This is a genomic window from Longibaculum muris (assembly GCF_004343035.1).
Classification (GTDB): Bacteria; Bacillota_I; Bacilli_A; order Erysipelotrichales; family Coprobacillaceae; genus Longibaculum; species Longibaculum muris.
This window is the reverse complement of sequence record NZ_SMCQ01000023.1, coordinates 1-47,425: the sequence shown is the minus strand read 5'-3', so window position 1 is coordinate 47,425 and position 47,425 is coordinate 1. Positions and strand designations below refer to the sequence as shown.

At 30.2% G+C, this 47,425-nt stretch carries 52 protein-coding genes; 43 read left to right on the top strand and 9 right to left on the bottom strand.

What is annotated here, in order from left to right; translation table 11 throughout:
* Nucleotides 1-176: 176 nt before the first annotated feature.
* Complete coding sequence (gene nagB / locus EDD60_RS12910; protein ID WP_066448752.1) at nucleotides 177-911, bottom strand: glucosamine-6-phosphate deaminase; 735 nt, start codon at nucleotides 909-911, stop codon at nucleotides 177-179.
* A 180-nt stretch (nucleotides 912-1,091) separates the two neighbouring features.
* Between nagB and ptsP the strand changes: the two genes are divergently transcribed.
* Nucleotides 1,092-2,798 carry a phosphoenolpyruvate--protein phosphotransferase gene (gene ptsP, locus EDD60_RS12905; RefSeq protein WP_396627792.1) on the top strand — a complete coding sequence of 569 codons (1,707 nt, stop codon included), beginning with the start codon at nucleotides 1,092-1,094 and terminating at the stop codon, nucleotides 2,796-2,798.
* A 56-nt stretch (nucleotides 2,799-2,854) separates the two neighbouring features.
* Here ptsP and EDD60_RS12900 read toward each other — a convergent pair whose 3' ends face one another.
* Entirely contained in the window at nucleotides 2,855-3,562 is a 708-nt protein-coding gene (locus EDD60_RS12900) for a helix-turn-helix domain-containing protein (protein ID WP_066448747.1), read from the bottom strand.
* A gap of 227 nt (nucleotides 3,563-3,789) precedes the next feature.
* Here EDD60_RS12900 and EDD60_RS12895 point away from each other — a divergent pair, with 227 nt between their 5' ends.
* From EDD60_RS12895 to EDD60_RS12845, 11 genes are all read left to right on the top strand, one after another.
* Nucleotides 3,790-5,013, top strand: coding sequence for a MalY/PatB family protein (locus tag EDD60_RS12895; protein WP_066448745.1), 1,224 nt, complete (start codon nucleotides 3,790-3,792; stop codon nucleotides 5,011-5,013).
* A 63-nt stretch (nucleotides 5,014-5,076) separates the two neighbouring features.
* Nucleotides 5,077-5,979: a MurR/RpiR family transcriptional regulator gene (locus EDD60_RS12890; protein WP_066448744.1), complete on the top strand. Its 903-nt coding sequence runs from the start codon at nucleotides 5,077-5,079 to the stop codon at nucleotides 5,977-5,979.
* A gap of 34 nt (nucleotides 5,980-6,013) precedes the next feature.
* Nucleotides 6,014-6,892 (top strand): ROK family protein, encoded by an 879-nt coding sequence (locus EDD60_RS12885; RefSeq protein ID WP_066448742.1) that lies wholly within the window; start codon nucleotides 6,014-6,016, stop codon nucleotides 6,890-6,892.
* 149 nt (nucleotides 6,893-7,041) lie between these two features.
* A complete protein-coding gene (locus EDD60_RS12880; protein WP_132226487.1) occupies nucleotides 7,042-8,442 on the top strand; it encodes a 6-phospho-beta-glucosidase in 1,401 nt (466 codons plus the stop codon).
* Nucleotides 8,443-8,619: 177 nt separating this feature from the next.
* Nucleotides 8,620-8,853: a DUF4177 domain-containing protein gene (locus tag EDD60_RS12875; protein WP_066445696.1), complete on the top strand. Its 234-nt coding sequence runs from the start codon at nucleotides 8,620-8,622 to the stop codon at nucleotides 8,851-8,853.
* A 61-nt stretch (nucleotides 8,854-8,914) separates the two neighbouring features.
* Nucleotides 8,915-9,256: a transporter gene (locus EDD60_RS12870; RefSeq protein ID WP_066445699.1), complete on the top strand. Its 342-nt coding sequence runs from the start codon at nucleotides 8,915-8,917 to the stop codon at nucleotides 9,254-9,256.
* Nucleotides 9,256-9,915, top strand: coding sequence for an HAD family hydrolase (locus EDD60_RS12865; RefSeq protein WP_066445704.1), 660 nt, complete (start codon nucleotides 9,256-9,258; stop codon nucleotides 9,913-9,915). Before EDD60_RS12870 ends, EDD60_RS12865 begins: the two co-directional genes overlap by 1 nt.
* Before the next feature lie 52 nt (nucleotides 9,916-9,967).
* Complete coding sequence (locus tag EDD60_RS12860; protein ID WP_066445707.1) at nucleotides 9,968-10,786, top strand: Cof-type HAD-IIB family hydrolase; 819 nt, start codon at nucleotides 9,968-9,970, stop codon at nucleotides 10,784-10,786.
* A gap of 14 nt (nucleotides 10,787-10,800) precedes the next feature.
* Complete coding sequence (locus tag EDD60_RS12855; RefSeq protein WP_066445710.1) at nucleotides 10,801-11,622, top strand: histidinol-phosphatase HisJ family protein; 822 nt, start codon at nucleotides 10,801-10,803, stop codon at nucleotides 11,620-11,622.
* A gap of 414 nt (nucleotides 11,623-12,036) precedes the next feature.
* On the top strand, nucleotides 12,037-12,882 hold the full coding sequence (locus EDD60_RS12850) for a GGDEF domain-containing protein (protein WP_132226486.1): 846 nt from the start codon (nucleotides 12,037-12,039) through the stop codon (nucleotides 12,880-12,882).
* Nucleotides 12,883-13,003: 121 nt separating this feature from the next.
* Nucleotides 13,004-13,879, top strand: a complete 876-nt coding sequence (locus EDD60_RS12845) for a GGDEF domain-containing protein (protein ID WP_066445715.1) — start codon at nucleotides 13,004-13,006, stop codon at nucleotides 13,877-13,879.
* An 18-nt stretch (nucleotides 13,880-13,897) separates the two neighbouring features.
* Here EDD60_RS12845 and EDD60_RS12840 read toward each other — a convergent pair whose 3' ends face one another.
* Nucleotides 13,898-14,233: a CGGC domain-containing protein gene (locus tag EDD60_RS12840; RefSeq protein WP_066445716.1), complete on the bottom strand. Its 336-nt coding sequence runs from the start codon at nucleotides 14,231-14,233 to the stop codon at nucleotides 13,898-13,900.
* An 87-nt stretch (nucleotides 14,234-14,320) separates the two neighbouring features.
* Here EDD60_RS12840 and EDD60_RS12835 point away from each other — a divergent pair, with 87 nt between their 5' ends.
* Nucleotides 14,321-14,893 (top strand): GNAT family N-acetyltransferase, encoded by a 573-nt coding sequence (locus EDD60_RS12835; RefSeq protein WP_066445718.1) that lies wholly within the window; start codon nucleotides 14,321-14,323, stop codon nucleotides 14,891-14,893.
* Here EDD60_RS12835 and EDD60_RS12830 read toward each other — a convergent pair.
* A complete protein-coding gene (locus tag EDD60_RS12830) occupies nucleotides 14,888-15,265 on the bottom strand; it encodes a MerR family transcriptional regulator (RefSeq protein WP_066445720.1) in 378 nt (125 codons plus the stop codon). The two genes, EDD60_RS12835 and EDD60_RS12830, sit on opposite strands and share 6 nt — an antisense overlap.
* 114 nt (nucleotides 15,266-15,379) lie before the next feature.
* The gene (locus EDD60_RS12825; RefSeq protein ID WP_066445722.1) at nucleotides 15,380-16,255 is read right to left on the bottom strand and encodes a LysR family transcriptional regulator; all 876 of its coding nucleotides are present in this window, start codon (nucleotides 16,253-16,255) and stop codon (nucleotides 15,380-15,382) included.
* 130 nt (nucleotides 16,256-16,385) lie between these two features.
* On the opposite strand from EDD60_RS12825, the gene EDD60_RS12820 reads away from it, so the two are divergent.
* The 6 genes from EDD60_RS12820 to EDD60_RS12795 all read left to right on the top strand — a co-directional run bounded on the left by EDD60_RS12820 (nucleotide 16,386) and on the right by EDD60_RS12795 (nucleotide 20,863).
* On the top strand, nucleotides 16,386-16,598 hold the full coding sequence (locus tag EDD60_RS12820) for a hypothetical protein (RefSeq protein WP_243646684.1): 213 nt from the start codon (nucleotides 16,386-16,388) through the stop codon (nucleotides 16,596-16,598).
* Nucleotides 16,595-17,140, top strand: a complete 546-nt coding sequence (locus tag EDD60_RS12815) for a flavodoxin family protein (RefSeq protein ID WP_066445727.1) — start codon at nucleotides 16,595-16,597, stop codon at nucleotides 17,138-17,140. The genes EDD60_RS12820 and EDD60_RS12815 overlap by 4 nt, the downstream gene beginning before the upstream one ends.
* The gene (locus tag EDD60_RS12810; protein WP_243646683.1) at nucleotides 17,137-17,589 is read left to right on the top strand and encodes a cyclophilin-like fold protein; all 453 of its coding nucleotides are present in this window, start codon (nucleotides 17,137-17,139) and stop codon (nucleotides 17,587-17,589) included. The genes EDD60_RS12815 and EDD60_RS12810 overlap by 4 nt, the downstream gene beginning before the upstream one ends.
* 12 nt (nucleotides 17,590-17,601) lie before the next feature.
* Entirely contained in the window at nucleotides 17,602-18,486 is an 885-nt protein-coding gene (locus EDD60_RS12805) for a DUF3737 family protein (RefSeq protein WP_066445729.1), read from the top strand.
* 12 nt (nucleotides 18,487-18,498) lie between these two features.
* Nucleotides 18,499-19,671 carry a MalY/PatB family protein gene (locus EDD60_RS12800; protein ID WP_132226485.1) on the top strand — a complete coding sequence of 391 codons (1,173 nt, stop codon included), beginning with the start codon at nucleotides 18,499-18,501 and terminating at the stop codon, nucleotides 19,669-19,671.
* A 67-nt stretch (nucleotides 19,672-19,738) separates the two neighbouring features.
* Complete coding sequence (locus EDD60_RS12795; RefSeq protein ID WP_132226484.1) at nucleotides 19,739-20,863, top strand: aldo/keto reductase; 1,125 nt, start codon at nucleotides 19,739-19,741, stop codon at nucleotides 20,861-20,863.
* 43 nt (nucleotides 20,864-20,906) lie between these two features.
* Here the strand turns inward: EDD60_RS12795 and EDD60_RS12790 are convergent, their stop codons facing one another.
* A complete protein-coding gene (locus EDD60_RS12790; RefSeq protein ID WP_066443930.1) occupies nucleotides 20,907-21,224 on the bottom strand; it encodes a winged helix-turn-helix transcriptional regulator in 318 nt (105 codons plus the stop codon).
* 120 nt (nucleotides 21,225-21,344) lie between these two features.
* Between EDD60_RS12790 and EDD60_RS12785 the strand changes: the two genes are divergently transcribed.
* The 11 genes from EDD60_RS12785 (at nucleotide 21,345) to EDD60_RS12735 (ending at nucleotide 29,742) form a co-directional block, all read left to right on the top strand.
* A complete protein-coding gene (locus EDD60_RS12785; RefSeq protein WP_066443932.1) occupies nucleotides 21,345-22,106 on the top strand; it encodes a protein-ADP-ribose hydrolase in 762 nt (253 codons plus the stop codon).
* A gap of 2 nt (nucleotides 22,107-22,108) precedes the next feature.
* Nucleotides 22,109-22,942 (top strand): SIR2 family NAD-dependent protein deacylase, encoded by an 834-nt coding sequence (locus EDD60_RS12780; RefSeq protein WP_243646682.1) that lies wholly within the window; start codon nucleotides 22,109-22,111, stop codon nucleotides 22,940-22,942.
* A gap of 131 nt (nucleotides 22,943-23,073) precedes the next feature.
* On the top strand, nucleotides 23,074-23,820 hold the full coding sequence (locus EDD60_RS12775) for an HAD-IIB family hydrolase (RefSeq protein WP_066443936.1): 747 nt from the start codon (nucleotides 23,074-23,076) through the stop codon (nucleotides 23,818-23,820).
* A gap of 95 nt (nucleotides 23,821-23,915) precedes the next feature.
* Nucleotides 23,916-24,815, top strand: a complete 900-nt coding sequence (locus tag EDD60_RS12770) for a transglutaminase-like domain-containing protein (protein WP_066443938.1) — start codon at nucleotides 23,916-23,918, stop codon at nucleotides 24,813-24,815.
* A gap of 12 nt (nucleotides 24,816-24,827) precedes the next feature.
* A complete protein-coding gene (locus EDD60_RS12765; protein ID WP_066443940.1) occupies nucleotides 24,828-25,856 on the top strand; it encodes a type II secretion system F family protein in 1,029 nt (342 codons plus the stop codon).
* 9 nt (nucleotides 25,857-25,865) lie between these two features.
* Complete coding sequence (locus EDD60_RS12760) at nucleotides 25,866-26,165, top strand: hypothetical protein (protein WP_066443941.1); 300 nt, start codon at nucleotides 25,866-25,868, stop codon at nucleotides 26,163-26,165.
* Entirely contained in the window at nucleotides 26,158-26,607 is a 450-nt protein-coding gene (locus EDD60_RS12755) for a DUF4860 domain-containing protein (RefSeq protein WP_066443943.1), read from the top strand. Before EDD60_RS12760 ends, EDD60_RS12755 begins: the two co-directional genes overlap by 8 nt.
* Before the next feature lie 11 nt (nucleotides 26,608-26,618).
* Nucleotides 26,619-26,987 carry a type IV pilus modification PilV family protein gene (locus EDD60_RS12750; protein ID WP_066443945.1) on the top strand — a complete coding sequence of 123 codons (369 nt, stop codon included), beginning with the start codon at nucleotides 26,619-26,621 and terminating at the stop codon, nucleotides 26,985-26,987.
* Nucleotides 26,980-27,372: a hypothetical protein gene (locus tag EDD60_RS12745; protein ID WP_066443948.1), complete on the top strand. Its 393-nt coding sequence runs from the start codon at nucleotides 26,980-26,982 to the stop codon at nucleotides 27,370-27,372. Before EDD60_RS12750 ends, EDD60_RS12745 begins: the two co-directional genes overlap by 8 nt.
* On the top strand, nucleotides 27,362-28,417 hold the full coding sequence (locus tag EDD60_RS12740) for a type IV pilus twitching motility protein PilT (RefSeq protein WP_132226482.1): 1,056 nt from the start codon (nucleotides 27,362-27,364) through the stop codon (nucleotides 28,415-28,417). Before EDD60_RS12745 ends, EDD60_RS12740 begins: the two co-directional genes overlap by 11 nt.
* A gap of 143 nt (nucleotides 28,418-28,560) precedes the next feature.
* A complete protein-coding gene (locus tag EDD60_RS12735; protein WP_066443953.1) occupies nucleotides 28,561-29,742 on the top strand; it encodes an AfsR/SARP family transcriptional regulator in 1,182 nt (393 codons plus the stop codon).
* A gap of 22 nt (nucleotides 29,743-29,764) precedes the next feature.
* Here EDD60_RS12735 and EDD60_RS12730 read toward each other — a convergent pair whose 3' ends face one another.
* Nucleotides 29,765-31,078, bottom strand: coding sequence for a replication-associated recombination protein A (locus EDD60_RS12730; RefSeq protein ID WP_066443955.1), 1,314 nt, complete (start codon nucleotides 31,076-31,078; stop codon nucleotides 29,765-29,767).
* A gap of 167 nt (nucleotides 31,079-31,245) precedes the next feature.
* Here EDD60_RS12730 and EDD60_RS12725 point away from each other — a divergent pair, with 167 nt between their 5' ends.
* From EDD60_RS12725 to EDD60_RS12675, 11 genes are read left to right on the top strand one after another with little or no spacing between them, the layout of a single operon-like run.
* A complete protein-coding gene (locus EDD60_RS12725) occupies nucleotides 31,246-32,523 on the top strand; it encodes an ABC transporter substrate-binding protein (RefSeq protein ID WP_066443957.1) in 1,278 nt (425 codons plus the stop codon).
* Nucleotides 32,524-32,532: 9 nt separating this feature from the next.
* Nucleotides 32,533-33,894 (top strand): cache domain-containing protein, encoded by a 1,362-nt coding sequence (locus EDD60_RS12720; RefSeq protein ID WP_066443960.1) that lies wholly within the window; start codon nucleotides 32,533-32,535, stop codon nucleotides 33,892-33,894.
* 19 nt (nucleotides 33,895-33,913) lie between these two features.
* Nucleotides 33,914-36,187, top strand: a complete 2,274-nt coding sequence (locus EDD60_RS12715) for a bifunctional diguanylate cyclase/phosphodiesterase (protein ID WP_066443962.1) — start codon at nucleotides 33,914-33,916, stop codon at nucleotides 36,185-36,187.
* A gap of 2 nt (nucleotides 36,188-36,189) precedes the next feature.
* Entirely contained in the window at nucleotides 36,190-36,555 is a 366-nt protein-coding gene (locus EDD60_RS12710) for a chemotaxis protein CheW (protein ID WP_066443966.1), read from the top strand.
* An 11-nt stretch (nucleotides 36,556-36,566) separates the two neighbouring features.
* Nucleotides 36,567-37,382, top strand: coding sequence for a CheR family methyltransferase (locus EDD60_RS12705; RefSeq protein WP_066443969.1), 816 nt, complete (start codon nucleotides 36,567-36,569; stop codon nucleotides 37,380-37,382).
* A gap of 2 nt (nucleotides 37,383-37,384) precedes the next feature.
* Nucleotides 37,385-39,436, top strand: coding sequence for a methyl-accepting chemotaxis protein (locus EDD60_RS12700; RefSeq protein WP_132226481.1), 2,052 nt, complete (start codon nucleotides 37,385-37,387; stop codon nucleotides 39,434-39,436).
* A gap of 11 nt (nucleotides 39,437-39,447) precedes the next feature.
* On the top strand, nucleotides 39,448-40,053 hold the full coding sequence (locus EDD60_RS12695; RefSeq protein WP_165973151.1) for a chemotaxis protein CheC: 606 nt from the start codon (nucleotides 39,448-39,450) through the stop codon (nucleotides 40,051-40,053).
* Between the two features lie 9 nt (nucleotides 40,054-40,062).
* Nucleotides 40,063-40,533 carry a chemotaxis protein CheD gene (locus tag EDD60_RS12690; RefSeq protein ID WP_066443980.1) on the top strand — a complete coding sequence of 157 codons (471 nt, stop codon included), beginning with the start codon at nucleotides 40,063-40,065 and terminating at the stop codon, nucleotides 40,531-40,533.
* A gap of 13 nt (nucleotides 40,534-40,546) precedes the next feature.
* Complete coding sequence (locus EDD60_RS12685; protein WP_207905359.1) at nucleotides 40,547-41,482, top strand: GGDEF domain-containing response regulator; 936 nt, start codon at nucleotides 40,547-40,549, stop codon at nucleotides 41,480-41,482.
* An 11-nt stretch (nucleotides 41,483-41,493) separates the two neighbouring features.
* Nucleotides 41,494-43,422: a chemotaxis protein CheA gene (locus EDD60_RS12680; protein ID WP_132226480.1), complete on the top strand. Its 1,929-nt coding sequence runs from the start codon at nucleotides 41,494-41,496 to the stop codon at nucleotides 43,420-43,422.
* The gene (locus EDD60_RS12675; RefSeq protein WP_066443986.1) at nucleotides 43,422-43,850 is read left to right on the top strand and encodes a chemotaxis protein CheW; all 429 of its coding nucleotides are present in this window, start codon (nucleotides 43,422-43,424) and stop codon (nucleotides 43,848-43,850) included. The genes EDD60_RS12680 and EDD60_RS12675 overlap by 1 nt, the downstream gene beginning before the upstream one ends.
* Before the next feature lie 22 nt (nucleotides 43,851-43,872).
* On the opposite strand, the gene EDD60_RS12670 is transcribed toward EDD60_RS12675, so the two are convergent.
* Entirely contained in the window at nucleotides 43,873-44,340 is a 468-nt protein-coding gene (locus EDD60_RS12670) for a GAF domain-containing protein (RefSeq protein WP_066443992.1), read from the bottom strand.
* A gap of 48 nt (nucleotides 44,341-44,388) precedes the next feature.
* Here EDD60_RS12670 and EDD60_RS12665 point away from each other — a divergent pair, with 48 nt between their 5' ends.
* Nucleotides 44,389-45,612, top strand: coding sequence for a deoxyguanosinetriphosphate triphosphohydrolase family protein (locus EDD60_RS12665; protein ID WP_066443994.1), 1,224 nt, complete (start codon nucleotides 44,389-44,391; stop codon nucleotides 45,610-45,612).
* Here EDD60_RS12665 and EDD60_RS12660 read toward each other — a convergent pair.
* Nucleotides 45,609-46,235: a pyridoxamine 5'-phosphate oxidase family protein gene (locus EDD60_RS12660; protein WP_066443997.1), complete on the bottom strand. Its 627-nt coding sequence runs from the start codon at nucleotides 46,233-46,235 to the stop codon at nucleotides 45,609-45,611. The two genes, EDD60_RS12665 and EDD60_RS12660, sit on opposite strands and share 4 nt — an antisense overlap.
* Nucleotides 46,236-46,333: 98 nt before the next feature.
* Between EDD60_RS12660 and metA the strand changes: the two genes are divergently transcribed.
* Nucleotides 46,334-47,266: a homoserine O-acetyltransferase MetA gene (gene metA, locus EDD60_RS12655; protein ID WP_066444000.1), complete on the top strand. Its 933-nt coding sequence runs from the start codon at nucleotides 46,334-46,336 to the stop codon at nucleotides 47,264-47,266.
* The last annotated feature ends 159 nt before the right edge of the window (nucleotides 47,267-47,425 follow it).

Genomic DNA, 47,425 nt, shown 5'->3' with positions numbered 1-47,425 from the left:
TTAAGCATCATAACGGCGAAGATAGTGAGCGATTGCGACAATAGCAAGCTGCCAGTTCTCCTGAGGGATATCATCCGATATCTCTCTTTTTTTGTTTATATTTATATTTGAAGTTTATTTTCTGAATTTAGGTACAAAAAAACACAATGCTCTTATAAACACTGTGTTTTGTTATCTTATTTTTTAGTTAATAGTTTAGCTGCTGCTTCATCAGCAATGATTGTACAATCAGGATGATCTTGTAAAGCACTAGCTGGGATATCTACAGTCTTAGGACCTTCAACAGTACCATAAATAGCTTTAGCTTTACCTTCACCACAAGCAATTAGTAAAACTTTTTTAGCTTTCATAATATTAGCAATTCCCATACTTACTGCTTGAGTAGGTACATCTTCGATTTTTCCATTGAAGAATAAACGAGCATTGTCTTCAATAGTTGATTGTTTTAATTCAACTTTATGAGTTACTGAATCAAATGGTGTTCCTGGTTCATTAAAACCAATATGTCCATTAGAACCAATTCCTAATAATTGAATATCAATAGGATTTTCTTCCAATAATTTGTTATAAGCATCACATTCTTCATCAATGTTACCTTTTCCTTTTGGAACATGAACATTATTCATATCAATATCAAGTTCATCAAATAAGTTATGGCACATAAAATAGTGATAACTTTGAGGATGAGATTGATCAAGACCAAAATATTCATCTAAGTTGAATGATTTAATGTCTTTATAAGAAGTCCCGTTTTTCTTATGATCTTCTCTCATTAATTCATACATTCTAATAGGTGTAGATCCTGTTGCTAAACCTAAATTTGCTTTTGGATTGTTTTTTACAACGTCCAACATAATTTCACAAGCTTTTTGACTTGCTTCTTCATAATCTTTGACAATAATGACTTTCATTTGTGTCCCTCCTATATCTATATAATCATTATATACCAAGGGGGTCGAAATGAAAAGGTTATTTTTTCATATTTTGAAAATTTTAAATTAATGAAATTTTACTAAATAACAACAATTATTCTTTATTTTATGCTCAAAATAAGGTAAAATAGGACTATATGGAGGTAGGTCAAAATGACAATGATAAAAGGTATTGCGGCATCTAATGGTATCGCTATTGCAAAAGCATACAAATTAGTTATGCCAGATTTAACAGTTGAAAAGGTAACTGTTGAGGACGTAGAAAAAGAAATTAAAGCATATGAAGATGCAATGGATCACACTGCAAAGGAATTAGAAGTTATTAAAGAAGCAGCTTCTAAGAACTTATCTGCAGAAGAAGCAGCAGTTTTTGATGCACATGCATTAGTATTATCTGACCCTGAATTAAAAACTCAAGTAGAAGATAAAATTAGAAATGAAAAATGTAACGCTGCAGCTGCATTAGATGAAGTTGCTGCTATGTTTATTTCTATGTTCGAATCTATGGGTGATGAATATTTTAGAGAAAGAGCAGCTGATATTAAAGACGTTTCTCGTCGTTTATTAGCTAACTTATTAGGAAAACCATTACCTAATCCTGCTTTAATTGATGAAGAAGTTGTTATTATTGCTGATGATTTAACACCATCTGATACAGCTCAATTAAATAAAAATTTAGTAAGAGGTTTTGCAACTAACATTGGTGGTAGAACATCTCACTCAGCAATTATGGCAAGAAGTTTAGAAATCCCTGCTGTTGTTGCTTGTAAAACAATTACAGAAGAAGTGAAAGATGGAGATATGATTGCTCTTGATGGTATTGAAGGAGTTGTCATGATTAATCCTGATGAAGAAACTATTAAAGAATATGCAACAAAACGTGATGAATATAAAGCATATCGTGAAGAATTAAAGAAATTAGTTAATGAAAAAACTGTATCTACTGATGGACATCATGTAGAATTAGTTGCTAACATTGGTTCACCAAAAGACCTTGAAGGAGTTAAGGAAAATGGTGGAGAAGGTGTTGGATTATTCAGAACTGAATTCTTATATATGGAATCTGCTGAATTACCAAGTGAAGATAAACAATACGAAGTTTATAAAGAAATCTTAGAAGGTATGGCTGGTAAACCAGTTGTTGTAAGAACTTTAGATATCGGTGGAGATAAAGAAATCGAAGCTATTGATTTACCAAAAGAAATGAATCCATTCTTAGGTGTTCGTGCAATTCGTTTATGCTTCCAAAGAGAAGATATCTTTAGAACTCAATTAAGAGCGTTACTTAGAGCTTCAGTGCATGGTGATTTAAGAATTATGTTCCCTATGATTGCTGCTTTAGGTGAATTTAGAAAAGCTAAAGGAATCTTAATGGAAGAAAAAGAAAAATTGATTGCTGAAGGTGTAGAAGTTTCAGATACTATTCAAGTTGGTATCATGATTGAAATTCCTGCAGCTGCTGTATTAGCTGATCAATTTGCTAAGGAAGTTGATTTCTTCTCAATTGGAACAAATGACTTAATTCAATATACATTTGCTGCTGACAGAATGTCATCAGGTGTATCTTACTTATATCAACCATTTAATCCATCAATTTTACGTTTAGTTAAACATGTTATTGATTCTGCTCATAAAGAAGGTAAATGGGCTGGTATGTGTGGAGAAATGGCTGGTGAACCATTAGCTGCTCCATTATTATTAGGATTAGGACTTGATGAATTCTCAATGTCTGCTACATCAATTTTAGCTCAAAGAAAATTAATTAGAGGATTATCTCAAGCTGAAATGGCTGAATTAGCTAACAAAGCTATTAACTGTGGAACAATGGAAGAAGTTGTTGCATTAGTTGAAGAAGCAACAAAATAACATATAATTAAAAAAATCAACTATCTTTTAGGGTAGTTGATTTTTTATATCATTAATTATATAACAGACATCATATTATATAATTTTAAAAGACGTATATCTTCTTTAGAAATCTTGAGTAATTGAATAAGATTTTGATCTTCTTTTAATTTCTTTTTTGAAAATAACATTTTGGCAGCAACCGGCATCATTGGTCGTGATGAGAAACCATTAAATAAACCATATTTTGTATCATTATCTAAATAAGAAGCTAAGATTTGAACACTTGCTTTCTCCATTGGAGAATCTTGATTGGTTAAAATAATATTTGTTAAAGCATCAAAGTGTTCCATATATCCCCAATAAGTATTTTCACAATTTTGATAACTGTTAAAATCTTTAAAATTCATATACATCATTACTTTAAATTGATTTGTCTTTGCTTCAAATAGAACATCAAATACACATCTTATTAATTGCTGACTTCTTCCATCATAAAGATAAGAATAGAACTGAGATATACCATCAAAAAAAGATGGAATTTGAAACGATTGAGAAGATAAAGGTATATTATTTTCAACATAGAGTAATTGTTCAACATTAACCATCAAAGCATCTGCAATATCATATAGGGTTTCAATATCTATTGCAATTTCACCTTTTTCATATTTAGAAATTGTCGATTTACTTTTATAAATTTTTAAAGCAAGTTCATCCAACGTTAAATTTCTCATTTTTCTAAAGATACGAATTTTTTTACCAATCTCTTGATTTATTTGACTCATTAATATTCACCTCAAGTTTCTTAAAAATAGACAAATAAATGAAAAAAATAAATATTTTTTTCTTTATCAGAATTTTACCATAGATAACTTAAAATATCTATCCTCAATCAACTTATTTCAAAAAAATCTATTCATATGAAACATATAGCTTTTTGACGAGATAAATATGTCTTGATAAAATAGACTTGTATACAAAAGCAGCTGCATGAAATAAGGAGGAAATAAAAATGTACAACTTTGATGAAATTATTGATAGAAAGCATACCAATGCAATGAATACTGATGGTTTTCGTGATTATATATTCCATGCTGATGAAAGTATGAAATTTCCCTATAAAGATGAAGAATTCATTAGAATGTGGGTCGCAGATATGGAATTTGCAACACCAGATGTGGTTATAGAAGGAATCGAAGAACGTTTAAAAAACCGTATCTTTGGATATACTAGAGTCTTTTCAAATGATTATTATGATGCCTTTGTATCATGGTGTCAAAAACGCTATGATTGGAGTTTTGAAAAAAAGGAACTCGTTATGTCAAACGGAATTATTCCCGCACTTTATGAACTTGTCAATTATATATGCAAAAAGGATGAGAAAGTTTTGTTTTTAACACCTTCCTATGCATATTTCAAATATGCTGCAGATTTCAATGAACGTGAAAGTGTGTGCAGTGATTTAATCAATCAAGATGGTTATTATACAATTGATTATGAAGATTTTGCTAAAAAGGCAAGTGATCCTCAAACAAAATTATTTATTTTATGTAATCCACATAATCCAACTGGAAGGGTATGGAGAGAAGAAGAATTAATGAAAATAGCCAAGATTATTGAAGAAAATGAATTGTGGGTTATTTCTGATGAAATCCATTGTGATTTAATCCGTACTTGTCAAAAACATATTCCATTAGGGAAAGTGATGCCTACATATCAAAAGCTAATCACATGTATGGCACCTACAAAAACATTTAATTTAGCTGGACTTATGATTTCAAATGTTATCATTAGAGATGAAAAATTAAGAAATATTTGGTTAAGTCGTCATTATAACTTTGATAATCCTTTAAGTATTGCAGCTGCACAAAGTGCTTATGCGAAGGGAGAAGAATGGTTAAAGGAATTACAGGTTTATTTAGATAATAACTTTAAGCTCACTCAAGATTATCTTAAAGAGAATCTTCCTCAAGCTAAATTCCGTATTTCTGAGGCAACATATTTGGCATGGGTTGATTTGAGTAACTATTTTGAACCAGACGAAAATTTACCTTTATTTTTTGCTTATCGTGCCGGAGTATTATTAGAAGGTGGAAATATGTTTGTTCAAAATTCAGATTGTTTTATTCGCTTAAATTTAGCTTGTCCTAAATCTATATTATTAGAAGGACTAAAAAGAATTTGTGAGGCTGTTTTGACAAAACATAACGAAAAATATTTAGGGGAAACAAAATAATATACAATCATCATTTTAAATACGTTATAATAAATAATAAGTATAATGTAAAGGGATGATAATATGTTTTTGAAAGACATACTTCAAGACAAAGCACAATTTTCACAAACGGAATGTTTAATCGCAAACTATATTTTACAAAGACAAGAAAACATTGTAAAAGATAGTGTTCGTTTCATTGCAAAAGAAATCTATGTTGCTCCATCAACAATTGTTCATTTTTGTCAACAGCTTGGATTTAGTGGATTTAATGACTTTAAAAAACAATACCTAGAAGAATTAAACTATCTTTCTTCGCATTTTCAGCATATTGATCCAAATTATCCATTTGAACGTAACGATAAAAATACAGTGATAGCTCAAAAAATAGAAGTCTTATATGAAGAAACACTTAAAGATTGTATGTCTCTTATTGAACATGATTCTTTACAAAAATGTGTCAATATATTATTACAAGCTCAATATATTTATATATGTTCATCAGGAGCCCAAAGATCATTAAGTGATACTTTTAAAGATAAGATGTTAAAGATTGGCAAACATGTCTTTATTTTTACGAGTGAAGATGACCTTTATTATACAAGCTGCTATTGTGATATAAAAAATTCTTGTTTTTTATTTGTATCATATTCAGGAGAAACAAGTCGCTGTATAAGAATTGCGCAAAATGTTAAAGCTAGACATATTCCATGTTTTTGTATAACTTCCTATGGTAATAATACATTATCTCATATGGTCCAAGATTGTCTCTATGTTTCAACAAGAGAAAAGATGACAAAAAATCTAGGTTCATTTAGCTTTAATCTATGTGTTATGTATTTGTTTGATGTTTTATATGCAAATGTTTTTAATATGCATTATGAAAAGAATCTTGAAAATAAGATTAAATATTCTCGAATATATGAAAAAAGAGAACAACTATCAGGGAGAATATCTCATAATCCTATTTTAAAAGACGATGAATGAATCATACTGGATGCAATGATATAAGGAGGTATTTATGAATTATTTAGGAATAGATATTGGTGGAACATTTATCAAATATGCATTGGTTAATCAACAATTTGAAATTATAAAAAAATGGAAAAAAGAAACAAAATATTTTCTAACAAGTGATGAATTTTATGACTATGTATGTCAAGATATTGATTGTTATGAATTATCTCTGATTGGTGTAAGTGCACCAGGGGTTATTAGCCACTTGTCACAAGTACTAACAGAAACTTCACCACGAACAAAGATTATGTATCAAACATATATTAATCAAGAAATAATGAAAAGATTAAAAATAACAACCTATGCGATAAATGATGCAAAAGCGGCTGGTCTTTGCGAATTGAAATTAGGCAGTGCTCAGGGAACAAAATCATCAGCATTTATGATTATTGGAACTGGGATTGGGGGTTGCTTATGTGATGAATTTGGAGTTATTGATGGTCATGATTCAATAGCAGGAGAATTATCTTGTTTACCATTTGATGTTGTCGATGGAAAGATCATAAGTGCATCACACTTTGCATCAATGAGTGCACTTATCGATATTTATAATCAGCTTTCATTATACCCAGAAAAATATGGAAAGACTATTTGTGAAAAGTATCTTAACCATGATGCCATCGCAATCAAAGCTATGGATAAATGGGTAACACATATTTGTTTTGTTTTAAATGTTTTGACTCTTTGTTATAATCCAGAAGTCATTTGTATTGGTGGTGGAATTTCTGAAGAAGAATGGTTTATTCAAGTAGTTCAAGATAAATATAATGAACTCTTGCCAAAACGTTTTCAACATGTTTTAACGACTGAAATTAAACAATGTCAATATCATAATGAAGCAAATCTTTTAGGCGCCATTTTGTTTGCTTTATCACAAAAGTAAAGGTTTTTTTAAGATAAAAAGAACATTGTTTTTAAAATCCATTTCGTATTTTTTAAAATTAAGAAACAGTGTTCAAAAACATTTATATTCACTTGTTTTCTATCATAAAAAGTATATGATGGTATCATCGAAAGAAGGAGAGAATAAATATGGAAAAGAAACCTGTAAAAATTGTAACAATTGGTGGAGGAAGTAGTTATACTCCAGAATTAATGGAAGGATTTATCAAAAGATATGATGAACTTCCAATCAGAGAAATCTGGTTAGTAGATATTGAGGACGGAAAAGAAAAAATGGAAATCGTTGGGGCAATGGCTCAACGTATGTGGGATGCATCTCCATATGATGTTAAAGTTCACTTAACTTTAGATCGTAGAGAAGCATTAAAAGATGCAGACTTCGTTACAACTCAATTCAGAGTTGGGCTATTAAATGCTCGTATCAAAGATGAAAGAATCCCATTCTCTTATGGAATGCTAGGACAAGAAACAAATGGTGCTGGAGGAATCTTCAAGGCATTCAGAACAATCCCAGTAATCTTAAGTATCGTAGAAGATATGAAAGAATTATGTCCAAATGCATGGTTAATCAACTTCACAAATCCAAGTGGAATGGTAACCGAAGCAGTCATGAAATATGGTAAGTGGGAAAAAGTGATTGGATTATGTAATGTACCTGTAAGTGCCATGATGAAAGAACCAGAAACAATTGGAAAGACATTAGATCAATTAACTTATAAGTTTGCTGGATTAAACCATTTCCACTGGCATAAAGTCTATGATGAACATGGAAATGAAGTGACTCAAGATATCATTGATGCAATGTATGAAGGAAAAGATGGAGGATTACCAGCTAATATCGCTGATGTCCCATTCTTTAAAGAACAATTAGATACAATGAAGATGATTCCATGTGGATATCATAGATACTACTATCGTCAACAAGAAATGTTGGCACATGGATTGGAAGAATTCAATGATCCAGAAAAAGGAACACGTGGACAACAAGTAAAACAAACAGAAGCAGAATTGTTTGAATTATATAAAGATCCAAACCTAGATCATAAACCAGAACAATTGGCAAAACGTGGAGGAGCACATTACTCAGATGCAGCATGTGAAACCATCGCATCAATCTATTCAAATGCCAATAGACACATCGTCGTTACAACAAAGAATAATGGAGCAGTCCCAGACTTACCAGCAGACTGTGCCGTAGAAGTTTCAGCATACATTGGAGCAACAGGGGCAAAAGCCATAGCCTTTGGAGAATTGCAACCAGCAGAAAAAGGATGGTTACAATGCATGAAGAACATGGAACACTGTGTAGAAGAAGCAGCAGTTACAGGAGATTATGGAATGGCATTACAAGCATTTATCTTAAATCCACAAATTCCTGCTGGAACAAATGCAAAACGTGTATTAGATGAGTTGTTAATAGCACATAAGAAATACTTACCACAATTTGCTAAAAAGATTGCAGAACTAGAAGCAGAAGGTGTTACAATCAAGGATGATGTAGCAAGAGAATTAACTGAAAAAGGTTTATAAATCATATACAACAATAAGGGTCAATCTGATCCTTATTTTTATTATAAATAAGAAAATTTAAAGCATAATGCGTCATAAAACATTTAAATAAAACCATATTTATAAATTGACAATAAATAAAATTTATGTGTATCATTAATATGAATCAATAAAAAATATCTCATAGGAGGAAATAGAATGTATCAATACAAATATGTAAGAATCACTGTTCAAAGTCAAGGTTATGGTCTGATTAATGGCACAAGCTATGGAATTGGAGAATACCGTCAAATTATTGATAGTTGTGCTGCTAGTGGGTGGCGCTATGTAGGGTATATTCCAGTTAAACAAAGGGGAACAGGGCATATTGAAGAAATGGATCTTATTTTTGAAAAAGAAATATACAAACATCTAAGAAATAATGAAGGCTGATGATTTTCATTGGTATAAAGATTTCTCTATGATACAATGATGTTAATAAGGAGCTTAAACAATGAAAATTTTATTTAACATATGTAAAGGATTATCTATTGGATTAACAATAGGAGCACTCTTAGGAACAGTGAAGTGGTTTTTGACCAAGGCATCATATACCCCACAACAAGTAGAAAATATAAAAAAATTATTTTTGCAATTTTCAAAGTTTTTAAAAGTATTTACTTTTTTATTGTTAGGATTAGGGTTTATTTGGTGTTGTTATTTTTTAGTATTGGCTATTATTTTCCCAACACAATCTGATTATGCTAGTAATATGGCTGAATTAATTGTAGCAGTATTAAGTGTTATTTCTATTCTATTTGCTTTTGTTGAATTTACGAAAAGAGATAAGTCGTGATGAAATATAAATGTTTAGTTTTAGATCATGATGATACCATTGTCAATAGTACAGCTACAATTCATTATCCAGCCTTTATAGAGTCCTTAAAAATATTGAGACCACACTTGACTTTAACTTTAGAAGAATATTTTTATTATAATTTTGAACCAGGATTCAGTGCATTCTGTCATGATGTTTTACATTTAACACAGGAAGAAATGGAATTTCAAACTCAAAATTGGTTGACCTCTGTTGATCAAAATATTCCTCTAGTTTATGAGGGCATAAAGGAAATCTTATGGGATTTCAAAAATGCAGGAGGTTATATTTGTGTTGTTTCACATTCCATGAAAGAAAATATTATCAGAGATTACAAATCCAACCATTTGCCTATGCCTGATCTTGTTTTTGGTTGGGAACAGCCAGCCCAACATCGCAAACCATCACCTTGGCCACTAGAAAAAATCAAAGAAGAATTCCAGCTTTCATCACGAGATATGGTTATGATTGATGATTTGAAACCTGGAAAAATTATGGCTGAATTGGTTGGAGTTGATTTTATTGGAGCAGGATGGGCCCATGAAATAGAGCCCATTCGTCACTATATGCAAGAAGCATGTCTTTATTATTGTAAGAATGTAAATGAACTGAAAAAAATTCTTTTTGAGGACGAATAAAAACTTGTTATTAATGATATATGATTAAAAAAAGAAAGGAAATAAATGAAATATGAAAACACTCTATGTCTCTGACTTGGATGGAACGCTTTTACGAAGTAATGAAACATTATCTGAATATACGAGTCAAACTATAAATCAACTTGTTGAAGAAGGGATGCTATTTTCTTATGCAACAGCACGTTCTTATAATACAGCACATAAAGTGACAAAAGGATTTCATGCTAAGATTCCATTGATTGTTTATAATGGAGCCTTTGTCAAAGATAATGTGACAGGTGAAATTTTGTTGTCCTATGATTTTTCTGATGATATTTTCCAGGTTTTAGATGATTTATTAGCACATCATATTTATCCTATTGTCTATTATACAGTTCAACAAGAAGAAAAGTTTTCTTATATCAAAGATAAATCAACTGAGGCAATGAAAGCATTTCTTAATACACGCAAAGGTGATTCTAGAGATTGTCCAATTAATCATGAAAAGGAATTTTATCAAAAACATATTTTTTATATTACATGTATTGATGAAGAAGAAAAACTTTTACCTTTTTATGAAAAATATCAAGATCAATACCGTTGTATCTTTCAAAAAGATATTTATACAAATGAACAATGGTTAGAAATTATGCCTAAAGAAGCGTCTAAATCAAATGCAATCATGCAATTAAAAAATTATCTTCATTGCGATAAAGTCGTTGTTTTTGGTGACGGACTAAATGATATTGATATGTTTGAAAAAGCCGATGAGAGCTATGCAGTTAGAAATGCTCATCCTCAACTGAAACAACTTGCTACTGGAGTGATTGATAGTAACGATGAAGATGCAGTAGCCAAGTGGTTATTACTGCATTATACAAATAATAAATGAAAAGGGGGAATTTGATGTTTTGTGATTATCATGTTCATAGTATTTTTAGTGATGATTCTAACTATGAGATGGAAAAGATTATTCAAGATGCAATAGCATTAAAAATGCAGGAAATATGTTTTACAGACCATGTAGATTATGGAATAAAAAAAGATTGGGATGATCCAACCTGTAATGAAAAAACAATTCTTAATGTAGATTATCCAAGATACTTCCAGGAGATAGAAAGATTACAAGAAAAATATCAAGATAAGATTATCATTAAAAAAGGACTTGAATTTGGAATACAAAGTACAACAATTCAAGATTTTCAAAAACTATATAATAGATATCCTATGGATTTTGTGATTTTATCTGTTCATCAAGTCAACAATCAAGAATTTTGGACTTATGAATTTCAAAAAGGACATAGTGAATATGAATACTATCAAGCTTATTATCAAGAAATGTATGATCTTGTAAAAAACTATCATGATTATAGTGTTATCGGACATATGGATATGTTAAAGCGTTATGATGATCATGATGGTTATCCAGCTTTTGAACAACATAAAGATATCATAACAAAGATATTACAAACAGTGATTGCAGATCATAAAGGTATTGAATTGAATACATCATCACGACGTTATGGTTTAGATGATCTTATGCCATCAACTGATATCTTAAAACTTTATTATGATTTGGGTGGAAGAATTTTAACAATTGGTAGTGATTCACATAAAAAAGAAGATTTAGGGGCACATATAGAAGCTTTAAAGAAGGAATTAAAAGCAATAGGTTTTGAATCTTTTTGTACCTTTAAAAAAATGAAACCTATTTTTCATCCTCTATAAGTTAGTCATTATAGAAAAATCATTTATCTTTATCATAACAAATCATTGAAAATATTTGTTTAAGTGATGAATTAGGAAAAGAAATATCAAGATTGATGCTTCACATTATCCCAATATTCAAATTGTCTTATTCCATGATTTGTGTTTTGATTGTTATAAGGGACTCTTGGCTGATAGTTTAAGAACATTCTTTTGTAATTTCAAGATTATCAAACAGTCAATATGAATACCCAATAACAATATGTTTTATTGTTTAGATACGCTATCAATCTCTCATTATTGATTGAAAAAGCAGATTTTAAAAAATATTAAAGTGTTTTATGAAATATATTTTCATTTTATAAAAAACAAAGATTAATTTTACAAAATCATGTATAATAAAAACAGCTATAGCAATTTAAGGGGATGTGGGAAATGACAAAACAAGAAATCAATATCTTAGTTCGGGAACTGAAGAAAATATTTGATATTGTTCGCTTGGTTGATGTGACAATTACGACACAATATTCATTAGATAAAAATGGTGAGCTTATTGAAGAACCATTTCGTTGTTTTTCTGTTTGGAATAAAAACGAACGTTGTGAAAACTGTATTTCAGCAAAAGCTTTTTCAAAAAAGACACAGATGACAAAGTTTGAGTTTATTAATCATGATGTTTATCATGTTATTTCTAAATATGTGGAGATTGATGGGACACCATATATGTTAGAAATGGTATCTAAATTAAGTGATGAAACATTATTTAGTGCCTATGGACAAGAACAATTTGTTGATACAATTTCGACATATAATCGTAAATTATATGTTGATTCTTTAACGGGTGCGTATAATCGTCGTTATTTTGAAGATCAGTTGTTAGGGTTAAAAAACGAACATGCAGTGGCTATGATGGATGTTGATAATTTTAAAATGATTAACGACACCTATGGTCATAAAGCGGGTGATAAAGCATTAAAAACAATTGTGAATACAATTCAAAAAAACATGCGAAATACAGATGCTTTGATACGTTATGGGGGAGATGAGTTTTTAATTGTTTTTTCTGATGTTGCTGTGGATGTTTTTGGATGTCGATTAGAATCTATTAGAAAAGCGGTTCATGAAATTGTTATGGATGAATATCCTCAACTTCGTCTTTCTTTAAGTATTGGCGGAATTTATTCTATTAACGAAGATATTGATTTTATCAATGAAGCAGATAAAATGCTTTATGATGCTAAAAAATCAAAGAATGTTGTAAGATACAAAACATTGAATTAAAATCAGAAGAAACTCTGATTTTTTTGTGAATTGATGGTATATGTAGTAATTCTACATTATTTGCGTTATACTTGAGATGAAAAAGAAATATATGTTAATAAAACAAGGAAGGAGTCACTATATGGAATATCAATATCATGAAATCAATCATATGATAAAAAATCTTTCCTGTTTTTTTGATGTTGTGAGACTTGTGGATCCTATTCACTGTCATCGTATTGAAGTAGATCAAGGTATAACAAGAAAACAAAAGAAATGTTATGAAGTATGGAACAAAAGTGATCGCTGTGAAAACTGTATTAGTTATCAAGCTTATCAGCAACAAAAAAGATTAACAAAATTTGAATTATTAAATGATGAAATTTATTTTGTGATTTCTACTCCTTTACAAATAAGATTAGCTGATGATTCACTTTATAGCTGTGTTTTAGAAATGGTTGTAAAAAATTCTAACAAGATTTTAATGGGACATCTTAAAAATAATGATTATTTTGAAAATATTATTTTGTATGAAAAAAAGCTTTATGAAGATGCTTTAACTCAAGTATATAATCGTCGTTTCTATGCTGAAAAATCATTCTGTTATGGATATTATAATGACCGCCATGAAATTATTTTTATTGTGACTGATTTAAAAGGTTTTAAACAAATCAATGATCAATATGGACATATTGTAGGGGATACAATTCTTTATGAAACAGCTCAATTAATTTCAAGAACCATTCGTAAACAAGATTATGTGATAAGAATGGGTGGCGATGAGTTTTTAATAATTCTTGATCATAGTGATGAAGAAGGAGCTAGACGTGTTATTGATGAAATTAAAGAAAAATCATGTCATGAATTGATTTATGATCATGTAGAAAAGAAACATGTTATTTTAAATTTTGGGATGGCCTATGATGCTGATTTTGATGGCAGTGATGAAAGTATTAAAAAGTTGTATTATGAAGCTGATCAAAATATGTATCATGATAAAAAGATTAATCTAAAATAAAAGACTTGCAAAAGTCTTTTATTCATGTGTATAGTCTAAAATTTGAATTTTCTCACCTAAATCCTTTTTCACTAACTCTTTCATCTTTCTTGCAAAAGGACAAGGATAACCAATTGGAGTTCCTTTACCAATACAAGAAGTAAAAGCAATTGTATCTGCTCCACGTTTCACAAGTTCTCTTGCTCGTAAAATAGCGACTTTTCCAGGACAACCGCCACAATCAATAAAACCAATGATTTCTATATCTTCCTTAACATAAGAAAGAGCACCACTTTTTTCTTTGATGGTTTGAAAATCTCGCGTACCAGGACAAAAATTTTCTGTCTCTTTACAACGAATTAATCCTAATTTCATAAAATCATCTCCTCATACAATGGAGTATAGTCTTTTATGAAATAATGTCAAAATATATGCACTATCATTAATGAAAGGAAATGAAATATGATATTAACAAGTACCAGACTTATTTTAAGACATTTTCAAGAGGGTGATGAACAAGCTCTCTTTGATTTACTTAGTGATAAAGAGGTTAATACCTTTTTACCAATGTTTCCCCTTCAAAATCTTGATGAAGCGAAACATTATCTCAAAGAACATTATTTAGATAAATATCAAAAAAATTTAGGATATTACTATGCAATTTGTTTAAAAGAAAATAATTTACCAATTGGTTATATCCAGATGAGTGAAAGTGCGAGTCATGATTTTGGTTATGCTTTAAGAAAAGAATATTGGCATCAAGGAATAATGAGTGAAGCGGCAACAATCTTTATGGAGATGCTAAAACAAGAAGGCGTTTCTTTTATAACTGCCACTCATGATGTTTTCAATATCAATAGTGGTAAAGTGATGCAAAAAATAGGTATGACCTATCAGTATTCTTATACTGAAAGATGGATGCCTAAAGATAAAGATGTTACATTTCGTATGTATCAATCCAATTTCAAGAAACCACAGGATTGGGTTTATCTTGAATACTGGAATAAATATCCTCATTTTGTTGAAGAATTATAAGGGTTTGTTTTTCTTAGCTTCAATCGCTTTTTTGTAATAATCACATTTATATTCAATATGATTTAATATATTTTGTAAATCAGCCATTTGTTGTTTAACAATTTCACGACGTTGATAAAACATCTCTTGACGTTTTTCTAATGTATCATCGCCCTCTAAACACCATTGACTAAAGATTTTAATATCCTTAATCGGCATACCTGTTTCTTTTAAACATTCAATCGTTTTTAACATATTGATATCTTCATCAGAAAACTGACGTATTCCTGATTGACGTTCAACAAAAGGAAGTAAACCTTCTTTATCATAATAACGAATTGTCGAAGGTGTTAGGTTAAACATTTTAGCAACTTCACCAATAGTATAATACATTTTATCTTCCTCCTTTCTATACATTAAGTATAGCATGGAGGATTTTTTTATCAATCATTATTGACTTAAAGTTAACTTCAGGTGATAAAATTGAACACGGTTCTTATTTTCTGTCTATAATTGTTGGCGTAAAATCTTTAGAAAATATTGTGAAGCTCGTGAAAAGACTTGATATTTTTTCCAGACAAGTGCCATTCCAACGGTTAAAGTAGGTGATAGGGGACGAAAACATAGTGAGCTATCACCCGTTGTATTAACTAGTTTATCCAAACATAAAGCATAACCCATTCCTTCTTCAACCATTAATGAAGCATTATAAATTAGGTTATAAGTAGCAATGATATTTAACTTTTCAAATTCACCATTCATCCAACCAGAAAGTTCATTATTGACCATTTCTTGCCTTGAACAAATGATTGGCTGATTTATCAAATCATCAGGTGTAATAACATCAAGTTGAGCCAATGGACTATCTTTACGCATTAAAACACCCCAAGTATCATAAGCCGGCAATTTAATGAAATCATACTTAGACATATCAGCAGGATCAAGAATAATTCCAAAATCAATCAATCCATTATCTAATTTTTCAATCACATCTTGTGCATTACCGCTATAAAGATGAACTTTGATAAGTGGATGAATAGATTGAACTTGTTGAACAGTTCGAGCAATAAAACGCATTGCATCTGTTTCACCACCACCAATATAAATATCTCCCTTTAGTATTGATTCATTTGCCATCATTTCAAGTTCAGTCTTTTCTACAAGATTCGTAATTTCCTCAGCTCTTTTTCTAAGTAACATACCATCTTCTGTTAAAATAATCTTACGATTTCCACGAATAAATAAAGTTTTCCCTAATTCTTCTTCCAACTCTTTTATTTGTCTTGAAAGTGTGGGTTGAGTAATATGTAAATATTCAGCAGCCTTTGATATATTTTCTTCACGTGCAATCGCTAAAAAATATTGTAAAACTCTTAGTTCCATTATCATAACCTCCTATTTTTATTATATACAATTTCATATGCTTTTCAAGCATAACAAATTATTTAATATAGGTATTTGATATTTGTAAGTTAGAGACATAAAATAGAAGCGAGGAGTGATGAAGAAGTAAATGAAAAAGCAAGATATAACAATTTGTTTAACAGATGCTGGCTGTCAGCTTGATATGATTCAACAGTTTCTAGAAAAAGAAGATCAAGATGAAAGATTAATTTTATTAAAAAAACAAAAGTGTTGTTTATTAGAAAAGCTACATATGATTCAAAAACAAATTGATTGTTTAGATTATTTTATATATACATTAAAAAAGGAGAATCAAGAATGAAGAAAAATGTTTTAGTGATTTCAACAAGCCAAAGAGTTAAAGGAAATTCTGATACTTTGGCACAATCTTTTTATCAAGGCGCAAAAGCATCTGGTCATCATGTTGAGATGATTTCTTTAGCTCATCAAACTATCTCATTTTGTAAAGGATGTCTTGTTTGTCAAAAGTCACAGCCATGTGTGATTCAAGATGATGCAAATGTAATTGTTGAAAAAATGCAGAAAGCCGATGTTATTGTGTTTTCAACACCGATTTATTTTTATGAAATGAGTGGTCAAATGAAAACCCTGATTGATCGAACAAATCCCTTATTTATAAAAGATTATCAATTTAGAGATATATATTTGCTTGCTACAGCTGCAGATGAAGATGAATCAGCTATCGATGGAGCAATCAAAGGGTTAGAAGGATGGATTGCTTGTTTTGAAAAATGTCAGTTAAAAGGGGTCATCAAAGGTGTTGGGGTTGATCAGTATGGTGAAGTAAACAATCATCAAGAACTTTTAGAAAAAGCTTATCAAATGGGGAAAGAGATTGTATGAGAAAAATTCTTTTACTTTGTTTAGCCGCTTTTATTTTCTTAAGTGGATGTTCAAAGACATCTCAAGCAATCAAACAAACACCCCGTATAAAGGAGTGTGATAAGATGTATATGCGTATTAATCAACATATTTTTGAAGTGCATCTTTATGATAATCCAACAGTTCAAGCATTGAAAACTTATTTACCTATGAGTGTGACAATGAAAGATTTACATCAGAATGAGAAATATCATTATTTTAATCAATCATTACCCACTCAAATCGAAGATATTGATTATATCCATACAGGTGAATTGATGTTATTTGAAACAAACTGTTTGGTATTATTCTATGATGATTTTTCAACAAATTATGCTTATACAAGAATCGGATATATTGAAAATAATGATGAAATTAAAAATATATTAGGAGAAGGTCAGGTAGAAGTTGAATTTCTGCTTGATGATTAAGGAGGAAAAATGATGGAACATATAAAACAAAACTATTTAAGTGGAGAAAGAGCACTTTTTAAAAGCCAAGGATTAAAAATTGAAAATTCAGTCTTTGCCGATGGAGAGTCACATTTAAAAGAAAGCAAAAATCTTGATATCAATCAAACTATATTCAAATGGAAATATCCTTTATGGTACTGTCAAAATGTAAAAGTAAAGCATTCAACGCTTTTAGAAACAGCTCGTTCAGGAATTTGGTATACGCATCACATTGATATCAGTGATACAACAATTGAAGCTCCTAAAACATTTAGAAGATCAAGTGATATATATTTACACAATGTTGACATGCCACTTGCTTTAGAATCATTATGGAATTGTCATAATGTTAAACTTGAACATGTTCAAGCAAGAGGAGATTATTTTGGAATGAATAGTGAAAATCTTGTGATTGACCATTTGCATTTAACAGGAAACTATTGTTTTGATGGTGGGAAGAATATTGAAGTCCATGATTCTATATTGATATCTAAGGATGCTTTTTGGAATTGTGAAAATGTGACAGTTTATGATTCAACGATTATTGGTGAATACCTTGCCTGGAATAGCAAGAATGTGACTTTTATTAATTGTACTATCGAGAGTTTACAAGGATTATGTTATATTGAAAACTTGAAAATGATCAATTGTACGTTGATGAATACAACTTTAGCTTTTGAATATTGTGAAAATATTGATGTAGAAGTGATTTCGCATGTTGATAGTATTATGAATCCAATCTCTGGAACAATTAAGGTTCAAAGTGTTGGAGAATTGATTATGGATGAGACAAAGATTGATCCTCATGCTACACAAATAATTACGAATGACGCTTTTGTTTCCCAAGAAAAAACAAGAGAATGTGTTTGTAGTTAGGGAGGAATAAAAATGAGTTATGATTTTTCAAAACTTACAAATCGCTTTGATAGTTATTCTATGAAATGGGATGTAGCACCACAAGTTCTTCCAATGTGGGTTGCAGATATGGACTTTGAAACGGCTCCTGAAATTGTTGAAGCTTTACACAATCGAGTGAATCATAAGATTTTTGGTTACAATATTGTACCAGATGAATTTTTTGAAAGTATTCAACATTGGTGGAAGAAAAGACATCATTTTCTAATGGAAAAAGAATGGATGATGTTTTGTACAGGGGTTGTTCCAGCTATTTCATCAATTGTAAGAAAGTTGACAACAGTGGGTGAGAATATTTTAATTCAAGCACCAGTCTATAACATTTTTTATAATTCTATTTTAAATAATGGACGACATGTTTTATCAAGTGATCTTATTTATGATGGACATGAATATACAATAGATTTTGAAGATTTAGAAAAGAAGTTAGCTTTACCCCAGACAACAATGATGATTCTTTGTAACCCACATAATCCGATTGGAAAAATATGGAGTCAGGAAACATTAAAAAGAATAGGAGATTTATGTGCTCGACATCATGTTTTGGTTGTCTCTGATGAAATACATTGTGATATTATTGCACCTGGTAGGGAATATATTCCTTTCGCGAGTGTCTCAAAGACCAATTTAAATAACAGTATTACATGTATTGCCCCAACGAAAGCCTTTAACTTAGCGGGCTTACAAAGTGCCTGCATCGTTGTTGAAAATGAGGTAATAAGACAAAAAGTCAATCGTGGAATCAATACAGATGAAGTTGCTGAACCCAATAGCTTTGCAATTACGGCTGCAATGAGTGCCTTTAATTATGGTGAGAAATGGTTAGATGAATTAAATATTTATATTCAAAATAACAAACAAATAGCATGTCAGTATATTGAAGAAAACTTACCTATGTTACATGTTGTTTACAGTGAAGCAACTTACTTGTTATGGATTGATTGTTCAAAAGTAACAGATGATAGTGTTGAACTTGTAGAAGCTATTAAGAAAAAAACAGGACTATATTTATCTGATGGATATGAATATGGCGAAAATGGCAAAGCTTTTGTGAGAATGAATGTAGCTTGTCCTCAAATGCGATTGATGGATGGACTTAAGCGTTTACGTGAAGGAGTGATTGATTATCAACAAAATATGAAATAGAGTAAAAAAAGCCTTGCCTTAGAGTTAACTTTAAGTTATATAATAATGATATGAGGAGAGTGAAAAAATGAATCAAAAGAAATTAGGTTTTGGATTAATGCGTTTACCATCATTAGATGAAAATGATCCATCAAAGATTGATCTTGAAGAAACAAAGAAAATGGTTGATACTTTTATTGAAAGAGGTTTTACTTATTTTGATACAGCTTGGATGTATTGTGGATTTCATAGTGAAAATGCGGCAAAGGCAGCTTTAGTTGATCGTTATCCTAGAGATAGTTATACATTAGCAACAAAGCTACATTCTGGCTTTATTCATACCAAAGAAGATCGTGATTGTATTTTTAATGAACAATTATCAAAAACAGGCGTTGAATATTTTGATTATTATTTATTACATGATATTAATACACATAGTATTGAGGTTTACAATGAATTAGATTGTTTTAATTGGATTATTGATAAAAAGAAACAAGGACTTGTAAAAACAATTGGTTTTTCTTATCATGATGGACCTGAATTATTAGATAAAGTTTTAAGTGAACACCCAGAATTTGAATTTGTTCAATTACAAATCAACTACTTAGATTGGGATAGTGTGGGAGTTCAATCAAGAAAATGTTATGAGGTTGCCTGTCAACATCATAAACCAGTTATTGTCATGGAACCAGTAAAAGGCGGAACGCTTGCTAAAGTCCCTCAGGAAGTTGAAAACATGTTTAAAAACTATCATCCAGAAATGTCAATTCCTTCATGGGCTATTCGTTTTGCAGCAAGCTTAGATAATGTCATGATGGTATTAAGTGGAATGAGCCATATGGATCAATTATTAGACAATACAAGCTATATGAGTGATTTATCACCATTAAATGATGAAGAATATCAATTGATTCATCAAGCTGTCAATATCATCAATTCAACCATTACTGTACCTTGTACAGGTTGTGCATATTGCGTTGATGGGTGCCCTATGAATATAGCCATCCCTAAATATTTTTCATTATATAATGCTGATTTGCAAGAAGTTGAAGAAAAAGGCTGGACACCACAAGGCGAATACTATGCTAATTTAACAAAAACATTTGGGAAAGCCAGTGATTGTATTGCTTGTGGTCAATGTGTTGGAGTTTGTCCTCAACATCTACCAATTATTGAATATTTACAAGATGTTGCTCAACACTTTGAAAAATAAAATTTTTAGGAATATTAAAAATGAGAGGTATGTCTCTCATTTTTTATTGCTTATTTTTAAAGTTTTCTCCCCATACATACATAGCATCTAAAATTGGCTTTAAACTCATCCCTAATTCTGTTAAAGAATATTCAACATGGGGAGGGACTTCAGCAAAAACATCACGCTTAACCAAACCATTAGCTTCCATATCTCTTAAATTAGAAGTTAAAACCTTTTGTGAAATATGTCCAATTGATTTTTTTAACTCACCAAAACGCTTTGTTCCAGTAAGCAGCTCACGAATAATCAAAACTTTCCAACGATTACTAATCAGTAACAGAGTTGTTTCAACTGGACAGGTGGGCATTTGATTTTCCATTTTTCGACCTCCTTAGTATCAAAAAGAAACTATAAAACAAAATTGTAACTACTTTACAATTCATCTCTTTCATCCTATTATAAACTTATCAAGACATCAAAACAATAGGAGAAAACCATCATGAACCAACAAGAAAGATTAGACTATCTACTCAAATATTTTTTCAATGAACTTCATATTGAATATTCCAAAAAACAAATTCAAAATCCTCACGAAACACTCCGTGCTCTTATGAATATCCGTCCACCTCAAATGGTTGATAAGAAAACTCAAGAAATACTAGATGATTACTTACATACCGAAATTCAAAACAAAGGAATTATAAAATTAAGTGATTTAAAGCCAATGAAAGATCATTTATATTTGTATCAAGGAGATATCACATGTTTAAAAGTTGATGGCATTGTCAATGCAGCAAATTCACAAATGTTAGGATGTTTTATTCCTTGTCATCATTGTATCGATAATGCCATACATACTTATGCAGGTATTCAGCTAAGAAATAGATGTGATGAACTCATGAAACAAAGAGGAAAACCTTTAGCAACTGGCGAAGCACTAATAACATTAGGTTATAATTTACCAAGTCATTATATTATTCATACAGTAGGACCTATCATTGATAAGCAAGTGACTTTAAAAGATGAAGAACTGTTAAGATCATGTTATCGGGAATGTTTGAATTTAGCTCACGCTTATCAACTTCAAAGTCTAGCTTTTTGTTGTATATCAACGGGTGAATTTCATTTCCCTCATCAATTAGCTGCGCAAATTGCCCTTCAAGAAATTGAAACATTTTTAAAAGAATCTTCAATGGATATTGTCATAAATGTATTTAAAGATGAGGATTTGCATATTTACCAAAAATTATTAGGAGAATAAACATGGATAAAATTTTAAAAATCAAACAAGCATTGACACAAGCTGATGCGATTGTTATTGGAGCAGGAGCAGGATTATCTACAGCAGCAGGTTTATCTTATCAGGGAGAAGATTTCCAAGAACATTTTTCTGACTTTATTGCAAAGTATCATTTTCAAGATATGTATACAGCTGGTTTCTATCCATTTTCAACTTTAGAAGAATACTGGGCATATTGGTCTCGTCATATTTATTATCATCGTTATGATCAACCTTTTAGACAAACTTATTTAGATTTATTAAAGTTAGTTAAAGATAAGAATTATTTCATCATCACAACAAATGTTGACCATCAATTTCAAATTCATGGCTTTGATCATACCCGTTTATTTTATACACAAGGGGATTATGGGTTGTGGCAATGTTCTCGTCCATGCCATCAACAAACCTACGATAATGAAATGACTATCAGAGAAATGATGCAAAAACAAAAGAATATGAAAATACCAACAGATTTGATTCCTTATTGTCCATACTGTGGGGCACCTATGACAATGAATTTACGCATAGATCAAACCTTTGTTGAAGATGCAGGTTGGCATCAAGCCAAAGCCCGTTATGAACAATTTTTATACCAATATCAACAAAGCAAGATTGTTTATTTAGAAATGGGGGTTGGCTATAATACCCCAAGAATTATTAAATATCCTTTTTGGCAATTTACAAAATCGAATCCTCAAGCCACTTATATTTGTATTAATCAAGAAGATATCAGTTGTCATGAATCTATTTATCAGCAAGCTATTTTAATGAAAGCCGATATTCATCAAGTTATAGAAAGTCTTTTAAGTGATTAAATTTCATCTCACCAGTTTTCATTGTTTACGAATCACTTATAAAAGAAAGTCAATGAATATGCTAATGTATTGAATTGGAGTTTCTTTTTTTAATTGGAAATAGTAAAATAAAAACAAGGGAAGGTGAGAGGATGATAGCACTAGCAAGTGATTTTGATGGAACAATTTATTTTGGTGAAAAACAAGGCTTTTATCAATCGGATTTGGATGCAATTATTGCTTTTCAAAATGCTGGAAATCTATTTGGAATTTGCACGGGACGACCTCTCGTAGGTATTGAACCAGTAATGAAAGGAAAAATTGATTTAGATTTTTATATTTTAAGTAGTGGAGCAGTGGTCTTAGATAAACATCAAAATATTCTCTATAAAAAATGTTTACCTAGAGAAGTATTCAATGAGATTTATAAAACTTATCACCAAGATGTTGAAATAGGCATTCAGGCAAATCAAAAAATGTATGCTTTTCATCAATTAAAAATGCCAATGGAACAAATCATTATTTCTTCACCAGATGATATAAAAGGTGATGATATTTTTTGTTTATCTATTGATGGCAAAAATGAAGAAAATGCAGCTAAAATATGTCAAGATATTACGACACGTTTTGGAGATGTTGTTGATAGTTATCAAAATATTGAATATATTGATATTGTTGCAAAAGGGTGTTCTAAGGGTGAGGCAATAAAAAAATATAAAGCAATTCAAGGAATTGATGTGATTGGAGGAATTGGTGATTCATACAATGATTTGCCAATGTTAGACAATGTTGATCAAGCATTTTCATTTTTCCGTTCACCAGCAATTGTTCAAGAATCTGCTGATCATCTGGTTTATAGTGTTTGTGATGCACTTATGATATTTATGAATGAACGATGAGGAAACTCATCGTCCTTTGCATTTTGATATAAAACTGTTTTTCTTTATTTATTTCGTGTTATAATAGGAAAGAAAGAAGAAGGAGGATAGTGTTCATGTTAAAAAAAATATCTCTATGCATCATAACATTATCATTATTTCTTTTTGGCTGTCAGTCAGAAAAAAAGAAATATCCTAGTGAATATCCTTCTTCAAAAAGTTATAGTGAAAAGGATATTTTGTATCCACAAAATTCAAAACAACAGATTTTATCATCTTCTATTGCAATCGTTGATTATTCACATACCGATTTAGGATATATCATGGCATATTTAAGTCATGAAAATAAAAAGCGTGTGAAAATTCAGATTACATCTTCACAAAATGAACAAACATATAATTATGATTTAGTCAGTTTAGAACCCATTGCTTTTCCTTTACAAATGGGAAATGGAAAATATATGATTAAAATTCTAGAAAATATTCAAGGAAAACAATATGCGATTGTGAAAACTTTAGAAATAGATGTGCAAATCAAAGATGAATTATCACCTTTTCTTTATCCTAATCAATTGGTAAATTATCAAAAAGGTGATTCAATAACTCATAAGGCTATTGAAGTTGTGAAAAAGGATGATAATGATTTACAACGGATCAAAGATATCTATACTTTTGTAGCTGATTATTTAACCTATGATGATCAAAAAGCTGCAGAAGCAAATGAAAAATATATATTACCAGATTTAAATGAATTATTAAAAGTAAAAAAAGGAATATGTTTTGATTATGCTGCGCTGATGGTTGCTATGTTACGAATCAATCATATTCCTGCGCGTTTGATTTGTGGGAATACAGATGTTGAATATCATGCCTGGGTAGAAGTTTATTTAAAAGGAAAAGGCTGGGTGAATCCAGATATATTTATGGATGAAAAAACGTGGACAAGAATGGATCCAACATTTGCGAGTTCTAAATTTGATTATGATGGTCAATATGATGCAATCTATTATTATTAGGAGGATGAAAAGATGAAATTAAGCTTTGAAGAAAAAGAAACTTTTGCCAAATCAATGGCATTGATTATAAATGCTGGTTTTGATATTTATCAAGGAATTGATATGATTGAACAATCAGAAGATAATCCCCGATTAAAGACAGTTTTAAAAGAAGTTTTAGAAAACTTACAAGAAGATACAACTTTAAGCCAAGCTATCTCAAAAACTCAAGCTTTTGATGATTATATGGTTCATTTATTAGAAGCTGGAGAAATCAGTGGACATTTAGATGGAGTCATGTCATCATTATCAGATTATTATCAACGTATGAAAGATATGTCATCATCTTTGAAACAGGCAATCACTTATCCAATTGTTTTATTATTGATGATGCAAGTGGTTGTTGGAGTCATTGTTTTTAAAGTTCTTCCCATCTTTCAAGGTGTTTTAAAAAGTCTTGGTGGAGAGCTTTCTACTTATGCTTATACGTTTATGAAATGCGGTCAGATTTTTTCATTCATGGGTTTTTTAGTTTTAACCATAGTCTTTATAAGCTTAATTTCTATTTTCATTTATGCCAAAATCAAACATGTTGATTTATTAAGTGTCTTTATTTATCGTATGCCCTTTATGAAGAAGCTTTCTTATGCTTTAAGTCATGCCCAAATGACTTATGCTTTTTCGATGTTTATATCAAGTGGTTATGAATTTGAAGATGCTATTCAATATACTCTCCCTTTAATTGAAGAAAAGCAATTAAAAGAAAATCTTAAAAAATGTCTAGTTGATTTACAAGCAGATATGCCTTTTGAAGAAACCCTCGCAAATAATCAAATCTATCATGGTATGAAACTCAATATCTTACAAGTGGGAATTAAAACTGGTCAAGTCGATCAAATCTTTCAGCAATTATCAATGACTTATCAAGATGAAGTGAATGAATCCATTGCTCATTTTTTAAATGTTATTGAACCAACAATGGTGACTTTCTTATCAGTTATTGTAGGAATTGTATTACTTTCAGTTATGTTACCAATTGTGAGTATTTTATCATCATTGTAGGTGAATGTTATGAAATTATTATTGAAATGTTTATTTATTCTAGCTTTTGTGGTTTTGGTTGTTTTAGGGGTACAATATGCTGATGAGTATTCTAAGGATGAAGATTTAAAGAGAGTAAATGATACAATCTTACAATTAAGTTTAAAATGTTATAGTATTGAAGGAAAGTATCCTCAAGATATTGAATATTTAAAGAAAAATTATGGCTTATTGGTTAATGAAGATGATTATCATATTCTTTATCATTTTGAAGGAGATAACTTAAAACCAACGATTAGAGTCTATGAAAAGGAGAATGATTATGAGTAGACAATCACATATTCAATCCTTAATGAATTTATTATTGATTCTCATCTTTGTGATTGGTTCATTCTTTATCATATCGAGTGAAATACAAGGCTATCAAAATATTCATGAAAGTATTTTACAACAAGAAGATTTAACCATTCCCTTATCCTATATTCATACCAAACTTAAAGAAAATGAAAATCAGCAAATGATTCAAGTCAAAACAATCAATCAACATCCTTGTCTTATTATTCAAAACCAAAAAACAATAACATATATTTATTATCAAGATGGTTATTTACAAGAAATATATGCTGATAGTCAATATACACCACTCTTTAGTGAAGGCGAAAAACTTTTTGCAATCGATGATTTTCAAATTTCTTATGATCATCAGCTTTATACTTTTATTGTGACAAAACATCAAAGAAGTGAACAGTTAACTGTTTATATACATCGTTAGGAGGAGATTTTATGAAGTCAAAAGAACATTCTTTTTCATATTTAATGGAACTGATAATTGTAATCTTCTTCTTTGCTATTTCAACAACATTCTGTGTCACTTTTATTGTTCAAGCAAAGCAGCGTCAAGCACAAGCAACATCTTTATCGCAAACTTTATTAAAAGCAGAAAGTATGATTGCTACGATGCAGGCCCATCCCAAGATTGCTCCAGATCAACTATTTGATGTTCAAAAGATTGATGATTCTACTTATCAAGGTGACCATTTTTCGCTTATTATCTATCAAGATGAAGTGAAACATGGTGTCATTAAAATTTATGAGGATGATAAATGTTTAAATGAACTTCCTTTTGTGATTGGAGGAAATCATGATGAGTAAAGAAAAACAAGAATTTCATATGAGTATTGGGGCTCCAAGTATATTTATGCTTTTTGTGGTTTTAGTCATGTTGATTTTAGCTACCCTTGCTTCATTAAGGGCACATTCATATTATGAGTCAACCTTACGACAAATGAACTTAACAAAACAATACTATCAGGCACAATCTCATCTTTTGACAGTCTATGAACAATTAGAGCCAAAAGATATTGAACAACAATTAAAATCAAAGAATATTCATTATATTTATCAAAATCAAAAGTATTGCTTGATTGATTCAATTAATGAAGATCAGGATTTAAAATTAACTTTTCAAGTGCAAGATGAAAATCTACACATTGTTTCTTTTCAAACAGAAAATAAGGAGGTAGAGGATGGAAACTAGAAAATTATTAGAAGATGTCATCACAATGAATGCATCAGATGTCTTTATTATCGCTGGGTCGCCTTGTGCAATCAAAAAAGATGGACATATTGAGATGTATAATGATATAAAATTGTCACCTCAAGATACTGAAAATATTATTCGTGAAATATATCATATTGCCCATAAAGATGATATTGATAAATTGATAGAAATAGGAGATGCCGATTTTTCTTTTTCTATTTCAAATGTTGGACGTTTTCGTGTAAATGCTTATAAGCAAAGAAACTCTTTATCCGCGGTTATCCGTGTGGTTCAATTTGCTTTACCTGATCCTTTGGCTTTACATATTCCAACATCATTAATTGATTTATCAAAGGCTAAAAAAGGAATGGTTTTAGTGACAGGTCCGGCTGGAAGTGGGAAGTCTACAACCTTAGCTTGTATGATTGACCAAATCAATCGTAATCGGAATACACATATCATTACCATTGAAGATCCGATTGAATATTTACATAGCCATCAAAAAAGCATTGTTTCTCAACGTGAAGTCTATCATGATACATTAGACTATGTTTCGGCTTTAAGAGCTGCTTTAAGAGAAGCACCGGAAGTTATTTTGGTTGGAGAAATGCGTGATTTAGAAACTATTGAAACAGCGATTACAGCAGCGGAAACCGGACATCTGATTTTATCTAGTTTACATACTGTGGGTGTCGCCAATACGATTGATCGTATTATTGATGTTTTTCCTTCTACTCAACAACAACAAATTCGTGTTCAATTATCAATGGTTTTAAATGCAGTTGTTTCTCAACAGCTATTACCTAGTGTTGATGGAAAAATGATTCCTGTTTTTGAGGTCATGATATGCAATCAAGCCATTAGAACTTTAATTAGAGAAGGTAAGACACATCAAATAGATAATGTGATTGCTTCTCAAAAACAAGCAGGAATGATAACAATGGATGATGCAATTGTAGAGTTATATAAACAGGGAAAAATAAGTCAGGAAACAGCACTTATGTATGCCAGTCATCCAGGCAATATAGAAAAGAAATTATAAGTAGTAAATATATTATGTTATAACTTTTTAGATTTGTTTTATTTTGTTATGGAATTTGTGATATTTTAGAGTATAATAAAATGTGGGAAGAAATTGATGATAGGTAAGCAACTCAATACTTAAAAAAGAATGGAGATGAATTTATGAAAAAAGGGACAGTTTTAAATGTCCATACATTAGGTAAATTAAAAATTTCATGTGGTGATATTGTTTTTCCATTAGAAAGACAAAGAAGTGCTCAAGTTGAATTACTGATTATCTATTTAATATTAAATAGAGATCAAAGCTTAAACGCTACACGTTTGATAGATTTCTTATGGCCAAAGGGGAATTCTGATAAACCAGAAGGGGCTTTAAGAAATTTGGTTTATCGTGCTCGTAAAGAAATGAAGCGTTTTTGTGATGATATAAGCTGTATTCAATCTTTAGGCAAAGGATATAATTGGAATCTAGAAGTTGAGTGTAAAGTTGATTATGAAGATTTAGTGAAACTTGCTAATCGTATTCAACAGGAAAAAGATGTTTCAAAAAAATATAGCCGATGTCTACGTTTATTAGAAAAATATGTCAACCAATTCCTACCAGAATTCTTAGATAATCCTTGGGTTGAACAAATGAATAGAACATTACACACGCATTGTTTAGAAGCTTTTATTGATACACTTGATTGTTTATTAGAAGCGAAACGATATGAAGATGTCTTAAAATTAACTGAACATTTAAATGCACAACAATTCTCTGATACAAAAATCTATGAAGCAAGACTTTATAGTTATTACAAAACGAATCAAATTGATGTAGCATTAGCATATTATCGTCAAAATATAGACACATATTTTCATCAAAAGGGAATACCAATGTCTGCAAGAATGACGGAAATTTATCAGTTGATTTTAAATACTATTCCTTCTTCTGAAATCAATGTTGTTGAATTAGAAGATAATCTTGTTGGTGATAATCATTCTGATTCTACTTTCTATTGTGACTTTGATGTTTTTAAAAACATTTATCAAGTTAATCTACGTTCAGCAAAGCGTTCAATGGATGCACGGGTTTTAGCTTTACTTACTTTAAGCGATTCTAAAGATTGTTTATCTGAACAAGAAGTTTTAGAAGAAGTTGACATATTAAGAGATGTTATTGCTAAGAGTCTGAGAAAGAATGATGTTTTTTCTAAGTTTAATATGACTCAATTTGCTTTAATTGTTGCTTCTCATGAGATAGATGGTGCAAGTATCGCGGTTGAAAGAATTCAAGAGGAATATAATAAGCAGAAGAAACACCCTGAAATGATTTTAAAATCTGAGTTGAAAAAAATATTTTAAAAAATGGCCATCATGATGATGGTCATTTCTTATGCGATTTTTTCCATTCTTTGATTTGTTGTAAGCGTAAAGCAACTTTGGCTTCACTTCCCTGGTTGGTTGGCTGATAATAAGTACGGTCACTTAAAGCTTCAGGCAAGCAAGTCATAGTGGTTAATTTATCAGCATATTCATGAGCATATTGATAGCCTTTACCATAATTTAAATCTTTCATTAATTTTGTTGGAGCATTACGTAGATGCAAAGGAACTCCTTGAGAAAGAGTTTCTAAGGCATCCTTTTTTGCTTTTTCATAAGCCATATATAAAGCATTTGATTTGACTGATAAAGAAAGATAAGTAACGGCATGGGTTAAATGAACACTACATTCAGGCATACCGATAAAATGACAGGCTTGATAACAAGCAACAGCAATCTGTAAGGCATGACTATCAGCCATCCCAATATCTTCACTAGCAAAACGAACAAGTCTCCTTGCAATATATAAAGGATCCTCACCAGCTTCTAACATACGTGCTAACCAATAAATTGCCGCATCAACATCACTATTACGCATAGATTTATGTAAAGCAGAAATGAGATTATAATGTTCTTCACCTTTTTTATCATAGAGTAAAGATTTATGACTTGTACATTGTTCAACAATTTCTTTAGAAACAAGCGTTTTTTGATTTTGTCTTTCTCCATTAAAAACAGCCATTTCTAGTGTATTTAAAGCAACTCTCGCATCCCCATTAGCAAAGCTTGCAATCATGTAAAGTGTATCTTCATCGATTTGGATATCTTCATTTTTAAACCCTCGTTCATCATTTAAGGCATGATGTAGAAGTTCTAAGATATCTTCAGTTTCTAAGGCATGAAGAACAAAAACTTTACAGCGTGATAGAAGTGCTGAATTGATTTCAAAAGAAGGATTTTCAGTGGTTGCCCCAATTAAGACAATACTTCCTTTTTCAACATAAGGTAAAAAAGCATCTTGTTGTGCTTTATTAAAACGATGAATTTCATCGACAAAAACAATAGTCTTTATTCCTAGTGCTTGTTTTTGACTTGCTTGTTTCATCACTTCTTTAATATCTTTAATCCCGCTTGTAACTGCAGAAAAATTAATAAATTCAGCTTTTGAAGTTTGAGCAATAATTTGCGCAAGAGTTGTTTTCCCAACTCCTGGAGGACCCCAAAAGATCATGGAAGATATTTGATCATTTTCAATAAATTGTCTTAAAAGTTTTCCTTTGCCTACTAAATGTTTTTGACCAACATAATCATCTAAGCTTTGTGGTCTTAAACGATTGGCTAAAGGGTCTTGATTTTGAAATAATGATGTTTGTTGCATGATATCACCGGCTTTCTTGGTAGTATTGTAGCACTTTTTTTAAAAACTGGCTATGGTAGAAATGGTAAAGATAATCAACAAAAAATTATTTTGTGACGATTTTGTTATTTTGTTGTTATTTTGATATAACAATATTATAATAAATATAGGGAAGGTGGAGATTTTTGATGAAAAAAGCCAAATTGCTCTATATTTTTCTTTCAATGGCGCTTATTTTATCCCTTCTTGGTTGTACACAAAATCACAAAACTGGAAAAGTGAAAGAATATGCAACGTATCAGGAAGTAACTTTGAGTCTATATTCAACAAAATTAATGAATAGCCAAGTTTGGAGTCATAGTATCATGGCTAAAGATCAAACAAAAATGCGCATCAAGGAAGAAGTCGCAGCTTATTATACATTAAATGGGAGTAGTCAAGAATATCGTCAATATATCTTAAATCAATTAAAGAGTGAATCTCCAGAGGTTGATCTTTATATCTTACAAAATGAAGATGTTATAGAGTATCAAAGGGCAGGACTTCTACCACGTATTCGTGATTTCACTCATTCAATCTCTTTATCTGAATATGCGTATAGGCAAGTCACTGATGGAAATGATTTTTTTTGTATACCTTTATTGATGACTGGTTATGGATTTTATTGGAATCTTGATTTACTAGAACAATATGGATTATCTGTTCCTAAACAAAAAGATGAATTTCTGGCGGTTTGTGAAACACTAAAGAAAAATGGAATTACACCTTATGTTGCTCATAAAGACTATGCTTTGGTTGTTCCTGCATTAGTTATTGGTTTAAGTGAAATTTATGAATCATCTGATAAAGAAGCATTACTTCATGATTTAGCGACTGGAAAAACTAAAATCAGTGATTATATGAAAAAGGGATTTGAATTTGTTCAATTATTAATAGATAAAGGGTATATTGATGTCAATGATGCAAAACATCGTAATGCCAAAGATGCTGGAATAGATTTTGTTAATGGAAAAGGTGCATGTCTATGTCATTGCCTACAATTAGATATGTCTAAAGCTTCATTTGAATATCAGATGACAGGGATTCCTTTATCAGAAAAAGGCGCAATGGCAGTTGTTGGAACAGCTCGTCATTTAACTTATAATACACATAGTCCAAAAGCTGAATATGCTAAAGAATTTATTGATGAAGTTTCTAAAAAAGAAAATTTAGATACAATTGCTAAAGAATTACACGCGATTAGTGTTACACAAAATCCTGATTATGGTTATTTAGAAGAACAACTTGATGATTTTATATCAACGATGCGAGGAAAACATCAAATTCCAGTTCGTGATACCAAGCTGCCTTTTGAAACTTGGGGTTCAACTCGTGATTTAATTCAAGATATGCTTAGGGGAAAAACATTAGAAAATGTAATGAAAGAATATGATCAATTGCAATGTGATCAAATTAAAGGAGAATAAAAGAATGTTATGAAGAAGAAAGTATCTCATCATCAATTAAAATATTTCTTTATTGGTAGTTCTTTTATTATTTTTCTAGTTATTTTTATCATTACAAATGTTTTTTCTAGACAAATTACTGAAATGATTGAAAACAGTGAGTATAATCAATTAGCTGATACAACAGATATGATACGTCGACAAATTGATAATAAAATCATTGAAGATCTTTCATTTATGGAATCTTTTAGTCAAAAAGTTATTCAAAAAAAACATGATGCACAATCATTAGATATCTTTAATACAATGCGACAATTTCATGCGACATATTATGTTGATAAAAGTGGTCAAGGAATTGATAACAAAAATCAGAATTTTGATATCAGTGAATTACATATTGAAGAATTTGCTTTATCCAAGCAAAAAAGTGGAGTATCAGATTGTTTTCGTCAAGAAGATGGAAATATGTATGTAGTTTATCAAATGCCTCTTATTCAAGATAAAAAGTTGGTAGGAGCGATTTATTGTGAATGCAATATTCAAAAGTTTTATAAAGAAACGCTGTTTGCTTTTCATGATGGTGATGGGCGAGCTTATGTTGTTGATAATCGCGATGGGAGTTGGATTTTAAAAGGGCCAGCTTCACCTTTGATCAATTTATCAGAAAGTTCAATTTATCAAACATTATTAAATGCAGATAATTCACAAACTGTGGTTAAAGATTTAGCTAATGATTTCAAAGCTGGTCAAAAAGCTATCTATTCAGTCAATGGTAATCAACAATCTTTATATCTAGGTACTACCAAGTCATTAAATCATCCCCATTGGCAGTTTGTAACAATTATTTCTTCACATTCTTTAGAAGTCTTATCTTTACAAATTTCACATTTTTTATGGGGAATTAGAATTGCATCAATGCTTGGAATTATCATCTTAATTCTCATTATTTATCGTTATGCTCAAAAACGCGAAAAACAAAGAATTATGGAAGTTAAAGATCAATTAAAAGAATTAATTGGAAATCAAGATCACCAATTACAAATGATTTTTACCCATGAATATGATTTTGTTATGAAAGTTGATCTCAATACAATGACTTTAACTTATCATGTTTATACACCAACAGTTCAACTTTGGCAAAGTTTTCTATCACCAAAGTATGAAGAAACTTATCAAAACTTTAGAGCACGTATTTTCTTAGATGATTTAAAGGCTTTTGATGAAATTTGTGAACCATATCATTTAAAGAAATTGGCTTCTTTAAAAGAAGATGCTTATGTAGTCAGTTTTAGAATTAATGAAAATGGAGAAACATTATTTTTTGAATGTTATGTTATGTTTAATTTGTTTGGGGAAGAAAAGATTGCTTATTTTATGAATAAATTAAAATAGGGAAAGGGGAGATAAAATCATGGGAAGTTCTCAAAAGAAAAATATGATAACAAAAAAACCATTACGTTCTTATTATTTGGTTTTATCTCTTGTTGCAGTTATTGTTATTGTATTAGCTTCTTATTTTGTTGTTCATATTCGCCAAGTGACCTATCAACAAGGAGAACATTATCTGTTAGAAATTTCCCAAAGTATTGCTGATAAGATGAATTTAAATACCAATATAAGTTTATCTGAATTAAGAATTACAGCATCAAATTATATTGAAAGAAAAGAAGCTCATGGGAGCGTTGGAGATTTCTTACAAAAGCGTGGGGAAGCTTTAGATTTTTCGTTTTTATCATTCATGGATATGAACGGAAAATGTACAAATGATAAAGGTCAGGCTTTTAATTTTTCAAATGATGATATGATTATGGAAGTCTTAGAAGGTAAAGAAATCATTACTGATAGTATAGGATTAAAGTCTTATAATCAAGATGGTTTGATTTATGGGGTACCTGTTTATCAAAATGATAAAATTATTGGAGGAATTATAGCTTTAGAAAGTAAAGAATGGATTAATAGTTTATTGGCTGAAAATTATTTTGATGAGCAGGCTTATTTCCATGTTATTGAAAATGATGGAACATTTGTAATGAAGTCTAATAATGATAATGATTTAATGATTGGACATAACTTTTTCTATGAACTTTCTAATCAAAGTACATTAAGTCAAAAACAATTTCAAAATATTCATGATGCAATTGGAAAAGGACAAAGTGGCTCTTTTGTTTTTCATCAGAAAAATAATAAACAAAATACTCAACTTGTTTATTATGTTCCTTTATTAAAAGATATGTCTTTAATCTTTATGATTGATCAACATGTAGCGTTAGGTCCATTTCAAGATTTAGCATTTTATTCAACCATTATTTTACTTACAATTATTATTTTATTAACAGGAGTTTTATTGCTGGTATTTATTAATTATCGTAAAAATAATACACAGCTCTATGAAACAGCCTATGTTGATACTGTTACTCAAGGGTATAATCAAACACGTTTTCGTATTGAAGCTGGACAGCTCATTTCAACCCATCCACCTTTAACTTATACTTTTTTAATTCTTGATATAAGTCGTTTTAAATTAATTAATGATGCTTTTGGTTATCAGGGTGGAAATCGTTTATTGAAATATATTCATGATGTGATTAAAGCAAAATTAAAAGATGATGAAATGATTTGTCGTATTGCTGCTGATCAATTTGTTATTTTATTACATCGTCATGATGAAAGTTCAATTGTTGAATTATTAGATTCATCAATTTCACAAATGAATAATTTTAATAAAAAATTACAGGAAAAATATTTTTTAACCTTTACGATTGGTGCTTACATGATTGATGATCCAAATCTTTCAGTTGTCTTTATTCAAGACCGTGCCAATGTCGCAAGAAAAAGTAAAGCTTGTTCAAAAAATCATCCTTTCTATCGTTTGACTTTCTTTGCTCAAGCTGAACATCAGCGTATGTTAAAAGAAAAAGACATGGAGAATCGAATGGAAGAAGCTTTAACTAATCGTGAGTTTGTTGTTTACTTCCAACCAAAGATTGAACTCAAGAGTAATCGCTATGTAGGTGGTGAAGCCCTGGTTCGTTGGTTAAATCCACAAAAAGGCTTAATACCACCAGATGAGTTTATCCCTTTCTTTGAAGAAAATGGATTTATTATTAAATTAGATTTATATGTCTTTGAATGTGTATGTCAGCATATAAGAATTTGGCTTGATGCAAAATTAACGCCTGCTCCTATTTCGGTCAATCTATCCCGTGCTCATTTGAATAATCCACATTTTTTAGATAATTATATTTTGATTCAACAAAAATATAATGTGCCGCCTCATCTTATTGAAATAGAAATTACGGAATCATTATTATCAGAAAATTTAGAAACTGTAATCTGGGCTATTGATAAAATTCATAATGCTGGATTTACTTGTTCATTAGATGATTTTGGAAGTGGTTATTCATCACTGAATATGTTATCAAGCATTAATGTTGATGTTATTAAATTAGACCGGGCATTTTTCAAGAGTTTGGATATGGAAAATGATCGAGAACGTGCGATTATTGAAACTATCATTGATATGACAAAACGCTTAAAGATGCGTACTGTTTCTGAAGGGGTAGAGAGTGGATTACAGTTAGAATTTTTAAAAACAATTGATTGTGATATGGTGCAAGGTTATGTTGTTTCAAAACCTGTACCAGTGAATGAATTTGAAAAAATGATTTTTAAAGAGAGGGGATAGAAATGAGTTATTATGTTGTTGTTGAATCTTCACAGGTCTTGTTTCTATTGCCTTTAACAATTGTTGATATGATTGTTGATTGCGACTCTTTAGAAGATCAAAAAGTGATTGATTTATCAAGTCTTTTTCATAACGAACAAACCCAAGGAAGCTATGCCATATTAATCAAGGATCAGCAGTTAGCTTTGGTTGTTGATAAGGTTGAGGATGTTTTAGAAGTTTCACAAGAAAAAATCATCCCATTCAACCATATTGTCTTAAAGAAAAAGATACCATTTGTCCAAGGTGTGATTTCTCATCATGAACAATTATGTTTTGTTTTATTAGAAAGTGTTTTAGATGTTTTGATTAAAAATAAAGATGGATAGAGAGGGATAACATGATTCGAATTGATGAGAAATCTTTTCAAAGTATTGTGGAATATATGAAACAATCTTATGGATTAGATTTATCAAAGAAAAAAGTGTTGATAGAATGTCGGCTGACAAAGGTCTTACAAAATTTGAACATACCTAGTTTTGAAGCCTATGTTAAAATGCTTAATCAAGATCATAGTGGTCAATTGATTGAACAAATGGTAGATATATTAACAACACATTATACGTATTTTTTAAGGGAAAACGAGCATTTTCAATTATTAAAGAACAATCTTTTACCAGAATTTGTGGAAAAGAAAAAGAATGCAGTTTATAAAATATGGTGTGCCGGTTGTTCAACAGGCGAAGAAGCTTACTGTTTAGCTATGGTGATGGAAGATTATAAGAAACAGACAGGATTATCTTTAGATTACCAAATCCTAGCAACTGATATATCGGATAATGTTTTAGATATTGCAAGAAATGGTGAGTATTCCATTAAACAATTGTCAACAATTGAACCTTATTGGCAATTACAATATTGCTATGTTAAAAATAACACAACATTTTTTATAGATGATGATATTAGAAAACATATTACTTTTGATAAACATAATTTAATGGAACCATTAAAAATTAATCGTCAGTTTGATTTAATATTATGTCGAAATGTAATGATTTATTTTCATAAGGATATGCGTTATCAAATTGTGAAATCTTTAGAAAATCATTTATATAAAGATGGTTATTTAATGATTGGACATGCCGAAATGCTTTCTGTGAAGGAAACTCAATTAACTACAGTTTTTCCTTCAGTATATAAAAAGGAGATCAAATAAAAATGAAAAAGATTATGATTGTAGATGATTCAAAGTTTATGCGTACGATGATCAAAAATATTCTCCAAAATGAAGAATATGTATTTTGTGAAGCAAGTGATGGTATTGAAGCTCTTGCGATGTATCCAAATGAAAAACCTGATGTTGTTTTATTAGATATTACAATGCCACATATGTCAGGGATAGAGGTTTTGAAAAAATTAAAAGAAATTGATGCAGAAGTTAAAATCGTCATGTGTTCAGCAGTTGGACAGGAAAGTATTATTCGTGAAGCAGTTATCGAAGGAGCTATTGATTTTATTGTGAAACCATTTAAAGAAGATGTTTTAAAGAGAACAGTGTGTGCCATTGTATATGCTGATAAGGGGGGTATAGGTATGAGAAAGTATTTTGATAATATGAAAATTGGTAGGAAATTGATGGCTGTCTTTGTAGGAATTATCTTTTTATACAGTTTAACAGTAGGGGTTGCTATTTTTAATATTTATGGGTTATCTGATCGTATGACTGATTTATATGCAGGGCCTTTTTCTAATGTTGAAGATTCTTTTGAGATTAGTATGAATGTTCAAATTGTAGGAAGAAGCTTGGTTACTTTATCAAGTGGTGAAAAGAAGGATAACATTGATCAAGAAATTGAACAAATCAAAATAACTATTAATAATGTAGATGAAGGATTAGAACATTTAAAAACAGGCTATGTCACAAGTCCAGAAAAGGTTAGTGAATGTGTTCAAAAATTTAATTCTTTAAAAGTTCCTAGAGATAAAGTGATTCAGTTATTGGAAAATGGAAATCAAAAAGAAGCCTATGACACATATATTAATAAGTATGAACCACAAGCAAAAGTTGTTAGAAACCTTTTATCAGAAATTGTTGATGATTGTTTAACTGATGCTCAAGAAAAGATGGCATCAAGCCAAGATTTAAGTCAGCAAATTGTGATATTATTAGCAGTTCTATCAGTTATTTGTATTGTGACAACTATTGCATTATGGTTGATTATCACTAAGAGTATTGTTGATCCAATCCAACAAATTAAAGTTACAGCAAATGAGATTGCTAATGGGAATTTAAATGAAACATTAACTTATCATTCTGAAAATGAATTAGGTGAGTTAGCGGATGATATGCGTTCAACAGTTGTAACATTAAAAGAATATTTAAATGAAATTCAAAGTGTTTTAAAAGCTATTGGTAAAGGGCAATTAAATTATCAGCCAACGATTCAATTTAAAGGTGAATTTATTCAATTAAATATGGCTATGGAAGAAATCTCTGTGTTATTAAGAGATGCTATGCAACAAATTAATAGTTCAGCAGAACAAGTGACAAGTGGAGCTGAACAAGTTTCAAATGGTGCGCAAGTTTTAGCACAAGGTGCTTCGGAACAAGCTGGTTCAATTGAAGAACTCGCTGTTAGTATTAATGAAATTGCTGAATCTGTTCAAGCTAATGCTCAAAATGCTGTTGAATCTCGTGAGATTTCAACATTTGTAGGGGAACAAGTTGTTTCAAGTAATGATCAAATGAAACAACTATTAGAATCAATGAAACACTTAAAACAAAATTCTGGTGAAATCAATACAATTGTTAAAGAAATTGAAGAAATTGCTTTTCAAACAAATATCTTAGCCCTTAATGCTTCAGTAGAAGCTGCTAGAGCTGGTGAAGCAGGCAAAGGGTTCTCAGTTGTTGCTAGTGAAATTAGACGATTGGCAACAAAGACAAGCAATGCTTCTAAGTTAACATCTAATTTAATTGAAAAGAATAATGAAGCGGTTGAAGAAGGAATGGGTGCTGTTGATAAGACTGCTGAAAGTTTAAAAGTTTCAGTTGAAAATGTCTTACAAATGACAGAAAAGACAAATCTTATGTCAGAACTTTCCTTACAACAAAAAGATGCGATTGTCCAAATTAGAAAGAGTGTTGAATTAATTTCTGAAATTGTTCAAGGAAACTCAGCAACTTCTGAAGAAAGTGCTGCTGCCAGTGAAGAATTATCTGCCCAAGCTCAAATTTTAAAGAGTCTTGTTGAAAAATTTGAGATATAATGGTGAATGCTATGGAAGAAAATTTTCAAAACAATGAACTTATTAAAGATTTTTTACAAGAGGTAGGAAATATTGGGACAGGTAATGCAGTCACTGCTTTATCACAGTTTTTAAATGCTTCATTTCAGCTGGAATTATCAACCGTTCATTTTATGCATTATCAAGAGGTTTATCATTTTCTTGGCAAGGTTGATGCTTTACATGTTGGGGTCTTTGTTGAAGCAAGAGGTGAAATTTCTGGATTATTCTTGTTTTTGATTGATCAATTGTTAACTGAGAAAATTATCCAGACTCTGTTAGGAGAAGATGCTGATTTTAACAATTTAAATGAACTTGAAGAATCATTATTATGTGAGATGGGAAATATTGTTTGTAATGCTTATGCAACAGCTATGAATGGATTACTTAATAAAAGTATACAATGTCTTGTTCCACAATTATGTGTTGACATGGCAGGAGCTATCTTAAATGTTCCAATCTCACATTTTGCCTTTGATACTGATGATATTTTAATGATCGAAACAATTTTTAAACTAGGTGAAGAAAAATACAAGAGTCATATCTTATTCCTTCCTGATTATGATTTTATTCAAAACATTCCTAGATTTCTTGAATAACTTTTCATCATGAAAAAGATTATCGTTGGCATTGGGGAAGGAAAAATTGCCATCCAACAAGATATACTTGTATCCTATGCATTAGGGTCATGTATTGGGGTTTGTTTGTATGATGAAGCTAGGCAAGTTGCCGGTATGGCACATATCATTTTGCCACGCCATCCTAGTGGAGAGGTAAGGGAGAAATATAAATATGCAGATATTGGTGTTGTAACATTGTTAGAAGAAATGATTCATGCGGGAGCAAGAAGAAGATATATTGTGGCTAAAGTCGTTGGTGGAGCTGAAATGTTTCCATCAGTAAATCAACAATGGCAAATTGGAAAACAAAATATACAGATGGTTTTTGATATATTAAAACAGGAAAGAATACGTGTTATTGCAAAAGATGTTGGTAAAAATTATGGAAGAACAGTTACTTTTTATGCGTTTGATGGTCGTGTAGAAGTGCATTCTTTAAGAAATGATAAAGTCATATAAAGGTGGTGTGCATGTGATAAACAAACAAAAAATATTGATAGTAGATGATAGTTTAATGATTTGTCAAAGAGTTAAATCTGTTTTAAGTGTTTTACCAGCCACTATTTATGATGTTCACACAGGTAAAGATGCTTTAGACATGATTGTTAAAATTCATCCTGATTTAATTATATTAGATATCATTTTACCTGATATTGAAGGTTTTGATTTGATTTATAAAATTAAAGAAATTGATGAAAGTCATGCCAATATCGTCTTTTTAACTGCAAGAGATCAAAATTTAGATGTCATTAAGGGGTTATCATCAGGCGCTTACGATTACATCAAAAAACCATTTGTCGATGAAGAATTTTTAACCCGTATTCAAAACCAATTACTCATCAAAAAACAACGCGATGAACTCTGTGCTCAAAATGAGATTTTAAAAAGTAATATGGAAAAATTGAATTATATTGCTTATCGTGATAGTTTAACTGGACTATATAATCGTCGTTTTGTTACTGAGAATTTACCTAAAGAATTAGCAGAAAAAGAAAATGAAGCAACAAACCATTATTTTGTTTTGACAGATATTGATAACTTTAAAATTATTAATGATACATTTGGTCATGATGCAGGAGATAAGGTTTTAATTTGCTTTGCTGAAATATTAAATTCTTTTAAAGTGAAACATCGTGCTATTCGTTGGGGTGGAGAGGAATTCTTAATTATTTTATTTAATTTAACATTACAACAGGCAAAACAAATTGTTGAAGAAATTCGTGAAGAAATAGAAAGCTTTGAATTCGTTCATAAACAAAATACATTCCATTGTACAATGACTTTTGGTTTATATCCTTATAATCCAGCATTAGAAATTGATGAAAATGTCCATTGTGCTGATTTAGCTCTTTATCAAGGAAAAAGTCATGGTAAAAACTGTTGTGTTTGGTATCATGATGAAAAATAAGGATAAACAATATGGGATTCTTTGATAAAGAAACAAAGGGAATGTTAGAAGTTTATATGATTGAAACAAGCCAGTTGATTGAACAATTAAATGTTATATTATTAAATAGTGAAGAAAATCAATGTCTAAGTCTAGAAGATATTCAAAATATTTTTAGAATTATGCATACAATGAAAAGCTCATCAGCAATGATGGGATTAGAAGGGTTATCACAATTAACCCATAAAATGGAAGATATTTTCTCGGTTTATCGTGATTATGGACAAGATATCCAAATAGATGAAGCAGATTTATTTAATTTATTATTTGATGTCTTTGATTTTATTGAAAAAGAATTAGGCCTTATGAATGATGACAATTATATGCCGGTTTCTTGTGAAGCATTAATTGAAAAGGCCAAACAATATCATCAACGATTATTAAATAAACAAAATGTTGCGATTAAACAGGAAACTTTTGATGTTGAAAATTACTTTAAAGGTGACGGGAAAATTGTTAAGATTACATTTGAAAAAGAATACCGAATGGAAAATGTACGTGCTTTTATGCTAGTCCATCAAATTGAAAAGAAATGTCAATCTATTCAAAGCTATCCTGCTGATTTAGATGATAGCCAGAATGCTGACATTATACAAAAAGTTGGTTTTTATCTTTGCATAACAACAAGTGAATTTGATGAAGTTTTTAAAACATTAGAAAATGGTTTATTTGTATCTAAATGTGAAGAAATTACACGGCAAAGTAAAAATGTCAAAAATCAAACAACCTTAAAAACATCTCAAATTCAATTAAAAAAACTAGATACTCTAGAAAATATTTCTAATGAAATAATGATGAATGTTCAATATGTTAAAGATCACTTAAAAGAAATGGGAGTAGAAGATTTTGATGATAGTACTCTCTATCATCTAGAACAATTGTCAAAGCAGTTAGAAGAAACCATTATTCAAATGCGTCTTGTTCCCATCAAACAAATTGTTCCAAAATTGAAAAGAACACTTCGTGATATTTGTCAATCACAAAATAAAGATGTTGACTTTATTATTCATTGTGGTGAGATTGAAGCAGATCAAAAGATTGTAGAACATTTAAGTGAAGCTTTAATTCATATTTTACGTAATGCTGTTGATCATGGGATAGAAGATACTGCAAAACGTTTAGAAATCAATAAAAGTGAAAAAGGTCAAATTGTTTTTGATGTAGAAATACGGCGTGGAGAACTTTATATATCTATTAGTGATGATGGTAAAGGAATTGATGTTCAAAAGATTTATAAAATAGCTAGTGAATTATCTTTAACAGATAAACCAATTGAGGACTATACTCATTTTGAACTCTTGAATTTTATTTTAACACCAGGTTTTACAACCAATAAAGAAGTTACTCAATATTCAGGACGTGGCGTTGGTTTAGATGTTGTGGCACATATTTTAGAAGAAATTGGTGGTCATATCTATATTGAAAGTGAACTGAATAAGGGCTCTACTTTTATCTTAACATTACCATTATCCTTAACAACAATTGATTCAACTTGTTTTATACTAGGAGAATATCATTGTTCTATTCCTTCAAAATATGTAACTTATTTTCAAAATGCCCAACTTCAACAAGTTCAAGAAATTAATGGAAAAAAATACATTACATTAAATGAAGAATTGATTCCATTTTTAGATCTGTATTCTTATTATGAAGTTGAAAAACCTGATTTGAAGCAAGCTCTCCTTATTTATTTTAAAACTGCAACGCAACAAGGCTGCTTGCTGGTTGATCAAGTCGAATCAAATCAACGTTTAGTAATGAAACGTTTACCAGTTTTACTAGGAGGAGCTTATCGTAATTTAAGTGGAATTAGTGGGATTAGTTTATTGAGTAAGGCACATATTTGTTTGAATTTGGATGTAGAGATATTGATTGAAAAATGGAAGGCAGGGAAATTATAATGGATACATTGGAAAATGTTTTATGTTTACAAGGACAACAAAAGAATTATTTAGTGAAATTAAGTGATATGGTTGAAATATGTACACATGTTTCCATTTCAAAGATTCCATGTCTACCACTTTATTATTTAGGAATCTTTCATTATAAAGGGAATATTTTACCCGTCTTACAATTAGATGAAAATGTCTTTTCATTAACTGATACAACAATCTTAGTTGTTAAAAATGAAGATTGTTATTTTGGGATTCAAATTGGTCAAGAACCAGTATTAGAAAATATACAAAATATGACTTTTACAACAAATAAACAAGAATTTTTATCAGATATTTGGTATATTCAAAGTCTTTATCAATATGAAAATAAAATTTATTATTTTATAGATATTGAAAAAACAATCCAATTTTTAACAAGTGAAGAAATTATTTAAAAAACGTGAGAATCTCACGTTTTTATGCTTTACAAAAGACATCTTTTTCGATAATTTTTACTACATCTTCTAAAATCATTTGATCATTTAAGGTAAAACGATTATAAGAAGGAGAATCAATATCCAATACTCCAATGACTTCATCATCAACAATAATTGGAATGACAATCTCACTTAAACTTTCAGCATCACAGGCAATATGCCCAACAAATTGATGGACATCCAATACGCGAATTGTTTCTTTCCTTAAAGCTGCATTACCACAGACACCTTGTCCAAAAGGAATGCGAATACAAGCAACTTTTCCTTGAAAAGGACCTAAGACTAATTCTTTTTTAGGGTTATCTTTTTCCACTAAATAAAAACCAACCCAGTTGATATCATCAAAGTTTTGATTTAAAAAAGCTGATATATTTGCCAGATTAGCAATTATATTAGGTTCATCTTGAATAAGAAGATGGAGTTGTTCGAAAAATAAATGTTTATCCATTGCTTTCACCTCTTTTTTAGTATAACATACTTTTATGGGGTGATAGAAATGGAAAATAAAAAATTTGCAAGCTATGCGATGAATGAAAATCATCCAGATTATTCACTTGCGATTGCGCGAGTTGAAACACTTTATCAACGTCGTCATGATTTGCGTAGTGAATTTGGTCGAGATTATACAAGAATTATATTTTCACAAGCTTATCGACGTTTAAAACATAAAACACAAGTCTTTTTTGCGGTTGATGATGACCATGTTTGTACGCGTAGTGAACATGTCAATCTTGTTGAATCGGTATCTCATACGATTGCATGTGAACTTGGATTAAATACAGAGTTAACCAAAGCAATTGCGGTAGGTCATGATTTAGGGCATGCACCTTTTGGACATGGTGGAGAGACAATTTTAACTGAGATTGCTAAGGAACATCAATTAGAGCGTTTTTGGCATGAAAGAAATAGTTTACATTTTGTTGATGATATTGAATTACTAGAAGATAATAATCATTATCAACATAATTTAAATTTAACATATGCCATTCGTGATGGAATTATAGCTCATTGTGGAGAAATGAATCAAAAATATATTCAAAAAAGAAATGAATATATTGATTTAAAAGACTATCAATATGCTGGGGAATACAATCCTTGGACCTATGAAGGATGTGTTGTTAAAATCTCAGATAAGATTGCTTATTTAGCAAGAGATATTGAAGATGCTTTACGACTCGATGTTTTACAAGAAGAAAAGGTCAATGAATTAAAAGAAACTTTGAATCAGATGGGAGAATATCAATTTCAGGCTATTAATAATGGCTCAATTGTGAATTATTTTATTCATGATGTTATTGTGAATTCATCAGTTGAAAAAGGCATTGGTTTATCTGATGAAGCATTTAAAAAAATGCAAGCCATTATGAAATTTAATTATGAAAATATTTATTTAATTAAAAGAGTTCAAATTCATGAAAAATACGTTTCTTTAATTTTACACTCTTTGTTTGATTTCCTATATGATTATGGTAAAGAAGATTTGATTTTTGCTTTATATCGTGATCAGAACCAGTATCCAAAATTAATTAGTCACTATATTACTTGGCTTGATAAATATGCTTATATCGAAAATTATCCAAGAAAAAAAGAATACACAAACAAAATCGTTTATGATTTTGTCCATGATTCTCAAGCTTTAGAAAAAAGTATTTTAGATTATTTAGCAGGTATGAGTGATGTATTTTTAATTCAAGTTTTTAATGAATTAATTACATTTTAATGAAAATGCTTTTTACCTGTTATATGAATAATTTCTAATTCTAATATTTTCGTATTTTCAATTGCTTGTACAGTTAAATCCTTGGTAAAATCAGGGGTAAATCTTTTTAAGAAAGCTTCTAATAAAGCTTTCTTATTTTTTTTGACTTCTTTTAATATTCCATAAACAACCACACTGTTATGATTATTTGTAAATGCTTCCTGATGAATACCTAAATCTTCTACCACATGATAACAAGCCAATTGATTCAATCCTTTTAATTTATATCCTTGTTGTCCACAATGAAAATAAATATGTTGATCCACAACAAAATGATTTAAACTAACACAATATGGAATATCATTAGTAATAGCTAGACTACCATAATTCATATTATTTAAAATAGTCATACTTTCTTGATAGGTTAATAACTTACGTGGTTTTCGATAAACGGGTATAGGATAAATGAGATAATCGTGCTTAAAGAAATCTTGATAATTTGTATAGAGAATATTGTTTTTTTCAATGGGGTTTTCTTGATTTTTTAAAACAACGATATAATCATATAAACAATTTTTTAAATACTTTTTTGGATAAATATTGATTAATGTTTGAGAGTATTGGTTAATTAAATCTTCTTTCATTTGTTTTCGCGCTCCTTTTTCTTTATTTTAAAGCAAATAAGGGTACAAGTCTATTTTAATTTATGTTAAAATAGAAAACAATGAAGTGAGGTGTTATTATGCCAATAAAAATACCAGATAATTTACCGGCAGCGAAAATATTAAAAGATGAAAATATATTTATCATGAATGAAACACGTGCAACAACGCAAAAGATTAGACCTTTAAAATTATTGATTTTAAATATCATGCCAACAAAAATAGTTACAGAAACACAATTATTAAGATTGTTATCAAATACACCATTACAAACAGAAGTAGATTGGATTCATATGGCTAGTCATGATTCAAAAAATGTTTCTAAAGAGCATTTATTAGCTTTTTATAAGACTTTTGATGATATCAAAGATAACAAATATGATGGTTTGATTATTACTGGGGCACCTGTAGAAAAACTAGAATTTGAAGAAGTTGATTATTGGGATGAATTAACGCAATTGTTAGAATGGTCAAAAACGCATGTTTTTAGTAGTTTCTTTATTTGTTGGGCTGCACAAGCAAGTTTACATTATTTTTATGGGATATCGAAACATTTATTACCACATAAATTAACAGGAGTCTATCTTCATCATACAAATGTTGATAAAATGAAGCGCAAGATATTACGTGGTTTTGATTATCAGTTTTATGCACCACATTCACGCTATACAACAGTCTTAAAAGAAGAAATAGAACAAGTTAAAGATTTAGATGTTTTAGCTGAATCAAAAGAAGCAGGGGTGTATATTGTTGCTTCTAAAGATGGTTCAAGATTCTTTATTACTGGACATCCTGAATATGATCCAGATACTTTAGATAAAGAATATCGTAGAGATTTAGCAAATCCTGATATTGTGAGTGAAATGCCTAAGAATTATTATTTAAATGATGATATTGATAGTGAAATTCAAGTGAAATGGCGTTCTCATGCCTATTTGATATTTGCGAATTGGTTGAATTACTATGTTTACCAAGAAACGCCTTATGATTTAGAGGAGCTCAAAGAAAGATAAAAATTGGGCTCTTTTCTTTTTGTGATGAATATGTGATAAGATGAAATAAAAAAGTCGGATAAGATGTCAAGCAAATTTGAAAATGTCTCAAAAATCGTTAAACATTAGCACCAAAATTTCGGTGCTTTTGTTTTGCGAGATAATTTAGATAAGAAGCTT

Coding starts and splice junctions, on each gene's coding strand:
- nagB (WP_066448752.1), bottom strand. CDS start 911: ATGAAAGTCATTATTGTCAAAGATTATGAAGAAGCAAGTCAAAAAGCT.
- ptsP (WP_396627792.1), top strand. CDS start 1,092: ATGATAAAAGGTATTGCGGCATCTAATGGTATCGCTATTGCAAAAGCA.
- EDD60_RS12900 (WP_066448747.1), bottom strand. CDS start 3,562: ATGAGTCAAATAAATCAAGAGATTGGTAAAAAAATTCGTATCTTTAGA.
- EDD60_RS12895 (WP_066448745.1), top strand. CDS start 3,790: ATGTACAACTTTGATGAAATTATTGATAGAAAGCATACCAATGCAATG.
- EDD60_RS12890 (WP_066448744.1), top strand. CDS start 5,077: ATGTTTTTGAAAGACATACTTCAAGACAAAGCACAATTTTCACAAACG.
- EDD60_RS12885 (WP_066448742.1), top strand. CDS start 6,014: ATGAATTATTTAGGAATAGATATTGGTGGAACATTTATCAAATATGCA.
- EDD60_RS12880 (WP_132226487.1), top strand. CDS start 7,042: ATGGAAAAGAAACCTGTAAAAATTGTAACAATTGGTGGAGGAAGTAGT.
- EDD60_RS12875 (WP_066445696.1), top strand. CDS start 8,620: ATGTATCAATACAAATATGTAAGAATCACTGTTCAAAGTCAAGGTTAT.
- EDD60_RS12870 (WP_066445699.1), top strand. CDS start 8,915: ATGAAAATTTTATTTAACATATGTAAAGGATTATCTATTGGATTAACA.
- EDD60_RS12865 (WP_066445704.1), top strand. CDS start 9,256: ATGAAATATAAATGTTTAGTTTTAGATCATGATGATACCATTGTCAAT.
- EDD60_RS12860 (WP_066445707.1), top strand. CDS start 9,968: ATGAAAACACTCTATGTCTCTGACTTGGATGGAACGCTTTTACGAAGT.
- EDD60_RS12855 (WP_066445710.1), top strand. CDS start 10,801: ATGTTTTGTGATTATCATGTTCATAGTATTTTTAGTGATGATTCTAAC.
- EDD60_RS12850 (WP_132226486.1), top strand. CDS start 12,037: ATGACAAAACAAGAAATCAATATCTTAGTTCGGGAACTGAAGAAAATA.
- EDD60_RS12845 (WP_066445715.1), top strand. CDS start 13,004: ATGGAATATCAATATCATGAAATCAATCATATGATAAAAAATCTTTCC.
- EDD60_RS12840 (WP_066445716.1), bottom strand. CDS start 14,233: ATGAAATTAGGATTAATTCGTTGTAAAGAGACAGAAAATTTTTGTCCT.
- EDD60_RS12835 (WP_066445718.1), top strand. CDS start 14,321: ATGATATTAACAAGTACCAGACTTATTTTAAGACATTTTCAAGAGGGT.
- EDD60_RS12830 (WP_066445720.1), bottom strand. CDS start 15,265: ATGTATTATACTATTGGTGAAGTTGCTAAAATGTTTAACCTAACACCT.
- EDD60_RS12825 (WP_066445722.1), bottom strand. CDS start 16,255: ATGGAACTAAGAGTTTTACAATATTTTTTAGCGATTGCACGTGAAGAA.
- EDD60_RS12820 (WP_243646684.1), top strand. CDS start 16,386: ATGAAAAAGCAAGATATAACAATTTGTTTAACAGATGCTGGCTGTCAG.
- EDD60_RS12815 (WP_066445727.1), top strand. CDS start 16,595: ATGAAGAAAAATGTTTTAGTGATTTCAACAAGCCAAAGAGTTAAAGGA.
- EDD60_RS12810 (WP_243646683.1), top strand. CDS start 17,137: ATGAGAAAAATTCTTTTACTTTGTTTAGCCGCTTTTATTTTCTTAAGT.
- EDD60_RS12805 (WP_066445729.1), top strand. CDS start 17,602: ATGGAACATATAAAACAAAACTATTTAAGTGGAGAAAGAGCACTTTTT.
- EDD60_RS12800 (WP_132226485.1), top strand. CDS start 18,499: ATGAGTTATGATTTTTCAAAACTTACAAATCGCTTTGATAGTTATTCT.
- EDD60_RS12795 (WP_132226484.1), top strand. CDS start 19,739: ATGAATCAAAAGAAATTAGGTTTTGGATTAATGCGTTTACCATCATTA.
- EDD60_RS12790 (WP_066443930.1), bottom strand. CDS start 21,224: ATGGAAAATCAAATGCCCACCTGTCCAGTTGAAACAACTCTGTTACTG.
- EDD60_RS12785 (WP_066443932.1), top strand. CDS start 21,345: ATGAACCAACAAGAAAGATTAGACTATCTACTCAAATATTTTTTCAAT.
- EDD60_RS12780 (WP_243646682.1), top strand. CDS start 22,109: ATGGATAAAATTTTAAAAATCAAACAAGCATTGACACAAGCTGATGCG.
- EDD60_RS12775 (WP_066443936.1), top strand. CDS start 23,074: ATGATAGCACTAGCAAGTGATTTTGATGGAACAATTTATTTTGGTGAA.
- EDD60_RS12770 (WP_066443938.1), top strand. CDS start 23,916: ATGTTAAAAAAAATATCTCTATGCATCATAACATTATCATTATTTCTT.
- EDD60_RS12765 (WP_066443940.1), top strand. CDS start 24,828: ATGAAATTAAGCTTTGAAGAAAAAGAAACTTTTGCCAAATCAATGGCA.
- EDD60_RS12760 (WP_066443941.1), top strand. CDS start 25,866: ATGAAATTATTATTGAAATGTTTATTTATTCTAGCTTTTGTGGTTTTG.
- EDD60_RS12755 (WP_066443943.1), top strand. CDS start 26,158: ATGAGTAGACAATCACATATTCAATCCTTAATGAATTTATTATTGATT.
- EDD60_RS12750 (WP_066443945.1), top strand. CDS start 26,619: ATGAAGTCAAAAGAACATTCTTTTTCATATTTAATGGAACTGATAATT.
- EDD60_RS12745 (WP_066443948.1), top strand. CDS start 26,980: ATGAGTAAAGAAAAACAAGAATTTCATATGAGTATTGGGGCTCCAAGT.
- EDD60_RS12740 (WP_132226482.1), top strand. CDS start 27,362: ATGGAAACTAGAAAATTATTAGAAGATGTCATCACAATGAATGCATCA.
- EDD60_RS12735 (WP_066443953.1), top strand. CDS start 28,561: ATGAAAAAAGGGACAGTTTTAAATGTCCATACATTAGGTAAATTAAAA.
- EDD60_RS12730 (WP_066443955.1), bottom strand. CDS start 31,078: ATGCAACAAACATCATTATTTCAAAATCAAGACCCTTTAGCCAATCGT.
- EDD60_RS12725 (WP_066443957.1), top strand. CDS start 31,246: ATGAAAAAAGCCAAATTGCTCTATATTTTTCTTTCAATGGCGCTTATT.
- EDD60_RS12720 (WP_066443960.1), top strand. CDS start 32,533: ATGAAGAAGAAAGTATCTCATCATCAATTAAAATATTTCTTTATTGGT.
- EDD60_RS12715 (WP_066443962.1), top strand. CDS start 33,914: ATGGGAAGTTCTCAAAAGAAAAATATGATAACAAAAAAACCATTACGT.
- EDD60_RS12710 (WP_066443966.1), top strand. CDS start 36,190: ATGAGTTATTATGTTGTTGTTGAATCTTCACAGGTCTTGTTTCTATTG.
- EDD60_RS12705 (WP_066443969.1), top strand. CDS start 36,567: ATGATTCGAATTGATGAGAAATCTTTTCAAAGTATTGTGGAATATATG.
- EDD60_RS12700 (WP_132226481.1), top strand. CDS start 37,385: ATGAAAAAGATTATGATTGTAGATGATTCAAAGTTTATGCGTACGATG.
- EDD60_RS12695 (WP_165973151.1), top strand. CDS start 39,448: ATGGAAGAAAATTTTCAAAACAATGAACTTATTAAAGATTTTTTACAA.
- EDD60_RS12690 (WP_066443980.1), top strand. CDS start 40,063: ATGAAAAAGATTATCGTTGGCATTGGGGAAGGAAAAATTGCCATCCAA.
- EDD60_RS12680 (WP_132226480.1), top strand. CDS start 41,494: ATGGGATTCTTTGATAAAGAAACAAAGGGAATGTTAGAAGTTTATATG.
- EDD60_RS12675 (WP_066443986.1), top strand. CDS start 43,422: ATGGATACATTGGAAAATGTTTTATGTTTACAAGGACAACAAAAGAAT.
- EDD60_RS12670 (WP_066443992.1), bottom strand. CDS start 44,340: ATGGATAAACATTTATTTTTCGAACAACTCCATCTTCTTATTCAAGAT.
- EDD60_RS12665 (WP_066443994.1), top strand. CDS start 44,389: ATGGAAAATAAAAAATTTGCAAGCTATGCGATGAATGAAAATCATCCA.
- EDD60_RS12660 (WP_066443997.1), bottom strand. CDS start 46,235: ATGAAAGAAGATTTAATTAACCAATACTCTCAAACATTAATCAATATT.
- metA (WP_066444000.1), top strand. CDS start 46,334: ATGCCAATAAAAATACCAGATAATTTACCGGCAGCGAAAATATTAAAA.